Below are 55,169 nucleotides of genomic sequence, written 5' to 3' on the forward strand. Positions count from 1 at the left end.
CCGCGTCAGCTACGACGACGCCACCTGACCTGATCCGGCCGGCTGGCGCCCGCCTGGCCCCGAGCTTGCTCTGATCAACTCGGTTTTCAGGAAGTCGGCCCGTCAACCGGCGCCGGATACCGCGACTTCCGGAAAGCCGAGTCGATCACGCCCGCCGGCTGCCCCGGCTGCCAGCTCCGTGGAGACGACTCAGCCCGCCGGCCAACAGCGGCCGACGGGCTGGCGGTGTTCGTTGTCGGTCAGCGACCGGCGGGCTTGAGGCCGAGGGGCTTGCCGAGCAGCGACTCGCGGCGCACGGCGAGCCGGTCGGCGATCGCGCCGAGTGCCTGCGCGGCCGGGGACTCCGGCTCGGCCAGCACGACCGGGTTGCCGGCGTCGCCGGCCTCGCGGACCCGGGTGTCCAGGGGAATCTGACCGAGCAGCGGCACCTGTGCGCCGATGGTCCGGCTCAGCGACTCGGACACCGCCGCACCACCACCGGCACCGAAGACCTCCATCCGGGAACCGTCCGGCAGCTCCAGCCAGGACATGTTCTCGATGACGCCGACCACCCGCTGGTGGGTCTGCAGGGCGATCGCCCCGGCCCGTTCCGCCACCTCGGCGGCGGCGGTCTGCGGGGTGGTGACGATCAGGATCTCCGAATTGGGCAGCAGCTGGGCCAACGAGATGGCCACGTCACCGGTGCCCGGCGGCAGGTCGAGCAGGAGCACGTCCAGGTCGCCCCAGTAGACGTCGGCCAGGAACTGCTGCAGCGCCCGGTGCAGCATCGGGCCGCGCCACACGACGGCGGCGTTGCCGGACGTGAACATGCCGATGGAGATGACCTTCACGCCGTGCGACTGCGGCGGCATGATCATGTCTTCGACCCGGGTGGGTCGGCCGTCCGCACCGAGCATCCGGGGCACCGAGTGGCCGTAGATGTCCGCGTCGACCACCCCGACCGAGAGCCCCCGGGCGGCGAGCGCCGCCGCCAGGTTGACAGTCACGCTGGACTTGCCGACGCCACCCTTGCCGCTGGCCACCGCGTACACGCGGGTGCGCGAGCCGGGCTGGGCGAACGGGATGACCGGCTCCTCGGTGGCGCCGCCGCCGCGCAGCTGCGACTGCAACGACTGCCGCTGCTCCGGGGTCATCACACCGAAGTCGATCTCCACACCGGTGACGCCGGGCACCGCGGCGACGGCGGCGGTGATGTCGGTCCGCAGCTTGTCCTTCAGCGGGCAGCCGGCGACGGTGAGCAGCAGTTCGACGCGTACGACACCGCTGGCACCGATCGTGGCGGAGCGGACCATGCCCAGCTCGGTGATGGGCCGGCGGATCTCCGGGTCGTTGACGGTGGCCAGGGCGGCCTGGATCGCGTCCTCGACGGTGCTCACGGGTGCTGACATGCCCGCAATGCTACGTCGCGGGGCATCCGTTGCCGCCGCTGCCCGGGGCGGTGTGAGCCAATCGATGACCCGCCGGTCAGCCCTCCGACCGGCGTGGGGCGGTGCCGTCCGGCCGGGCGTCCCGGGTGAGGTCGCCGTCCAGGTCGTCGCGGGGTTCGTCCAGGCCGACACCGTCGCTCGGGCGGGGGCCACGCCGCTCCTGCCGGTTGTCCTTCTCCTGCTGGCGGCGTTCCAGTCGCTGCCGACGTTGGCCCATCTCGTCCAGCTCCTCGGCCAGCCGGGCCAGCTCGGAGCGGAGGAAGTCGCGGGTGGCGACCTCACCCAGGGCGATCCGCAGGGCCGCGATCTCCCGGGCCAGGTACTCGGTGTCCGCCTTCTGCGCGGTGGCCCGCCGCCGGTCCTCCTCCAGGGCCACCCGGTCCCGGTCGGCCTGCCGGTTCTGGGCCAGCAGGATCAGCGGAGCCGCGTAGCTGGCCTGCAACGACAGCACCAGGGTCAGGAAGGTGAAGGTGTACGGGTCGAAGCGCAGGTTCGCCGGGGCCAACGTGTTCCAGACGAACCAGATCGTGATCACCACGGTCATCACGACGATGAAGTTCGCCGTGCCCATGCCCCGGGCGATGCCCTCGGACCACCGGCCGAACGCCTCCGCGTCGAACCGGGGCAGCTTGACACCCCGGGGCTCGCGTGGCTGGTCGAGACGCTCCGTCCGCCGCTGGTCAGCCATCAGTGCCGTCCAGCGCGGTGTCGGTGCCGCCCGAGGCGGTCAGCGCGTCACGGTCCCGCCAGTCGCGGGGTAGCGAGTGGTCCAGCACGTCGTCCACCGTCACGGCGCCGACCAGCCGGTTGTTGCGGTCGATCACCGGCATGGCGACCAGGTCGTAGGTGGCCATCCGACGGGTGATCTCCGGCAGCGGGGTGGTGGGACGGAGCGGGTCGATGTCGTTGACCACCACCTTGCCCAGCAGATCGGCCGGCGGTTCGCGCAGCAGCGCCTGGAAGTGCACCATGCCCAGGTAGCGGCCGGTCGGGGTGTTCTGCGGCGCCCGGGTCACGAAGACCTGCGCGGCGACGGCGGGGGAGAGCTGGGGCTCCCGGATCCGGGCCAGCGCCTCGGCGACGGTGGCGTCCGGCGGCAGGATGACCGGCTCCGAGGTCATCACACTGCCCGCCGTGCCAGGGGTGTACTTCAGCAGCTGACGCACGGGGTCGGCCTCGTCCGGCTCCATCAGGTCCAAGAGCACGTCCTGCTCGGGTGGGGGCAGTTCGTTGAGCAGGTCTGCGGCGTCGTCCGGGTCCATCTCCTCCAGGACGTCGGCGGCCCGCTCCCGGTCGAGGGCGGCGAGGATCTCCACCTGGTCGTGCTCGGGCAGTTCGCTGAGCACGTCGGCCAGTCGCTCGTCGTTCAACGCGGCCGCGACCTCGTTGCGCCGCGCGTCGGGCAGGTCCTGCAACGCGTTGGCCAGGTCGGCGGGGCGCATGTCCTCCAGTACGGCGAGCAGGTTCGCCGTACCCCGGTTGTCGGCGATGCCGCTGAGCCCGCGCACCCGGTCCCACTCGACCTGGTGCAGGTGGCCGCGGCGGCTGAGCCGACCGGTCTGCTCGCGGACGGCGACGCGGGTCAGTGACCACTCGCCACCTCTGGTGCACTCCATGGCGACGTCCACGACTGCGCCCGGCTGGCCGCCCGGGTCCAGTTGCACCCGCCGGTCGAGCAGTTCCTGGAGCACCAGCAGCTCGTTCGGTCGCTTCTCGAAGCGGCGCAGGTTGAGGGTGCCGGAGCCGAGCACGACGGCGTCCGCGTCGATGGAGGTGATCCGGTTGATGGACAGGAAGATCCGACGACGCATCGGCATCTCGGCGACCAGCCCCACCACCTCCGGTGGACGCTTGGTCGCCCGGAGCCGTGCCACGGCGTCACGGACCCGGCCCACCTGGTCACCGTTCGGGTCGAAGACGGCGACTCCGGCGAGACGGGCGATGTAGACCCGGGTCGGCGTGCTCACGCGCACCAGCCTAAGCGCCTACTGTTTATCAACATGTCGACCTTGGCCTACGAGATCGTGGACGTCTTCACCGATCGCCCCTTCGCCGGCAACCCGCTGGCGGTGGTGTTCGGCGCGGAGGCGCTGGCCACCGAGCAGATGCAGGCGCTCGCGCTGGAGTTCAACCTTTCCGAGACGGTGTTCGTGCTGCCACCGACCCAGGTCGGCGTCACCTACCGCGCCAGGATCTTCACCCCGGTGGAGGAGCTGCCGTTCGCCGGGCACCCCAGCGTCGGCGCGGCGGTCACCGCGTGCCGGCGGGGGATGTTCGGTGTGGGGCAGGTCACCCAGGAGTGCGGGGCCGGTGTGCTGCCGATCGAGGTGACCGCGTCCGGGGCGACGTTGACCGGTGGCACCCCGACCCTCGGGCCGGAGCTGGATCCGGAGCCGTTGCTGGAGATCGCCGGGCTGGCCGCCGAGGACCACATCGGGCCCGCCCCCCGGGTGGCCGGCTGCGGGCTGGAGTTTCCGTACCTGCCGGTGCGGCCGGAGTCGGTGGCCCGCGCCCGGGTGAACCCGGCGGCGGCGGAGCGGTACGGGGTGTCGCACGTCAGCGTCTTCTCCTGGGACGCGGCAGCGCAAACCGCGCACGCCCGGGTCTTCGTGCCGGGGATGGGCGTTCCGGAGGACCCGGCGACCGGTTCGGCGGCGCTCGGCCTGGGTGTCTGGCTGGTGGCGAGTGGTCTGCTGCCCGGCGAGGGGCGGTCGGAGTACGCGGTCCGTCAGGGCGTGGAGATGAACCGCCCGTCCGCGTTGGCCTGCACGGTCACCGCGGCGGACGGCGCGGCGGTCGGTGCGACGGTCACCGGTCAGGTGATGCCGGTGGCCCGCGGCGAGATCGCCGTGCCGCCGTTCGTGGGCTGAGCGCGGGCGCCGATGCGGGAGGATGCGGGTGTGACGGACAAGGACGCCCCCGGGGGCACCCCACTGGTCGACGAGGCGATGAAGAAGGCCGCCGTGGCCTGGGTCAGCGTTGCCGGTGGGCCGGCGCTCGCGCTCTGGTGCGCCCCGCTGGAGGGCGCGCTCCTGGTTGTCAGCGGGCCGGGTGAGCAGGCCGCGCTGGGTCTGGCCGACGCGACCGAGGCCCAGGTCACCCTGCGCGGCGACCACGGCGGTCGGATCGTCACCTGGCCGGCCCGGGTGAGCCGGTTGCAGCCGGGCACCGAGGCGTGGGACACCACCGCCCCGCTGGTGGCGGCGAAGCGCCTCAACGCGCCCGGACCGACCGCCGACCTGGTGGCCCGCTGGGCCGCCGACGGTTGCGCGGTGAACCGCCTCGTCCCGGCCGGTACGCCGCTGGCCGGCGCGGAGTTGCCGGCCGACGCGCAGGCCGAGCCGCCCCGGGCGACTCCGGCGGTGCGGGCCACCCGTAAGCCGTTCCGGCTGCACCGGGTCCGCCGCCGCTGATCAACGGATCAGTCCGCCCGACCGCCGACGCCCGCCACCGCCGCGTCGGGGTCGACGAGGGCGAGCACCTCACCCAGGGTTCCGAGGGTCGGGCCGCGCCAGTCCCGGTCGGCGTTGAACACCATGTGGGTGGCCAGATCCGGTGCGGCGAGCCGGACGGCTGTCATCCCGGCCCGCTCGGCGCCGGTCAACTCCTGGCTGCCACCGTCGCCGACGTAGAGACAGTCGCCCGGGGTGAGCCCGAGCCGCTGGCAGGCGGTCAGGTAGAGCGTCGGATCCGGTTTGCACCGCCCGACCTGCACCGAGAAGACCTGTACGTCGAGCAGCGGGGCGACCGCCAACTGGGGCAGGAAGGCCGGCAGTTCGTGCGTACAGTCGCTGATCACGCCGGTGCGCAGGCCGCGTTGGCGCAGGGCCGCCAGCACCGGCACCGCGTCGGCCCGCAGCCAGGTGTCCGCGCGGACCGCCAGGTGCCGGGACGCCACCGCCGCCCGCACCGCCTGGTCACTGGGGTGTACGCCGACCTGGGCGCACACCCAGCGCAGGGTCGCCTCCGCGTTGCCGAACCGGCCACTGGCCCGCTCGTAGTAGGTGCGGTTCAGCACCTCTGACAACGCGTCGGTGGGGCACCCGAGCAGCTCGGCGGTGCCGGCGTGCGCGGCACCGCGTTGCACCGAACGGGTCAGGGTGCCGAAGAAGTCGAACAGCACCGCCTGGTAGCTGGACATGGGGGAACGCCTCCGGGCGGTCGAGGGTCGCCGGCGCGGACCCGCGTGATCGTAACGGAGTGATGACCCTCCGTGGCGACCGTCATACGTGTGAGGATTACGTCCCGTGCCCCCATCTTCACCTCGACCGTCAGTGGATCCGTTGACCACCGGCGCGGTCGGACTGGCAGTGGTCGCCGTGTCGTCGTCAGCGCCGCTGATCGCGTACGCCGCTGCCCCCGCCCTGGCCATCGCGTTCTGGCGCAACCTGCTCGCGGTGGCCGTCCTGAGCCCTGTCGCGCTGGCCGGCGTCGCGCCGAGTTCCGTCGGTTGACGGTGGGCGCGGGCCGACGGGAGGGACTGTTCTGCGTGCTGTCCGGGGTCGCGCTGGCCGGGCACTTCGCGACCTGGGTGCCGAGCGCCCAGCTCACCACGGTCGCCACGTCCACCGCGCTGGTCGCCACCCAGCCGGTCTGGCAGGGGCTGATCGCCCGCGCCCAGGGGCGACCGCTGCCCCGGGTGGTGTGGATCGGCATCGCGGTGGCGGTCGGCGGCGCGGCGATCGCCACCGGTGTGGACGTGGGCGTCTCCGGCCGGGCCGTCCTCGGTGACGTGCTGGCGCTGATCGGCGCCATGTTCGCCGCCGTCTACACCGCCTTCGGCGAACGGGCCCGGGTCAGCATCAGCACCACCACCTACACCACCATCTGCTACGGGATCTGCGCGCTGATCCTGCTGGCCCTGTGCCTGGTCGGCGGCGTGCGGCTGACCGGGTTCGACGGGCGTACCTGGCTGGCCATCCTGGCCCTGGTGGCCGGCGCCCAACTGCTCGGGCACTCGATGTTCAACTACGCCCTGCGGAAGATCCCGGCGACCACGGTCGCCGTGCTGATCCTGCTGGAGGCGCCCGGCGCCGCACTGCTCGGCTGGGCCTGGTTGGGTCAGGTGCCCCGCCCGTACGCGCTGCTCGGGATGGCGTTGCTGCTGGCCGGCGTGGCGGTGGTGGTGCTGGGCGGCGCCCGCGCCGGCCGCCGTGCGGCCGAACCCACAGCCCTGCCCGCCGACCCGACGCCACTGTCCTGACGGGGATTCACAGGTACGCGGCGAAGTGGTCCGCCACCAGGTCGGTCAGTCCTTCGCCGTCCAGGCTGCCGTCGACCCGGATCACGCGGACGTCCAGTCGCTCGGCCTGCACGACCGCGTCCGCCGCCACCAACTCGTCGCGTTCCCACCGGTGACGGTTCGCAAGAACCGGGTCGCTCACCCCGGCTACCGCAGCGCTGGCCCGGGGCAGTCGGGTGATCTGGTGGGCGCGGAACCCGGGGGTCGGCACCAGCACCACCATCTGCCGTACCGACTCCACCAGCGGTGCGACCAGTTCCGCTCGCAGCCCCCAACCCTCGGCCACCACCCGCCGTCCGCAGACCAGTGCGCTGAGGTCGTCGAGCACCCATTCGAAGCGACGGGGGAAGCCGGCCAGTGTCTCGGCCGCCATCCGCGCCGGATCGGTGTGCACCCAGGTGGCGTCCGGGTCGGGGTCAGCCGGCGGGTCACCACGTCGGACGCGGTCGGCCACGCGTCGGTCGTCGTGGCCGCGGGCGTCGTGCCGGTCGTAGAGGTACGCGGTCAGCCCGTGCCGCAGCGCCAGGTTGACGGCGACAGTGGACTTGCCGGCCCACTGTCCGCCACCGATCCACAGGGCCCGTCGCGCGGTGGCTGTCGCATCGAAATCCATGGACTGACCCTGACCGCCGATCGAGCCAAGATCAAGTCTTGTTCTCGCGGGTCGGGGATGATGAAGTGAAGGTGGAAGGCACGTCCCTGCCACCTCGACGCCCCGGGTGGTCGGCGCGGAGTCGCCGAGAGTGGCGAGCAGCCTGCCCAGTTCCCCGTCGACAAGGAACACGACATCAACGCTGGTTCCCTCCGCGGGGGGTCCGCCCGGCGTCTGTCCGGGTGAGGAGGGCGATCCGTTGACGACTGAGGACCGCACCCGGGACGGCTTCGCCGACTTCGTCCGGGCCGAGACCGCCGGGCTGACCCGGCTCGCGTACCTGCTGACCGGTGACCGGCATCATGCCGAGGACCTGGTCCAGGTGGCACTCGCTCGGGTCGCGGTGCGGTGGGAGCGGATCGCTGACCCGCGCGCCTACCTGCGCCGGGTGCTCTGCACGCAGGCGGCCAGCTGGTGGCGCTGGCGGCGGGCCCGCCCACCGGAGCGGCTGGACGGGGCGTTGCCGGAACGCCCCGGGCCGGGTGACGACACCGATCTGCGGCTGGTGCTGTCGGCGGCGCTGGCCCGGCTGACCGCGCGACAGCGCGCGGTCCTCGTGCTGCGCTACTACGAGGACCGCACCGAGACGGAGACGGCGGAACTGCTCGGCTGCCGGGTCGGCACCGTGAAGAGTCAGACCCGCCACGCCCTCGGTCGACTCCGTGTCCTCGCCCCCGAGTTGGCCGAACTTGTCGGCCGTGACCCGCAGGAGGTGGCCCGGTGACCAGTCGGCTCTCCGAAGCGCTGCGTCGCCTCGCGGACGACGTGCCGCCCGCGCGCGTACCGGAGGGGCTCTTCGACGCGGCGCGGACCCGGCACCGTCGTCGCCGGGCCGTCGTCGCCGGCGCGCTCGCCGTCCTGGTCCTGCTCCTGGGCACCGGGTACGCGCTGCACCCGGTCGCCCTGCCGCTGCCCGCGAGCCCTCGGCACGACGCCCCGGGCCTGCCCACCCGACTCGTCGACCCGCCACTGCGGACCGCCTCGGTGCGGGCGTCGGCGCCGGGTGCCGCCGCGATGCTCTTCGGCGGTCCCGCCGTGCGCACCAACTGGCTCGAGACCCGGATGGCCGTGGTGGCCGCCGACGACGACCGCTACCGCGTGCTGGCCGGCGATCCGGTCGTCGCGGGCTTCGAGGCGATGCTCTCCCCGGACGGCCGGTATGTCTGGATGGGCGCGTCGCTGCTCGATCTCACGTCCGGAAGGACCACTACGGATCGCCCGGACGGCTATCCACTCGCCTTCGCGCCCAACGGGAAACGCCTGGTGTACGCCGACGACGACACCACGTTCACGTCCCCGAACACCTACTCCACCCCGTACGTGGGGGTCTACGACCGGGATCGCGGAACCGATGTGCTGCGGGTGCGGGTCGGCACCACCTGGGTTCCGCCGGGGCGTACGGCCGCGCTGTCGCCGGACGGCGGCGACCTCGCCCTTCAGCTCCGCGACGAGGTCTGGCTGGCCCGGGTGGACGACGCGGGCGCGGATCGGGTGGCCGAGCCGTACCGGAAGCTGCCGTTGGCGGGCGGGCGGCTCGCCGGGGCCGGGTCCTGGCTGCCGGACGGCCGTTCGGTTGCTGTCCTCGGCCGGTCCACCTGCACCGACTGCCCGGTTCCGTCCTATCGACGCACCTGGACACTGGTCCCCAGGTCCACAGTCGACGGCAGCCCGCTGCCCGGCGCGGCGTTCCCGCCGCTGCGCTCCCGCTCGTTCGTGCAACTGCTCGGCTGGCGCTCGGCGGACGAGGCTGTCGCGTTGGTCGGCGTACCGGGCCCGGCCGCGGTGGACAGCCCGGAGGAGCACGACGTCGCCTGGGGCCCCTATCACGAGGTCGGCACGGAGGCGGTGGAACTCGTGGTGCTACGTCGGGGGGCGACCGCGCCGGAGGTGCTCTTCCGGACGCCGGAGGGCATCACCGACCTGTCGGTCGCCGCCGACCTCGCGATCGACGGGGCGGTACGCGAATCCGGCCGCCCCCACTACGGGCCACCGCCGTTCTGGGCGCTCGCTGTGGGGTTCATCCTGGCGGTCCTGGTCGCGCTGCCCGTGCTGTCGTGGCTGCGACGCCGGCGCGCTCGACGGTCAGACCGAATCCTCCGCGGCGGCTAGACCTCGTGCACCTCGATGACCCGGGTCGTCGGGGCGGCGTCGCCGAGGGCGGCACGCAGGGCCGCCCGGTCCGGGTCGGCGAGGAACGACTCGTAGCCGGCCCGTCCGGCGAACCGGATCACGTGCACCTCGGTCTGCCCGTCGGTGCCGTGCAGTCGCTGTTCCAGCCGGCCGCCGTGCCGTTCAAGCAGGGCCAGCACGGCGTCCTCGTAGCGCTGGCCGGCGGCCTCCGCCCCGACGGCGAACTCGACGATAGCGACGAGTGTCAGCTCATCGGCCCGGTCAGTCATCGAGACCGACCGCCTTGGCGCTCGCCGCCCACAGCCGGGCGGCAAGCTGCGGATCGGCCGCCTTCCGCAGGGGCCGACGCGGGCGTCGGTCGACGTAGTAACCCCCGTTGATCAGCCGGGAGCGGTCCTGGTTGGCCAGCCACACCAGGGTCTCGGCACCCTTCTCCGGGCTGCGGAACGGCATGAAACGCATGCCGAACGCAACGATCCTGCTGTCGTTGGCGAACCGGGTGCGGACCACCCCGGGGTGGAAGCAGTACGCGGAGATGTCCGGCCAGCGCCGGGCCGCCTCGGCGGTGAACAGGATGTTCGCCTGCTTGCTGGTGCCGTACGCGCCCATCGGCCGGTAGTCACGCAGCGGCCTGTTCAGGTCGTCCGGGTCCAGCGCGCCGAAGCGGTGCGCGCCGGAGGCGGTCACCACCACCCGGCCCACCCGGTCGGCGAGCAGACTGGTCAGCAGGAACGGGGCCAGGTGGTTGGCCTGGATCGACATCTCGAAGCCGTCGACGGTGCTCAGTGGTTGCAGCGCGATCGCGCCGGCGTTGTTGGCGAGCACGTCGATCCGGTCGTACGCGGCCCGGAGTTGGGCGGCCAGTCGGCGTACGTCGTCGAGGACCGCGAAGTCGGCCCGGAACAGCTCCGGCCGCTCACCGGAGGTTTCCCGGACCCGTTCGGCTGCGGCCTGCAGCCGGGCCGGGTCCCGCCCGACCAGCACCACCTGGTCGCCACGGCAGGCGAGGTGCACGGCGGCGGCCAACCCGATGCCGGAGCTGGCCCCGGTCACCACCACCAGTCGACGCCCAGTGAGATCTTCCACAGGTCCATTCACCCCGGTCATGGCGCGAGGTTACCGTGGCGTCACAACGACCTTTGGGATCGTTAAGGTTTCGGATCTGTCGTCAGGTGGCGTCGGCGTGCCCGCCGGACGCTGGAAGGAGCGCATCCATGGCCGCAGTCGGTCGCCCCCGCAGGTCCTGCCTCGCCGTACCGGGTTCCAGCGTGAAGATGCTCGGCAAGGCCCAGGGGCTCCCGGCCGACCAGGTCTTCCTCGACCTGGAGGACGCCGTCGCCCCGCTGGCCAAGCCGGACGCGCGCAAGAACATCGTGGCCGCCCTCAACGAGGGTGACTGGGCCGGAAAGACGCGAGTGGTCCGGGTCAACGACCTGACCACCCCGTGGACCTACCGGGACGTCATCGAGGTCGTCGAGGGTGCCGGCGCCAACCTGGACTGCATCATGCTGCCGAAGGTGCAGACCGCCGAGCAGGTGCACTGGCTGGACCTGCTGCTCACCCAGATCGAGAAGACCCTCGGCCTGGAGGTCGGCCGGATCGGCATCGAGGCGCAGATCGAGAACGCGGCCGGCCTGGTCAACGTGGACGCCATCGCGGGCGCCTCGCCCCGGGTGGAGACCATCATCTTCGGCCCGGCCGACTTCATGGCGTCGATCAACATGAAGTCGCTGGTGGTCGGTGCGCTGATCCCGGACTACCCGGGCGACCCGTACCACTACATCCTGATGCGGATCCTGATGGCCGCCCGGATGCACGACAAGCAGGCCATCGACGGCCCGTTCCTGCAGATCCGCGACGTGGACGGGTTCCGTGAGGTGGCCAAGCGTTCGGCCGCGCTGGGCTTCGACGGCAAGTGGGTGCTGCACCCCGGTCAGATCGACGCCGCCAACGAGGTCTACCAGCCGGCGCAGGCCGACTACGACCACGCCGAGCTGATCCTCGACGCGTACGAGCACTACACCTCGGAGGCCGGCGGCAAGCTCGGCGCGGTGATGCTCGGCGACGAGATGATCGACGAGGCGTCCCGCAAGATGGCGCTGGTGGTCGCTTCCAAGGGCCGGGCCGCCGGGATGAGCCGTACCTCGTCGTTCACCCCGCCGGAGCAGTGACGGGCCGGGCCGGGACGGCGGCCGACGGCTTGTCGACCCGGCTCGACAATCGGCGGTACGCCGTCCCGCCCGCCGGTCAGTAGCTGCCGCTGTCGTTGCTCGTCGCGATCGCGTAGATGATCGCAGCGGCGTAGATGGCGAGCACCAGCACCAGGAACCCGGTGAGGATCCAGCCGATGATGATGGCGGCCTTCGCCATCCCCGCGCCGCCCTCGCCGCTGATGCGGATCTGCTTCTGCGCGACGTGCCCGAGGATCGCGCCGATCGGCGCGGTGATGCAGGACGTGAAACCGATCATGGCCAGCACGAACGCGGCGATGGCCAGTCCGTTGGTCTTCGGCGGCTGCGGGTAGCCGTAGCCGGGGTACTGCTGCGGGTAGCCGGCCGGGGCGTACCCGGGCGGGGCGTACTCGGCCATCGGCTGGGTGGCTGGCGCCTGCGCGCCGGCGTACGGGTCGACCGGGGCGTACGGGTTCACCGGGGCGTACGGGTTGGTCGGGGCGTACGGGTCGACCGGGCCCGGCTGTGGGGGCACCGGCTGGCCGGCCACCAGGGTCGGGTCGGGTGTGGGGCTCGTTGGCGGGGCCGACCAGGTGGGATCGCTCCAGTTGCCGGGCGGCGGGGGATTTGTCATGCGAACTCTCCGTCAGGTCGGGGTGCGGAGACAGGGTAGCCACAGCCACCCAAACCCGATGCCCCTGCTTCCGGGTGCCGCGTTGCCCGGGCCGGTCGTAACGGGCAGGATCCCTGGCATGGCATTCGACGCTCGCGCCGCGGACCGCTCCGGCAGCCGACCCCGACGGGACGTCAGCCGCCCGGGTGCGGCCCGGCGCGCCCGGACGGCCGCCCCGGCCGGCAGCTCCGGCAGCGACGAGCCGGTCGCGCTCGCCGAACCGGTGACCATGCGTCTCGACGGGCGGGTCGCCCTGGTCACCGGGGCGGGCAGCCCGGACGGCATCGGTTACGCGACCGCCCGGCGACTCGCCGACCTCGGTGCCCGGGTGGCCATCGTCTCGACCACCCGACGCATCCACGAGCGGGCGACCGAGCTGGGGGTGACCGGTTTCGTCGCGGACCTGACCGACGAGTCCGAGGTCGGCGCACTGGCCGACGCGGTCGCCGAGCAGTTGGGCGACGTCGAGGTGCTGGTCAACAACGCCGGCCTGGCCAGCCGGGCCAGCCAGGGCGTGCTGCGACCGGTGGCCCAGCTGAGCTACGACGAGTGGCGTGGCGAGATCGACCGTAACCTCTCCACCGCGTTCCTGTGCAGCAGGGCGTTCATCGGGGGGATGGCCGAGCGGGGCTGGGGTCGGATCGTCAACCTGGCGGCCACTGCCGGCCCGGTCAACGCCCTGCCCACCGAGGCCGCGTACGCCGCAGCGAAGGCCGGGGTGGTCGGGCTGACCCGGGCCCTGGCCATGGAGATGATCGCCGACGGCGTGACGGTGAACGCGGTGGCGCCCGGCACCATCTACACAGCGGCGTCCACCATGGCCGAGATCAAGCAGGGTCTGGGCACGCCGGTGGGGCGACCGGGCACGCCGGACGAGGTCGCCGCGGCGATCAGCTTCCTCTGCTCGCCGGCTGCCTCGTACATCACCGGGCAGATGCTGGTGGTGGACGGCGGCAACAGCGTCCGCGAGGCCCGTTTCCGCTGACCGGAACGCTCCGCGCCGGTGCGCCGGTCAGTAGCCGCCGCTGTCACCGTTGTTGGCGAAGGCCACCAGCGCCAGCCAGCCACAGCAGGCCAGCACGGTGAGCCCGGTGAAGACGTAGCCCAGGATCAGCCCCCAGGTGGCGAGCTGGTCGCCGTCCTCGCCGCTGGTGCGGATCTGCCGTTTGGCCACGTGGCCGAGGACGGCGCCGGCCGGCGGGAACACGAAGGCGAACACCAGCGACAGGATCGCCAGCACGTTGGTGCGCTGCCCCGGCCCGGACGGCGGTGGGCCGTACTGACCGTAGGGGCCCTGCGGGGGGTACGGCGGCTGTTGGCTCCAGTGCGCCGACTGCTGCGGCCGCTGGTCACCGTACGACGGCTGGTCGCCGGGTGGCCCGTACGGTGAGCGTTCCGCCGGTAGCTCGTACGCCGGCTGGTCCGGCTGCGGCGCGTACGGCTGTTGGCCGGCCGGCGGTGGCGCGTACGGCGACTGGTCAGCCGGTGGTTCGTAGGGCGACGGCGGCGGCTCGTCGCCGGGTGGTCCCGACGGCGGCGGGTGGCTCACAGCTGTCCTCCTCCTGCCGGTGCCGGAAAAGTCCCTCTTGCCGGACGCTACCCGCAGCGGTGAACCTTTTCACAGCGGTTGTGTGGACTGGTCACCTTGGCCTCGCCGACCCGAGAGACCGATACTGACCCAGCGTTCAGTTACCCACGAGTAGTGCGCGGATCCCCGGAGGCTGTGATGGCTCGACTCGCCCAGACACCCGGCCTGACCGATGTGCAACAGTCGATCCTGGAGACCGTTCGGGACTTCGCCGACAAGGAGATCATCCCGCACGCGCAGCGGCTGGAGCACGCCGACGAGTACCCCACCGAGATTCTCGACGGCATGCGCGAGATGGGGCTCTTCGGCCTCACCATCGACGAGGAGTACGGCGGGCTCGGCGAATCGCTGCTCACCTACGCGCTGGTGGTGGAGCAGCTGTCCCGAGGCTGGATGTCGATCTCCGGCATCGTCAACACCCACTTCATCGTGGCGTACCTGGTCTCCCAGCACGGTTCCGCCGAGCAGAAGGCCCGCCTCCTGCCGAAGATGGCCACCGGCGAGGTGCGCGGCGCGTTCTCCATGTCCGAGCCCGAGACCGGCTCCGACGTCTCGGCGATCAAGTCCCGGGCCGTCCGTGACGGCGACAGCTACGTACTCAACGGGCAGAAGATGTGGCTCACCAACGGGGCGTACTCCTCGGTGGTGGCCACCCTGGTCAAGACCGACACCGGCGCGGAGTCCGTCTACGGCAACATGAGCACCTTCCTGCTGGAGAAGGAGCCGGGCTTCGGCGAGACCGCTCCCGGCCTGACCATCCCCGGCAAGATCGAGAAGATGGGTTACAAGGGCGTCGAGACCACCGAGATGGTGCTCGACGGGGTGACGGTGCCCGACTCCGCGATCCTCGGCGGCGCTGACCAGGTGGGCCGTGGCTTCTACCAGATGATGGACGGCATCGAGGTGGGCCGGGTCAACGTGGCCGCCCGCGCCTGCGGCATCTCCATCCGCGCCTTCGAGCTTGCCGTGCAGTACGCCCAGCAGCGCAAGACCTTCGGCCAGCCGCTCGCCAGGCACCAGGCGATCGCGTTCAAGCTCGCCGAGATGGGCACGAAGATCGAGGCCGCGCACGCTCTCATGGTCAACGCCGCCCGGCTCAAGGACGCCGGCCAGCGCAACGACGTCGAGGCCGGGATGGCCAAGCTGCTCGCCTCCGAATACTGCGCCGAGGTCGTCCAGGAGGCGTTCCGCATCCACGGCGGCTACGGCTACTCCAAGGAGTACGAGATCGAGCGGCTGATGCGGGAGGCCCCGTTCCTGCTCATCGGCGAGGGCACCTCGGAGATCCAGAAGACCATCATCAGCCGAGGCCTCCTCAAGGAGTACAAGCTCTAACCCACCCCCCAACCCCGCCCCCGCCAGGCCCCGCTTCCTGCCGCGTCGATCATGGACTTGTGGTGGGGGATTTAGACGACAAATCTTGCCAAGTTCGGCACCACAACTCCATGATCGACGGGCGGGGGCTCGCGGGATGGGGTGGGGTGGGTCAGGTCAGGCGGGTTAGCGCGTTCACGGCGCGTTCCACGGCCAGGCAGCGGTCTTCCACGTAGTCCATGCCGGCCTCTTCGGCGATCCGCCGCGCCTCGGCCGAGACGATGCCCAGTTGGAGCCAGACCGCGGGAGCGCCGATCGTCGCCGCGTCGCGGACGACCTGCACGGCGTCGGCCGCCGGCCGGAACACGTTCACCAGGTCGACCGGGTGCGGGATGTCCGCGAGAGTCTTGTACGCCCGCTCCCCGAAGAGTTCATCGACCGACGGGTTGACCGGGATGATCCGCCAGCCGTGTCGCTGCATCTGCAATGGCACGCCATGCGCGGCCTTGTTGGGGTCGCGGGACGCGCCCACGACGGCGATCACGGCGGAGTCGGCGAGGATCTGCTGAGCGGTACGCACCCGCCGACTGTAGCTCCGATTACAGCAGTGTCAGCTGCTCGGCTGCCGACGGTGGCGGCGGCCCGGGCAGGGTGCGGTTGTCGCCCCGCTCCCCGCGGTGCAGCCCGTGCCGGCGGGAGGCGATCCGCACCCGCGCGGTCAACTCCCGCTGGTACGCCTGCGGGGCGTACGCACCGGCCCGGTAGAGCTCGCGGTAACGGGGCACGAGGTGCGGGTGCTCGCGGGCGAGCCAGTGCGCGTACCACTCCCGGGCGCCGGGACGCAGGTGCAGGGGCAGGGCGGTCACGCTGGTCGCACCGGCGGCGGCGATCGCCGACACGGTGGCCTCGATCGACTCGTCGCTGTCGCTGAGGCCGGGCAGGATCGGGGCCATCAGCACGCCGACGGAGAAACCCGCGTCGGTGAGCGCCCGGACGGCGTCCAACCGGCGGCGGGGGTGCGGTGTGCCCGGCTCGACGGTGCGCCAGAGGTGCTCGTCGACGAACCCCACCGAGAACGAGATGCCCACCGTTGTCACCTCGGCGGCCTGACGCAGCAGCGGCAGGTCGCGCAGGATCAGCGTGCCCTTGGTGAGGATCGAGAACGGGTTGGCGAAGTCCCGCAGGGCGGCGATGATCTGCGGCATCAGCCGGTAGCGGCCTTCGGCGCGCTGGTAACAGTCCACGTTGGTGCCCATCGCCACGTGCGCGCCCCGCCATTTCGGCGCGGCCAGCTCCCGCCGGACCAGCTCGCCGGCGTTGACCTTGACGATCACCTTCCGGTCGAAGTCCGCACCAGCGTCGAGATCGAGGTAAGTATGAGTATTTCTCGCGAAACAGTTGTGGCTGACCACCCCGTTGGCGATGAAGTCCCCGGTGCCAGTGGTGATGTCCCAGAGTGGCAGTTCGAGCCCGAGTGCCTCAATGCCGACAACCTTGAGCGCGCCCTGATGCTTCAGCGCGCCACCCTCGATTGACCGCTTCCGACTGATGGCTGGGTCGGTCAGGTGGAAGAACCGGAGCCGGGCGGCGAGGCCGCCGGTCAGCCTGATCGCCCGCACGCGGTTGGGTCGGCCGTGATCCTCTTGCACGCAGGCGAAACCGAAGTGGCCAAGTGCTGCCGTCGTCTGGTCGAGGATGGCGTCGTCGCTGTTGCTAATGCGCAGTACGCCTCTGCTGCAACTGCCCTCCGCGTCAAAGATCCCGGCCAGGAAGCCAAGCCGCCAGTCGTCGCTGGGCTCGACCGGCCAGCGGATAAGCCCACTGATCGTCTCGATGTCCCGCTGCTTCGAGGTGCGGATGGCGGTCATCGCACGTCGCGTGGTGCTGACCTGCGCGAAGGTGAAACGCTGCGTTGTGATCCCTTCGAGGGCGAGGTACCGCTCACTGCGGCTCAATGCCTCGTCATCGGCCAACGCCAGCCGGAACCGGTGCACCGTCCCATAGGAGTACGAGAACGTGCCCAGGTGCGCGTCTCCGCGGATCATTCCGCAGAGGTAGCCCCGGCGGTAGTCGAGTGACTCCTTGGGCCCGTTGGCGAACCGACCGGTGCCGATCAGGCGGTTGTTGGTGGTCAGATGAGGGCGCCGGGCGTTGCCGTGCATGGACCCGGTGACGTACTTCCAGCCACGTTCAGAGAGGAATCGGTGGTCCCCGCTGGCGATAAGGGTCGTGCCGTCTTCCAGGCTGACCCGGTAGGCCGGCTTCACCGTGGACCACTTGTCGAGGACTGTGGTGATCACGTATCGGCGGTAGCTGCCCCGTCGCTCGGTCCCGTAGATGCGGTCGCCCGGCTCCAGTTCGCTGATCGGTTTCGTGCGACCGTCGGCCATCAGGATCGGGGTATCCGCGCCCAGGCAGTAGACACAGGCATGAGAACAGCCCCGGTATGGGTTGATCGTCCACTCGAACGGGACGCGGGACTGCCCGGGCACCCGGTTGAGGATGGACTTGGCCTGCACCTCGTAGAAGGTCATCCCGGCGAACTCGGGGGTGTCGAAGGTGCGGGCGACGGCGCCGGGCAGCGCCAGCGGCAGGGGTGGCGTCGCTGGCGCTGCCCGCTCGGGGTCTCCCTCGACCGGGGGAGCGGTGAGGTTGTCCCAGCGCATGGGCATTATTCGAACACGTGTACGAGGCGAGCGCAAGTGACCCGCCGTACACCGGTGGGCGTCCGGGCGGTCGGAGAGGGGAGGATGGACGCCATGGAGACGTCGACCTTCGTCTACGACGGGGACTGCGCGTTCTGCACGAGCTGCGCGCAGTTCATCGAGCGCCGCATCCCCACCACCGCCCGGGTGGTGCCGTGGCAGTTCGCCGACCTGGACGCGCTCGGCCTCACCGTGGCCGAGTGCGAGGAGGCCGTGCAGTGGGTCGGCGCGGACGGCGCGCGTGCCGCCGGCCCGGACGCCATCGCGAAGCTCCTCGCCGCGAGTGGTCCGCTCTGGCGGGGCGCCGGTGCCGGCCTGCGGATCCCTCCGGTACGGGCCGCGGCCTGGCCGGTGTACCGCTGGGTGGCGCGTAACCGGCACCGCCTGCCGGGAGGCACCGCGGCCTGTTCCCTGCCGCAGGAGGCGCGGGAGCGGCTCTACGGCCCGGCGGGTCGCCCGAGCACCGGAGCCTGATCGTCGAACGCCTGTTCCGCCCCGGCTCCCACCGGACCCCGGTCGGGCGGCACCGGCCCGGTGTCGGTGTCCGCCGGGCTCGCCTCCGAGGCGTCCGTCGGCGCCGAACCGGACGTGCCGCGGCCGACGAGCCGACGGGCCCAGACCAGCGGGCGTACCCGTTCCAGCGGTAGGAAGCTGGTCATCGCGGCCAGGTGCGGTGCGAACGAGATCGTGATGGTCGCGATGGTGACCGCGTGGAACGAGTAGAAGAAGCCGACCATGGCGAGTCGCCAACGGGGTGGCAGCAGGAAGACCACCGGGCTCAGCAGCTCGAACGCCACGATGCCGAACTGGGCGACGATGAGCAGGTACGGCACCTGGGCGATCAGGTCCGCCAGGTCGGTGCCGCGCCGGATGATCGCGCGGGCCAGGACCGAGCCGGTCAGCCAGTCCAGACCGCCGAAGCGCAGCTTGGCGAAGGCGGCCAGGAAGTACGTGCAGATCACCGCGATCTGGGTGACGCGCAGGGCCCAGCCGCCGGCCTCGGTGCGGGTGGTGTCGCCGTGGCGGGCGCGACCGGCGGTGGGCAGCACGGCCAGCGCGACGAGCAGCCCGAACCGGTCGTGGTCGACCTTCCCGTAGCTCATCGCGATGATCATCCACTCCAGGTACAGCGCGCACACCGCCCAGCCGAGCAGTCGGGGCGCCCGTCCGGTGGCGGCGAGGAGGGCGAGCAGCAGCAACGCCCAGAAGATCACCGTCACCAGCGTCTCGGTCGGCGTCGGCAGTGGGAGCAGGCGGCCGATCAGGAGCGGTTGGTACAGGTCACCGGGCACGCTGACCCGGGTGCGTACCCAGGGGGTGAAGATCACCAGGTCGGCGGCGACGAACAGGTAGATCAGGGTGCGGAACGCGGCCACCCGGCCCCGGGGCACCGCCTCGGTCAACCAGCGGCTCATCGGGCGGCCTGCCAGCGGACGACCGTCTCATCGGTGTGCTCACCGGTCGGTCGGCCGGCACGAATGCCGTGCCAGCGGATGACGATGCGGACCTCGACCAGCGCGGGGGCGTCCGGGTGGCGTTCGGCGTACGCGTCTGCGACCTCGGTGAGCAGCGTCGGGTCGGCGGCGTATCGGGCCTGCTGACCCTCGATCTCGGCGCGGCGGATGCCGGTCGCGTTCTGGTCGAGGTCGATCACCGTCCCGGAGGCGTTCACCCCCTCGACGCGGGTGTCGGGCGCGGGTGCGTTCGGCGGGTTCGAGGTGGAGTACATCCGGAACGGGCCGAACGGGAAGTCGTCGTCGCTGCCCCAGAACGTGCCGACGACGAGCAGGACGAGACCCAGTGCGGTCACGCCCAGCCGGGTCACGCGCCCGCGGGTGGTCAGGTTCTCCATCGGGTCGTGACGATACGGGATGTACCGACTGCTTCGGGTCCCTCCGACGGCCAGTTCGGCCTGACCAGGCAGGTGATCATGCGCGGGCGGTGGGGGTACGACGAAGGCCGGGCCCGTGTCGGGCCCGGCCTCGCGTGTCGTCAGTGGGACGACTCAGTGGTTGTGCTCGGCCAGCTGCTTGCGGACGTCGTCCATGTCCAGCGCCTCGACCTGCTCGATCAGGTTCTCCAGTGCGGACTCGGGCAGGGCGCCCGGCTGGGCGAAGACGATGACGCCGTCCCGGATCGCCATGATCGTCGGGATCGAGCGGATGTCGAACTTGGCGCCCAGCTCCTGCTGAGCCTCGGTGTCGACCTTCCCGAAGACGATGTTCTGGTGCTTCTCCGAGGAGCGCTCGTAGACCGGGGCGAACCGCTTGCACGGACCACACCAGTCGGCCCAGAAGTCGACCAGGACGATGCCGTCGTTGCCGGTCACCTCGTCGAAGTTCGCCGAGGTCAGCTCAACGGTTGCCATTGCACTCTCCGATCACCGCGGTTTATCTACGTCCCGTAGAACCAGGGCTGACCGTATCGAATTCCCGGGCGGTGGGGCACGAAACGTGCTCAGGGCTGCCGGGGGGCGCTGCGGGTCATCGACGTACGTCTGTTCACACCCGAGCTGCGGAACGCAAGTGCACGACGCACTTGCGTGACCTGCGGTGATGGGAGCGTTTCCAAGGAGATCCACCCGATTGAGCACTACGAATCGGTAACTTGGGCATTGACAAGGAGGTATCCGGCCTGCGGAGATCGCTGATCAACCTCCGATTGGTGACGGAGAGTAATGTTACAAAAAGATAAATGTGACCGCGATCTCTGTTGAACCTACGCAGGCGTAGGGCAGAATTCCTCACATCAGAGCGTGGGCGGCGGGTGCCGGGGAGGGCCCCGCCGCTCATTGCGTCTCCCCCCGGGCGTGTGGCAGGTGTGACATTTCCGCCGCCGCCGCGCCCCGCCGGTCGCCTTAACCATCGGTAAGGCATGCTGTGCCGAACTCCATCGCCGCCCGTCGAAGGGACCAGCATGCAGTTCGGTCGCTACTACGAGGAGTTCGAGGTCGGCGCGGTCTACCGGCACTGGCCGGGCAAGACCGTGACCGAGTACGACGACCACCTCTTCTGCCTGCTCACCATGAACCACCACCCGCTGCACATGGACGCGCACTACGCCGCGACGGCCAGCCAGTTCAAGCGCAACGTCGTGGTCGGCAACTACATCTACTCGCTGCTGCTCGGCATGTCGGTGCCGGACGTGAGTGGCAAGGCGATCGCCAACCTGGAGGTCGAGTCGCTACGGCATGTCGCGCCGACCTTCCACGGCGACACCATCTACGGCGAGACCACGGTGCTGGACAAGCGGGAGTCCGGCTCGAAACCCGACCGGGGCGTGGTGTCCGTGGAGACGCGCGGCTACAACCAGGACGGCACGATGGTCTGCGTCTTCCGGCGCAAGGTCATGGTCCCCAAGCGGGAGTACGCGGAAGCTGCGGTGCCCGACGGCGTGGACCCCGAGCGGCCCAGCTTCCCCGAGCCGCGCTGACCGTCGCGGCGGGCTCGACCGTCGCCGGACACCGGGCTCCTTCCCTGACCGCGGGTCTGCTGGGGAAGGGGCCCGGCGCCCGTCTCGGGGCTTATGCTGACGCCGGAGGTTCCGATGAGCCACTCCGTAGCGGGAGAGCCGTCCTCTGCCGGCCGCCGAGTCACGCCCTTGACCACCGCTGTCTACTCCGCCGCCGAGTGGGATCTGCTCACCAGCCTGCCCGGCCGGGTTCTCGTGGCCGCCGCGGCGCCCGGTCCCGGCCGGATCGAGCGTGGGGTCACGGCGGGCCTGGCCGGCCTGGACGCCGTGGCCGCCGGCCGGGCCTCCGACAGTGACCTGGTCCGCGCGGTGGTCGCCGCGATCTACGCCCGCCACGACGGCGCCCCGCAACCCGCCGAGCGGCTGACCGATCTGGTGGACCTGCTGGCCGCCTGTCGGGCGGCGAGCCGGGTCCTCCGCCGGGGGGCCGACCCGGCCGACTCGGCCGCGTACCGCCAGTGGGTGCAGTCGGTCGCGGCCCGGGTCTGTCGCGCGGTGCCCGGCGCCGGCGGGCGTCGGGTGGACCCACCGGCCAGCCCGGCGGACCGGCGCTTCCTGGACCGGCTCGGTGCCGCCCTCGACCTGGGCTGACCGGCAGGTCGTCGCGGCCGGCGCCGACGCGGTCCGTACCCTCTGATGACCGTGACCGACGACCAGCTTGAGGTGGGCGTGGGCCCCTGGCCGGGGGACCCACCGGACGACCCCCGTTACGACCCGCAGCTACTGGCTGAGGGGGATCGGCGCAATGTCGTCGACCGCTACCGCTACTGGCGGCACGAGGCGATCGTCGCCGACCTGGACCGGCACCGGCACGGCTTCCACGTCGCGATCGAGAACTGGCAGCACGACTTCAACATCGGCACTGTGGTGCGCAACGCCAACGCGTTCAACGCGGCCGAGGTGCACATCGTGGGACGACGACGGTGGAACCGGCGCGGCGCGATGGTGACCGATCGGTACCAGCACGTACGGCACCACGAGACGATCGAGGAGTTCGTCGCCTGGGCGGCCGGGCGGCAGCTGCCGGTGTTCGGCATCGACAACCTGCCCGGGTCGCGTCCGCTGGAGACCGGCACCCTGCCACGGGACTGCGTGCTGCTGTTCGGTCAGGAGGGGCCCGGCCTCTCCGCGCCGGCCCGCGCCGCGTGCGACCAGCTCTACTCCATCGCCCAGTACGGCTCGACGAGGTCGATCAACGCCGGCGTGGCCAGCGGAATCGCGATGCACGCCTGGATCCGCGCGCACGCCGGCACGCCGCCGGACTGACCCACGTACGGTGCCGAATCGGACGTTCGGGCTTGACGTGCCGCCGGTCCGGGGAGACGGTGGGGATGTGAGTGTCGCGGTGAGTTGTCCGAGATGCGGGGGCCCGGTACGGGCGCCGGATCTGATGAACACCGACTCAAGGTGTGTGCACTGCGGCCCGGTGCCGCCGCTGCACGTGCCCGAGCACATCGGAGCGGAGATCGTGGCGAGCGTGGTGGAACGGATCGCCGCGACCGCCGAACCGCCGGTGACGCCGTTGTGGTGCCCGTGGCCGCTGCCGCCCGGTTGGACACTCACCGGAGTGGCGTACGCCGGGGACGACCGGACGGGAGTGCGGGCGACAGCGTTGGCCTGCGCGGGCCCGGCGCCACTCGGCGGTGGTCCGGCCGATCTGGTCTTCGTGGCCGAGGAACCCGGTGTGGGCCTGGGCACCCGACTCGCCGGTCTGACCGGCCCGGATCCGGGACCGGAGTTGGTCGACGCGCTGACCGACCCCGGGTCGGGCCATCCTGACCACGTCGGACAGGCGAAGATCAAGGTCGGCGGGCACCCCACTCCACTGTGGTTGGTGAATTCGCCAACGGATCGAAGCGCGTACGCCGGCGAGGCTCGGGGAATGTGGCTACATGCGATAGCCTGGCCGGCGAGTGCGGGTCACCTGCTCGCGGAAGATGTCGTGCTACACGACCTGACCGAGTGGACTCCGCCCGAGCTCGTGTACGGCGCACCGTCCCCGTATCTACCCGGGAGAGCTTGACAACTCTCCCGGATTGACGGAGAACGGACGCAGATATTCACTGTACGACACCACACTGATACTCTGGGTGCCGCTGCGGTAATGGGACCCGGCGCCGCGCGAGAGGATGGCCCGCCATGGTCAAGAAGGTCCTCACCTGGGCCGGAATCGCATTCTTGATCTTCTTCGTCGCCTATCGGCCAAACTCTGCGGCGGACGTGTTCAAGTCGCTCGGCGGCGGGATCATGGATATCGCCCAGGGCTTTGGCGACTTCTTCACCAGCCTCGTCGCCTAGCCGCCGATGGGCAGCCCCTCCGGTCCACCCTTCGACCCGGACGACCCCGACCGGGAGCGCCGCGAGCGCGACACCGAGCCGATCCCGCGGGTCGGGCCAGATGACGGCCCGGATTACGGGGCCGGTCCCGGCCTGTCCGACGGTCCGTCCCTTTCGGACGACGTCGGCTACGGCGACGGGCCCGGCTATGCCGGTCAGGGTCGTTCCGGTCGGGGATGGATCCGGGATCCGGAGGCCGGTTACCAGCCGCCGCAGATCTCCGAGGACGAGCTGGCCGGGTTGCGCGCCGACGCGACCGGCTCGACCCCCCGGCGGGTGCTGCCACTGGAAGACGAGCCCAGCTCGTTGGTGGCGCGCTACCTCTTCCCCACCGAGCGCTACCGCGGCGAGTGGAAGCGGCACTGGATCCACCTCACCAACCCGCTGTTGATCGGCATCGCGGCGACCTTCGTGCTCGGCTACCTCTCCGGCTTCCTCGCCGGCCAGGACGTCGGCGCGCTGACCACCATCGCCGTGCTGCTCTGGTTCGCGGTGATGGGGTGGGTGGCGTGGAAGGTCGCGGACTGGTGGTATGACCGTTTCATCCTGACCAACAAGCGGGTCATGGTGGTCAACGGCATCGTCACCCGCAAGGTGGCGATGATGCCGCTGGTCCGGGTCACCGACATGAAGTACGAGCAGACCCCGACCGGCCGGGCGCTCAACTACGGCACCTTCGTGCTGGAGTCCGCCGGTCAGGAGCAGGCGCTCCGCGAGATCAAGAACCTACCCAACCCGAACGAGCTCTACCTGCGCGTCGTCGAGGAGATGTACGAGCCGCAGGCGGTCGAGGCGCGGCTCGGCAAGGAAGCCGACGAGGCCAAGGCCGACGACGGCGCGTGAAGGTTTTTGACCGAACATCGGAGCAAGTGCGCACCTTTCGTCATGGACCGAAGCGCCTCTGACGTGGCACTCTGCCAGGACAGCAGGGGTGCGGAGGTGAGCGGTGGCGAGCAAGGACTCGTTGGAGGAGCAGTTCCGCGAGTTCGTCGCGGCCCGCTCCGCCGCGCTCCTACGCACCGCCTACCTGCTCACCGGGGACTGGGCCACCGCCGAAGACCTGCTCCAGACGGCGCTGACCAAGACCTACCTGGCGTGGAAGCGGCTCGGCGGGATCGAGGCCGTCGAGCCGTACGCCCGACGTGTGATGGTCAACACCTCGACCAGTTGGTGGCGGCGGCGCTGGCACGGCGAACGCCCGACCGAGGTGCTACCCGAGCGCGCCGGTGTCGACGAGATCGAGCAGCAACTTGACCGTGACCTGCTCTGGCGGCACCTCCGGCAGCTACCCAACCGGCAGCGGGCAGTGCTGGTGCTGCGCTACTACGAGGACATGACCGAGGCGCAGACCGCCGCGCTGCTCGACATCTCACCGGGCACGGTGAAGAGCCAGACGTCCCGGGCGCTGGCCACGCTGCGGCGACGGCTCGGCGCGGACGCACCAGAACTCGCTGCCGCCGGCTTCGCCGGCCGGTCTGCTGCCGCCGGCCCATCTCCTGCTGCCGGGAGCCGATCGGGCGCGACGCGTGCCGCCGGCCGGACGACGGGCCCGGACGCCCGGACCGGGCAGCCCTCGGCCACCGATGCCACCGCCGCACCCAGGCCGGGGCGGTCGACCGGCCGGCCCGCGCCCCGCCCGGCCGCTCCGCGCCCCGCCGCGCCCCGTGCGATCACCCCGCAGGTCGTGCTGCCCACCGCCCCGGCGGCCGTGCCCGTCGGCACGGGCTCCGGGGAGCAGCAGTGATTGAACTCCCCGGCCGGCCCGACAACCTGACGGACGTCCCGCCGCGTTCATACCAGGTGCGGCCTGACGAGCTGGAAGGTGCGGTGCGGGAGACCCTCTCGCACCAGGTCGCGCGTACCCGCCCACTGAGCGTCGATCCGGCGGGCCAGGCCATCCGCCGCGCGAACCGGATCCGGCGTCGACGCGCCGCAGCCGGCGTCGCCCTCGCCGCTGTCACCACGGTGCTGCTCAGCGCCGGCATCGCCCAGCTCGGTGCCGAGACCAGCCGGGACGGGGCCCCCATCGTGGTGATCGGTGACCCGGGCCCGACCAACCGACCGCTCCCGAAGGACAGCATTCCCGGCTCCGTCCCCTCGCCCGAGACGTCGGCCGCTCCGCCCGCCGGCGAGACGCTGGTCAGCGCCGCTGGGCGGCGACTCGTACTGCCCGACGTCGGGCCGGCCGAACGCGCCCAGCCGCTGCCCAGCGGCAAGGGTTGGCTGGTGGTCGGCACGCCGACCACCGCGGGGCGCTCCCTGTGGGTGGTGCAGGACGACGGCCTGGTGCAGGTGCTGCTGGCCGGAGCGGGCGGGATCGTGCTGGCCCCGGACAGCCTCCAGGTCGCCTGGCGCGACGGCGGCGACCTGCTGGTGGCGGGCGTGGTCGGCACCCAACTCATCGGGGCGGTGCGCACCCCGGTGCCGGCGGGGGCGGAGCCCGTCCGATTCGTCGCCGACAGCGTGCTGGTCCGCCTCGACCCGACCGGCGCCGGTCACACCCTCTGGCGGCCCGGTGCGGGGCCGCTGCCCGACTCCCTCGACCGCAAGAGCCTCAACGTCTACGGGCAGCTGCCCGACGGGCAGCTCGTCGGCCAGGTCGCCACCACCGATGCCAGCCGGACCTGCCTCGCCCTGCTCGCCCCGACACGGCGCCTGGAGCAGGTACGCACCGGTTGCGGTCCCGACCTGAGTCAGGACGGCGTCGGCGGGGTCTCGCCGGACGGGCGGTGGCTGCTGGTGAACGGCCGGGTCGGCGGGACCGACCGGTCCCTGCTGGTCGACCTGCAACGGCTCGGGTCGGCGGCGACCGCAGTGGCGGCCGGGCCGCCGATGACCGGGGTGGTCATCTGGGTCGACGGAACCAACGCCTCCTACCTCGACGGCACCGGTCAGCTGGTCCAGCTCGACGTCGGCCAGGTGCGGGCGGGAAAGCCCGCCGGCCCCGCCGCGGTGCCCGGCGTGTCAACCGGTGACCAGCCGATCCTGGTGAAGGGCTTCTGACCCCGGGCGACCCATGTGAGCCGGGCTCGCTGTTTCCTCGGTAGCGTCGAGCGGTGACCTCGCGTACCGGCTCCGCCCTCCGGATCGACCTGCACGCCCACTCGACGGCCAGCGACGGCACGCTGACCCCGGCCGAGCTGGTCGGCGCGGCCTTCGACGCCGGGCTGGACGTGCTGGCGATCACCGACCACGACACCACCGCCGGCTGGGCGCCGGCCGTGGACGCACTGCCGCCGGGGCTGCGTCTGGTCCGCGGCGCCGAGTTGTCGTGCCGCTGGTCCGGCGCGCAGCCGGCGGTGCCGCTGCACCTGCTCGCGTACCTGTTCGATCCGGAGCATCCGGAGCTGGTGGCCGAGCTGGCCCGCGTCCGGGCCGCCCGGGAAGAGCGCGGCGAACGGATGGTCGCCCTGTTGCGGGCCGACGGCATCGACGTGAGCTGGCCGGACATCCTGGCTGGCGCGGGTGGCGGCACGGTGGGGCGTCCGCACCTCGCGCAGGCGCTCATCCGCGCCGGCCTGGTCGACAGCGTCCGGGAGGCGTTCGGCCCGAACTGGCTGGGCGAGCGGTACCGGCTGCCCAAGGAGGACATCGACGTGTTCCGGGCCGTCCGACTGGTCCGGGCGGCCGGAGGGGTGCCGGTCTTCGCCCACCCGCGCGCCACCCGACGTGGCCGGGTGGTGCCCGACGAGCTGATCGCCGAACTGGCTGCCGCCGGGCTCGCCGGGCTCGAGGCCGACCACGAGGACCACAGCCCGGCCGAGCGGGAACACGTGCGGGCGCTCGCCGCCGAGTTGGGGCTGTTCGTCACCGGTTCCTCGGATTTTCACGGCACCCACAAGACCGTTCAGCTCGGCGCGTTCAGCACCGGCGTCGAGGCGTACGAGCGGATCGTCGCCGACGGGGTGACCGAGGTCGCTTCGGGCTGATCCGGGTATTTCGCCCATCGCGGCGCGGCTAGTTTGATCACGTGGATCTGAAGCTGTTCGGCGAGGTTTTCGTGACCCTGCTGGTGATCACCGACCCGCCGGGCATGATGCCGATCTTCCTGGCGTTGACCGGCCCGCTGCCCGCCCGCGACCGCAACCGGGCCGCCTGGCAGGCCGTCGCGTTGGCGCTCGGCGTCATCGTGATCTTCGCGGTGGCGGGGCAGACCCTGCTCGACTACCTGCACGTGGATTTGCCGGCCCTGCAGGCAGCCGGTGGGTTGCTGCTGGTGCTCGTCGCCCTGGAACTGCTGACCGGCAAGGCCGACGACCCCAGTCAGCAGGTCACCTCCAACATCGCGCTGGTGCCACTGGGCACGCCGCTGCTGGCCGGCCCGGGCGCCATCGTGGCCACCATGCTCTTCGTCCAACAGGCCGACGGGGTGGGGGAGTTCAGCGCCATCGCCGTCGCGATCCTCGCCGTGATGGTCGCCGTCTGGATCGTCCTGCGCTTCTCCGGTGGCATCGTGAAGATCCTCCGGCCGGGCGGGATCGAGGTGCTGACCCGGATCGCCGGCCTGCTGCTGGCCGCGATCGCCGTGCAGCTCATCGCCGACGCGGTGGCCGCATTCGTGACGCAGTACGTGAACATGACCTGACGGCACGCGCGCGATGTCGGGGGCGGATGGCAGGATCGCAGGCGTGCGACGATCCTCATCAGCAGGGCGGCCGGCGGCCGGCGGCCGGGCCCCTCGGCAGCGGGCCGGCGACGCCGAGCAGCTCGGCTTCGAGGGCATGCCGGAGCGGCTGTTCGTCTGCACCCCGAGCAAACTCGGCGCGTACGCGGACTGCCCGCGTCGCTACCGCTACTCCTACGTCGACCGGCCCGCCCCACCCAAGGGCCCGCCGTGGGCGCACAACTCGCTGGGCGCCAGCGTGCACACCGCCCTGAAGAACTGGTACGCGCTGCCCGCCGACCGGCGGCGCCCCGAGGCGTTGGCCACGCTGCTCAAGGGCACCTGGGTCCGCGAGGGCTACCGCGACGACGAGCAGGAGCGGGCCGCCTACCGGCGGGCGTTGGGGTGGCTCGAGGCGTACGTCGAAACGCTGGAACCGGATTCCGACCCGCTCGGTGTGGAACGGGTGGTCGCGGTCAAGACCGCCGTGTTGGCGTTCAACGGCCGCGCCGACCGGATCGACTCGCGGCCCGGGCCGGAAGGGCCGGAGCTGGTCATCGTCGACTACAAGACCGGTCGCAGCGGGCTGGACGCGGACGACGCCCGGGGCTCGCAGGCGCTGGCGCTCTACGCGTACGCCGCCGAGCGGGTGTTCCGCCGACCGTGCCGCCGGGTGGAGTTACACCACCTACCGACCGGAACGGTCGCCGGCCACGACCACACCGTCGAATCGCTGGCCCGACAGCTGACCCGTGCGGAAGAGACAGCCCGCGACATCATGGCCGCCGAACGGGCGGTCGCCGACGGCGCCGACGCGGACGAGGCGTTCCCGGTGGCGCCCAGCCCACGCTGTGGCTGGTGCGACTTCCGGCGGCACTGCCCGGCGGGCGCGCAGGTCCCGGGCAAGGAGCCGTGGGCGGCCATGGACCGGCCCGCCGACGGTTGATCTCCGCCGGTCCGGTCAGCCGGCCAGCGAGGCGGCGGCGTGCCGCGCGGCCCGCTCCTTGGCCGCCTGTATCAACGGCCCCTCCAGGTAGCGGCGGGGGACGGCGGCGAACGCCAGCCGCAGCGCGCGCACCGTCAGGTCCGCCGACATTGCTGTAGTCGGTAGGCCGAGACCCCCGTACATCCGGCGCGCCCACGTCGGCAGCAGCGCGAACGCCGTGCCGGCGATCCCCAGGTACGCCCAGCGCGGCGGGCCCAGCGTGAGCCCCAACCGGACCGGCAGGCTGAGCTTCCACGGCAGCGGCGGGGCGGTGAGGAACACCGCCGTCTCGGCGGCCTCCCGGGTCATCCGCAACTGTGGCCGTACCGCCGCGTAGTAGTCAGCGACCTCGGCGGCGGTGCCCGGGACGGTGGCCGGGTCCAGACCGACCAGGGCGGCGGCGCGCCGCTGCTCGGTGTAGTAGCCGTCCACCTCGTCGTCGCTCAGCGGCAGCCCGGCCCGGCGGGCCGTGCTCAGGAACGACTCGACCTCCGTCACGTGCACCCAGCGCAGCAGGTCCGGGTCGTCGATCCGGAACTCCTCACCGGTACGCGGGTCGGTGGCCCGCAGCCGGTCGTGCACGCGGCGCAGCCGGGCCCCGGCGGCCTGCGCCTCGGCGGTGGTGCCGTAGACGGTGGTCGCCACGTAGGTGGCGGTGCGGATCAGTCGCCCCCACGCGTCGGTGCGGTAGTTGCTGTTCTGTGCGACCCCGGCCATGGCCAGTGGGTGCAACGCCTGCAGGTAGAGCGAGCGCAGGCCGGCGACGATCAGGATCGGCTCCTCGTGCACCTTCCACGTGACCGAACCCGGACCGAAGAGGCCGAGGTCATCGCTGTCCACCGCTCAAGACTGCCACGCTCGGATCGACCCCGCCGCGCACGTGCCGTCGGTGCCGCGCCCGGAGCACCGGTCAGACGTCGGCGGAGCGGCGGGCCCGGCAGTCCGGGCAGAGGCCCCAGAAGGTCACTTCAGCCTCGTCCACCTCGAACCCGTGCGCGATGTTCGGCTCCAGGCACGGGGCGCTGCCCACCGCGCAGTCGATGTCGGCGATCTCACCGCAGCCCCGGCAGACCACGTGGTGGTGGTTGTCGCCCACGCGCGCCTCGTAGCGGGCGGGACTGCCGGCCGGCTCGATCCGGCGCGCCAACCCGGCCCGCGACAGCGCGCCCAGCACGTCGTAGACCGCCTGGGTGGAGACCGAGTCGAGCCGTTCACGGACCCGGCGGGTGATCTCGTCGACCTCCAGGTGGCCGCCGCCGGCCAGCACGTCGAGCACCGCGAGGCGTGGCCGCGTCACCCGCAGGCCCCTCGACCGCAGCAGCTCCTCGGTACCGGACATTCGCCAATGACAGCACGCCCGGCCTGCATCGACAACCGTCGCATGCTGCGGGTGGCCACCGACACAGCCAGGCAAGATCGGAAGTACGGCCCGCAGGATGAACCCGATCGACCCGGCGCGCGTGTGTCCGATCGAGAGCCGGGGGACGATCGGCGGACCGTAGGCTGACCGCCCCTGACCATGATCCACCTGGAGGGTTCGATGTTCGAGGAGATCCTGGGTCTACCGGTACACGTCCTGGTGGTCCACGCGGTAGTCGTCTTCGTGCCGCTGCTGGCGGTGCTCGCCGTCGCGTACGTGGGGCTGCCGCGGTGGCGCAGCCGGCTGGACTGGGCCCTGGGCCTCCTCGCCGTGGCCGCGCCGGTGACCGCCTACGTCGCGGTCAAGTCGGGTGAGGCGCTCACCGACGCGCTGGTGGCCCGCGGCTTCCAGGGACCGATCCTCGACCAGATCTTCGAGCACTCCCGCTACGGCGACATCCTGTTCCGCATCGTGCTGCCGCTCGGGATCGTGGCCATCCTGCTGCTCGTGGCGACAAGTGAACATCCCCGGGTGCCGCAACTGCCCGCGCTGGTCACCCCGGTACTGGCGGTAGCGGCAGTGGCCCTTGCCATCGCCGCCCTGGTCTACGTCTACCTGACCGGCCACTCCGGCGCTGAGACGGTGTGGGGCACCACCCTCTAAGAGATCTTGGACACTTTCCGTTCGGTGACGGAAACTGTCCAAGATCTCGTGAGGGGATAGGTGCGAGATGGATTCTGGGGTTGGGGGCCGTGGCTGTGCGGCGGTACAACACCAGGACCGGCGACTTCACCGCGGTCCAGCTCGCCGAGGACCTCCAACAGGGCACGAGCTGCTGACCCTCTGGTGTGCGCCCCAGAACTACGGCCGCTGAGTCGCGGCCCCGCTGAGCTGCGTCCCTCTGGCCCGCGGCTCCTGGTCTGCGGCTCCTGGTCTGCGGCTCCTGGTCTGGGGCTGCCGGGCTGCTGTCCGGGGGCGGGCATCAGAAAATCACTCGCGAGCAGAGCAGGCAGAGCAGAACCAGCAGCACCACGCCTGCCGCCGCGCCGAAGCCGTAGGTGACCCGCTGCGAACGCTGCTCGGCCGCGTCCAGGTCGACCATGTCCTGCGGGGGCAGTTGCCGCGGCGGCGCCGGCTGCAGATGTACGGGCGGACGCCAACCCGCCGGCGGCGGCACGCTCTGCGGCGGGCCGGAGTACCCACCGGGAGCGTGCCCGGCCGGTGGTGGTCCGGCATGTCCGGCCGGTGGTGGTCCGGCGTGTCCGGCCGGTGGTGGTCCGGCGTGTCCGGCTGGTGGTGGTCCGGCCTGGCCGACTGGTGGTGGGACGGCGTGTCCGCTGGGAGTGCTGTCCGGCGACGTGGGGCGGGTCTGCCCGGCCTGCGATGCGCCGGCGGCCCCGGCAGGAGTGCGTCCCGTCGGTGATGGGCCGGTAGGCCCGCTCGTAGGTGGGTTGGTGGGCCCGCTCGTAGGTGGGTTGGTGGGCTCGGCCGGCGGTTGGGTCATGGACCCGGTCGGTGGTGTGGCACCGGATGCGGTGGGCGGTTGGTCCGCCAGCGCGTCGTCACCGGCGTCAGGCCGTCGCCAGTAGTCGTCCGGGGTGCTGCCACCGCTGGGGGTCGTCACGCCGTCCGACGCTACCAACGCCACCGGCGGCCCGGTCGTTTCTGGCCGGCGTGCCCACGCTCGGCGGTCTGGTTGTTTCTGGTCGGCAGGGCTCGGCGGCATGGTTGTTTGTGGTCGGCAGGGCTCGGCAGTCTGGTTGTCTGTGGTCGGCGTGGCCTCGGTCCGCGGCCCGGTCCACCGGCGTGAGCTGCGCTAGTCTTGCCGCTCGTGAGCACCGAGGACCCCGGCACGCACGGCGCACGTGGAGACGATGACCGCGCCGTCGACCTGAGCGAAGACTTCGTGGTGCTGCCCGAGCAGACCTCAGACGACACCGACCGTGGTTGGGGCGAGCGGTCGGGCGACAACGACGACTGGCTGCTCGCCGAACGCCCCCCGCACTGGGACTGACCCCGACGGCTCGGCCGGACCCTCATGAGGTCGGTCCGGCCGTTCCGGTGCTGTCGGGAGGGGACGCCCCGCCGGAGGCGGCCGAGCGGCCCTCGTCGACCTGCCGGGGCGGGTCGTCCGCCACGGATGGTGCGTTGGAGGGCAGTTGCCGGGGTGGGTCGTCTGCCACGGATGGCGCGTCGGAGGGCACGACGGTCGGCGGGCATCCGGCCGGGGTCTGTAGGACTGCGGCGGCCAGGCCGAGCAGCGCGGCGACCAGACCGGCTCGGAGCAGGGTGCGCCAGCGGGGCAGGGCGAGCTGGCGCAGCGGGCGCAACGCCCGCGCGGAATTCGGATCGACCATCGCCTCTGCCGCCTCCCGTCCCCGAGCGCCGCAGCGGCACCCATGGACGGCAGGCTAGGCAGTTCCCGTCCCCCGTGGCCGACCCACCGCCGACGCCTGTGGACAACCGCCCGGCCTGTGGAAAACGCCCATCCGCCGGGTCGATTTGCTATGGCACCAGCGTTGATCGACTCGCCTTCAAGAAAATCGGCCTATCGAGGCGACCGGGATGGGCCGACTTCCTGAAAATCGAGTCGATCAAGGCCCGACCCGTGGGCCTGAAGCCCCGACCGGTGGGATTGGGGGCCTGACGCGTGATCGCCAGAGGCCCGACCCGGGTGGGGTCGGGCCTTCGGCGATCAGGATGCGGAGCTTGCCGCCGCCGTCTTGCCGCCGCCCGATCCACCCGAGGACGACCCCGAGGAGGACGACGAGCCCGAGGACGACCCGGACGTCGACGACGAGCCCGAAGACGACGAGGACGACCCGGACGAGGACGAGGAGGACGAGCTGTCACCGGAGGACGACTCGGACTTGGCCGGCTTGCTGGCCGTGCCGCCGGCCGTCGTCTCGGAGCCGGACGCCCGCGAGTCGGTGCGGTAGAAGCCCGAACCCTTGAAGACGATGCCTACCGAGTTGAAGACCTTGCGCAGCCGCCCCTCACACGCCGGGCACTCGGTCAGCGGCTCGTCAGAGAAGGACTGCACCGCCTCGAGCTGGTGACCGCACGTGGTGCAGGCGTACTGGTACGTGGGCACGTTCTCCTCCGGATCTGGGCTCAGCCAGTTGGCACTCGACGTATTCGAGTGCCAATGGTGCGTCATTCGCCCCGGGTTCGTCCAGCGGACGTGTGGGGCGCGACACCGTGCGCCGCACCCGGGCCGCCGTCAAGCGTACGCACCCCGTCGGCGGGGGTGACGACCGCGCGCACCCGACGGTCATGTGGCTCCACCGGCAGCGCCTCGACGAGCTCACCGTCGTGCAGGGGCACCACCGTCAGGGCTGCCTCGGGCACCCGGGCGAGTGCCCGGTCGTACGAGCCGCCGCCGCGCCCGAGCCGCCGACCGTGGTGGTCGACAGCGAGAGCCGGTACGACCACCAGCTCCGCCTCCGCCACGGCGGCCACCCCGAGACGGGCGCCTGTCGGTTCACGGATACCCCGACCCGCCGCGATCAAGGCAGCCGGCCCGGTATAGGCCGCCCAGTCCAGATCCAGGTCGGCGAGGAGCACCGGCAGCAGCAACTCCGCGTCCGCCGGCAGGGCCTCCCGGAGCACCTCGGGCAGGTCGGGGCCGCCCGGTTCGGAGCCGACCGGCACGTACGCCGTCATCCGGTGTGGGCGCAGCCGGCGTACCAGAGCGACCAGCTCGGCCTGCACGCGCCCGGCGGCGGCTGCCCTCGTCGCGGCGGGCAGCGACCGGCGGCGGGCGAGCAGCTCGACGCGGCTGTTCCGCTTCGCCACCCGGGTCACTTCCGCTTCATCAGAAAATTCCGGCACGCAACACTCCTGACGCAACGCCTCTCCCACGGTTGCACTGTGTCAGCATCGCAAGCAACGGAGGCGGAACTTCCGGGGGGACCGAGTGACGCTACGCGGGCGGTTGACGGCAGCCTTCCTCGTGGTGGTGCTCGGGCCGGTCCTGCTCGGCGCGCTCTTCGTCGCCTCCACCGTCGCGGCGGTCGACCGCAGCCGCTCCACCGAGCGCCTGGCGGTGGCGGCGTCCACGGTGCGTACCTCGGTCGACGCGCTCTGCCAGCAGCTCCGGGCCACCGCCGACGCGGTGGCGCTCACCGCCGAGCCGGCTGTCGCGGCCGCGCAACTGGTCGGCCGGGGCCTGGCCGCCGCAGTGTTGATCACCGACGTGGCCGGCCGGGTCACCTACGTCTCGCCCGGTGCGCCGACGACCCCGTGGCGGGACTGCGCCGGCTCGACCGAGAACCCGAACGGAGGCGCGACCGAGAACCCGAACGGAGGCGCGACCGAGAACCCGAACGGGGGCGCGAACGGGGGCTCCGGCACGGTTTCGACCGACGGTTCGACCGGCCCGGTCCGGGCGCTGGCCGCCCAGGTCGACCTGCACGATCGCGCCGGCGCCCGGCTGGGCACGGTGACCGCCGCGCAACGTGTCGACCCGGCCTTCGTGGCGCGACTGGCCGCGGTGACCGGGGTGGCGGTCACCCTGCTCGACAGTGGGGCGCGCGCCGCTCGGGTCACCCACACGACCGAATCCGGCGACGTACGCGACGCGGTGCTGGCCGCCGCCGTCACCGTCCGGGGCGAGCAGGTCACCGAGACCAACGACGGCCGCTACGTGCGCCGGCTCGGGCCCTCCGACGCGCAGCCGCTGCCACTGGTGCTCTCCGTGCCCGGTGAACGGCCGCCGGGGCTGAACGCCACGCTGGTCGGGGTGGTCGTGCTGGCCGGGCTGCTCGCCGTGCTGACCGCCTGGCGACTGGCCCGGGTGACCACCCGGCCGCTCGCCGAGTTGGCCGGCGCGGTCGACCGGGTGGCCCAGGGCGACCTGACCGCCCGGGTGCCGGTCCGCAGCCGCGACGAGCTGGGACGGTTGGCCGCCGCGTTCAACCGGATGACCCGGGAGACCGGCTCCTACGTCGCGGCGCTGACCAGCAACCGGGATCAGCTGCGCGGGCACCTCGCGGTGCTCGGCGACACCCTGGCCAGCACGCACGACCTGCAACGCATCCTGCGGGTGATCCTGCGGAGCGCCATCGGGGCCACCGGCGCGCGGGCCGGTGCCGTGCTGCTGGTGGAGACCGGCGGGGTGCTCGTCGCGCAGTGCACCGAGGGGTTGGACGGGCGCTGGCCGGCCGAGGAGACCGACGGGCCGCAGACGCTGCGGGTGCCGGTCGGCGTCGGCATCGTCGGTGCGGTCGCCGCCACCGGTGAACCGCAGCGGGGGAGGGCGGAGACGACCGAGGCGCCGACGGGTGAGCCGCGCTGCCGCACGTACGTCGCGGTTCCGTTCGCTGCCCCGGGCGGCGGTGCCCCGGCCACCCCCGGCGGACCCTCGGCGTCGGCAGACGAGGCTGGCGCGGCGGCCGCGCTCGGGGTGCTGGCCCTCTACGACCGGCTGGGCGCCGACGAGTTCGACGACGACGACCTGGCCACCCTGCGCACCTTCGCCGGTCACGCGGCCGTGGCGGTGGACAACGTCCGGGTGCACGAGGAGGCGCAGCGGCTCTCCCTCACCGACCCGCTCACCGGGCTGTGGAACTACCGCTACCTGCGCGAGTCGATCCGGCGGGAGGTGGAACGGGCCAGCCGCTTCGGGCGGATGCTCAGCGTCCTCGCGTTGGACCTGGACCGGTTCAAGGACGTCAACGACACGTACGGGCACGCCGCGGGGGACACCGTGCTGGCCGAGTTCGCCCGGCGGGTGCGCGGCGAGATCCGCGAGGTCGACCTGGCCTTCCGCCAGGGTGGCGAGGAGTTCGTGCTGCTGCTGCCGGAGACCGACGCGCGGGGCGCGGCGATAGTGGCCGAACGGCTCGGCGCGGCGGTGCGGGACACGCCCATCGCCGTCGAGGCGGACGCCGGGCCGGTCCTGGTGACCGTGTCGGTGGGCATCGCCGTCTTTCCGGACAACGGCAGCACCGGGCGGGAGGTGCTGGAGGCCGCCGACGACGCGCTGTACGCGGCCAAGGCGGCGGGCCGTGACACGTACCGGGTCGCCGAGGTGCGCTCGGATCTGCCGACCCGGGAGATCCCGGTTCTCGCGGGTGCGGTGAGCCCACCCGACGGACTGCCGCGCGCCGGCCAGCCGGTGCAGGCCCCCCGGGAGCCGGGCGGGTCCGCCCGGTCCGACCCGGCGGTGGGCGTACCGGAATCGGTGGTGGGCCCGGCGCACGCCCGACCTGATGCGGCCGACGACACGCCGGACAACGTCCCGGGTGGGGCGCGGGCCGGCCCGGACGCGGCGCGGCCGGGGTCGGGTGGCGGCGCGTCTTCTGGGCCACACCCGCCGCGGCAGAGCCGTGGCCGATAGTCTCGCGGCATGTCGGAGCACTCAGCGAATCCCTCGTCGACGGTCGCCGCAACCTTCCGTCCCCTGGCGGTCAAGGCCGTCATCCCGGCCGCCGGACTGGCCACCCGGTTCCTGCCGGCCACCAAGGCGGTCCCCAAGGAACTGCTGCCGGTGGTGGACCGGCCGGTGTTGCAGTACATCGTCGAGGAGGCCACGCAGGCCGGCATCAACGACGTGTTGCTGATCACCGGCCGGGGTAAGACGTCGATGGTGGACCACTTCGACCGTCGCCCGGACCTGGAGGCCAGGCTGGAGGAGAAGGGCGACGCGGAGCGGCTGGCCGCCGTGCGTGGGCCCAGCGAACTGGCCGAGATCTACACGGTGCGCCAGCCCGAGCAGCTCGGGCTCGGCCACGCCGTCGGGTACGCCGAGTCGCACGTCGGCGACCAGCCCTTCGCGGTGCTGCTCGGCGACGAGTTCGTCAAGCCGTCGGAGCCGCTGTTGCCGGCGATGATCGAGTTGCAGGCCCGCACCGGCGGTGTGGTGCTCGCCTTCTTCGAGGTCGACCCGGCCGAGACCAAGCGGTACGGGATCGCCTCCGTCGAGCCGGCGGAGTCGGAGCTGACCGACATCGGTGAGGTCGTCAAGGTGACCGGGATGGTGGAGAAGCCGCAGCCGGAGGACGCCCCGAGCAACCTCGCGGTGCTCGGCCGCTACGTGTTGCCGGGCAGGATCTTCGACGCGATCCGGCGGACCAAGCCGGGCAGCGGCGGCGAGATCCAGCTGACCGACGCGATGGAGCTGCTGCGCACCGAGGGCACCCCGGTGCACGCGATCGTCTACCGGGGCACCCGCTACGACACCGGCATGCCGCTTGGGTACCTCCAGACGGTGGTGCAGATCGCCGCCGAGCGCGACGACCTGGGCACCGAGTTCCGGTCCTGGCTGGCCGACTTCGTCAAGGCCGACGCGGCAGGCGGATCTGGTACATGACCGCGACGGCCGACGCCGAGGCGGCCGCGAACGAGTTGACGCCGCTCGCCGACTACCTGGGCAGCGTGCTGCGCAGGTTGCGCGCGCTGCCACCACTCGACCTCGACCTCACCCAGGCGCACGGCAACGTCCTCGCCGAGGACGTCGTCGCGCCGCACGCCTTCCCGGCCTTCGACCAGGCGGCCGTGGACGGCTACGCCGCGCGCTGGGAGGACATTTCCGGAGGGGGCCGGGGGCCGAGCTACGTCCCGGCCCCCTCCGGCACCCGCGGAGGGCGCACCATCCGGCTCAACGTGGTCGGTGACCTCGGCGCGGCGAGCTGGCGGCCGGTCCGACTCACCCCCGGCTCGTGCTTCTCGGTGGCCGCCGGGGCGCCACTGCCGGTCGCCGCGGACGTCGTGGTCCCGGTGGAGTGGACCGACCAGGGCATGGCCGCGGTGGAGATCTTCCGCACCCCCAAACGGGGGTACGGGGTACGCCGCGCCGGTGAGGAGCTGCCCGCCGGCACCCTGCTCGCCCGGGCCGGCACCTACGTGTCCCCGGCCCTGGTCGCGGTCTTCGCGGCGACCGGCATCGGGCACGTGGTGGTCCGGCCCAGCCCACGGGTGGTCATCGTGGCCACCGGGGACGAACTCGTCGACGTGGGCCGGGGCAGTCAGCCCGGTCAGGTGGTGGACGCCAACTCGCACGCGTTGACCGCCGCGGCGGCCGAGGTGGGCGCCCTGGCGTACCGGGTGGGGATCTGCGACGACGACCCGGAGGGGCTGCGCGGGCTGCTGGAGGACCAGACCCTGCGCGCCGACCTGATCATCACCACCGGGGGCACCGGCACCGGCCCCGGGGACATGGTGCGCCGGATCCTGTCCCGCCGCGAGGGCGGCCGGGCCGGGCCGGTCACCTTCACCGACGTGGCGCTCTACCCCGGCACCGCGCTCGGGTTCGGCACTGTCGGCGCGGAGGAGGTGCCGGTGGTCTGCCTGCCCGGCGACCCCGGCGCCGCGCTGATCGGCTTCGAGGTGCTGGCGCGCCCCGCCATCCAGCTGCTCGCCGGCGCCGAGCCGGTGTTCCGGCCCAGCGTGCGGGCGCACCTGCTGGAGACCGTGTCGTCCCCGGCGGGGCTGCGCGAGTTCCGGCCGGCGCACGTCGCCGAGCGCCGGGGCGGCGGGTACACGGTCCAGCCGCTCAGCGGTGGGCCGTTCACCCTCTCCGGGTTGGCCGAGGCGAACGGGCTGCTGGTGCTCGGTGAGCGGGTCACCACGGCCGCGGCCGGTTCCACGGTGGACGTCCTGCTGCTGGACCGCCGCCGGTGAGGTCTCCCGGCCGGTCCGTCGACCCGGTGGTCACCGGGCGCGCGACCGTCGGTTCGTAGCGGTGGGTGTGCGCGGCCCGGTGGGGCCACTTGCGCGGGACACGGTCCCGCGCGGGAGACTGTGCGGGTGAGCCTCTTCGGACCCGCGCGGTCGCCGGGCTGGCCGGTGGAGTTGGCCGACGGCCCGGTGCTGCTGCGGCCCTACCGGCGCTCCGACGCGGCGGCGTGGTCGGAGGTGCGGCGCGCCAACCGGGCCTGGTTGGCGCCCTGGGAGTCCTCGCTGCCCGGCAGTTGGGACGAGATGAACTCGCCGTCCGCGTTCCGTTGGGTGCACCGTGACCAGCGGCGATCGGCCCGCGAGGGTGAGGGCATGCCGTTCGCGGTCTGCCTGCGCGAGGGCGATCGGGACCGGCTGGTCGGGCACATCAACGTGGGCAGCATCGTGCGGCGGGCCCTCTGCTCCGGCTACGTCGGCTACTGGGTGGACGCGCGGGTGGCCGGACGGGGGGTGATCCCGACGGCGCTCGCGCTCGCCGTGGACCACGCGTTCGGCCCGGGTGGGCTGCACCGGGTGGAGGTCAACATCCGTCCGGAGAACAAACCGTCCCGGCGGGTGGTGGAGAAGTTGGGTTTCCGCGAGGAGTCGTACCACGTGCGCTACATGCACATCGACGGCGCGTGGCGGGACCACATCGGGTACGCGATGACGAGTGAGGAGATCGCCGCCGAAGGTGGCCTGCTGGCCCGCTGGCACCGGGTACGCGCCAACGCGCGGTAGGAGGATTTCGCCACATCCTGCCACTCGTCCCACGGACGGGATCGGCGCGGCGCGGTGGCATCCCGGTCGGCGCGCCGTAACCTCAAGTAACTGCAAGCTGCGGCAAGCGCTCCCCGGCCGGACGATCCACGCGCCCACGCGTGATCGGTGGAAGATCCTGCGGTCGGATGGCGGTTGCTTCGAATTCGGTGACGGGAGGGGTGAGGGTGCCGACCTCGGTGCTCCTCGCCGTCCTCGCCGCCGCCGGTCTGCTCGCCCTGGCCCCGGCGCTGGTTCGCCGGTACGACGCCACCGAGCGGCTGGTGGCGGAGCGGGCGCAGTCGACGGCGCGGGTGCTCCAGCGCCGCCGACGGCGCCGCACTGTGCCGGGACGGCGACCCGTCCACCCGCCGCGCTCACTGGTCGTCACCCTCAGCGAGGATGCGACTACCGGCACGTTGGGTGCGCCGGTCTCCGCGCCGCCGGCTGCCCGTCGCTCCGGGCGGCTGCGCGCCGTACCGCCCGCTCCGAAGCGGTCCCGACGCCGGCCACCGCCGCGCCGACAGCACACCCCCGCCGTGTACCGGCGTCGCCGGGTGCTCGCCGCCCTGCTGCTCCTCAACGTCGTCGAGCTGATCGGCGTGCTGTTCGTCAGCCCCGGCTTCTGGGTCGGCTTCGGAGTCACCTTCCTGCTCCTGGCCCTGTACGTCGTCCACCTGCGGGGTCAGGCCCTCGCCGGGCGACGCCGCCGCCGGGCCCGCGCCCGGGAGGCCGCGTGGCTGGCCGCCCGGCAGGCCGAGGTGCGCCGGGAGCAGGCCCGCCGGGCAGCGGCCCGCCGGGAGGCGCAACGCCGCCTGGCCGCCCAACGCGAGGGCGTACGCCGAGCCGCCATGGGCCTGGACCGACAGGGCGACCTGCCGGCGGCGGTCAACGGCGGGTCGGTCTCGTACCGGCGGTCGGGCGGTCTCCGCGGCCGCCCCTACGAGGCGGGCCGAGGCGCCTGACCCCCGGCCCCTCCCGGGCCCGGTCGGTCTCCGGCCTGGGCTGGTCTCCGGCCTGGGCTGGTCTCCGGCCTGGGCTGGTCTCCGGCCTGGGCTGGTCTCCGGCCTGGGCTGGTCTCCGGCCTGGGCTGGTCTCCGGCCTGGGCTGGTCTCCGGCCTGGGCCGGCCCCCAGTCTGTGCCGGTCCCCGGCCCCTGCCTGCCCGGTGCCGGCTGGCTTGATCGACTCGGGTTCTTGAAAGTCGGGGTGTCGTGGCGTCCGGGATGCCCCGGTTTTCAGAAAGTCGAGTCGATCTTCGGGTCTGGGGGAGCGCCACGCAGGGGGCGGATTCGCGGTGAGGGCCGGCAACCTGTTAGCCTTGCTGCCGGCCCGCCCGGTGTAAGCCGGGTGGGACCGAAGCCGGTTCGCCGGTGGGGGGCTGTGGCGCAGACTGGTAGCGCACCTCGTTCGCATCGAGGGGGTCAGGGGTTCAAATCCCCTCAGCTCCACCCCAGGTCAAAGGCCGTTTCCGCGAGTCGGAGACGGCCTTTTCCGATCTCGTACAGCAATGAAGTACAACAGTTGCTGACCGGGGCTCGATGGAGCTGATCGCGAGTTAATCCGGCAGTGGCGTTGGGTGCATCGTGAGATAGATCAGCCCTTGCTCCTCGTGAACCGTGCAACCCAGTTCGTAGGGCTCGACAGCGGCTATGCGGAAGACGAGGGTGACTCGGTCCTGCACGAATCTCTGTATCTCGGTGGGCTCGCCGAAGACGGCGGTGATCTCTCGCTGGTCCAGCCCTGCCCGTAAAGGCAGCCGAAGCGCGTCGATCATGCTCTGGAGCGTCGCCTCCGGCAGGGCGACGAGGTCCATCGCTACCGAACGCGTTACCTCGGGAGTTGACTCAAGACGAAGCCACTCCGTGAAGCCCGACGCCTCCCCGACCCAGCAACGCTCCATGTACTCCCAGCCCTGAAGCTGCTCAAGGTGCTCCGCCCTGATGAAGTCGGTGAGGCGAAGCCGGCCAAAAGCGTCATGCGAGATCCCCAACGGCTTCACGGCCTTTTCCGATCCTCCGGGTAGCGGGGCGATGCCGTCACGGGCGCATCGACACGTCGCGCGGCCACCCGCCGAGATGCGCGAACTGGCGAAGGTAGCGCTCGCATCTCTCGGCGAACTCCCCGGGTTCGGGTGGCAGTCGAGTCACGGTGACCACCTGACGCGGGTCGGGGTGGCTCGGCCGCAGCAGCCGGATCTGGTCGTCGGTGAACTGTCCGCCGGTGAGGTCGGCGACGGCAAGGGCCATGGCCAGCGCCACGACGACACTCACACACGTGCGGTACGGGCTGAAGACGGCCTCCGGACCACTGTCGGTCTCCGGTTCGTGGTCGATCACCAGGAGCCAGACACTGTCCTCGAAGCCCGCGACATCGACCTCAAGGTGGATCGAGCCGGGCATGCCGTCGGGCGTGCGATCGATGCGGTCGCCGATGGTGGTGTCCCGCAGTTCCGCCGCGTCGAGGCGGCGTCCGGAATCGACGCGGCGTCCCTGTTCGTAGCGTCGGTCGGTGACGACGATCAGCTCGGGCGTCGTGGTCATGCCGAGCAGTTCGGCCAGGGTGGCTCGCGCCGCGGTCACCAACTCGGCGAGCGAGATGGGCCGGGCCACTGTTGCCTCGAGGTCGACTGACACACGCGCCTCCAGTCTGGTCGGCTAGTTCGGTGGCCGGCCCCGGGGAGTGCCGGGCCCCGGGGAGTGCCGGGCCTAGGAGAAGCGTTCGGTCGTCACGGGTATCAGACCGTGCTGCCGCAGCACGTCCGTCAGCGCGGACAGTGTCGAGCCGAGCGCCGCCGTGGCATCGGTCGCCAGCAGCGCGGTCACGTCGAGGCCCCAGGCGAGGGTGTGGCCGACGCGGCGCAGGTCCCAGCTGAACTGGTCGCCGTGCCCATCGAGACGACCACTCGCAACGGACGCGCTCGTGCCGGACGCGCTCGTGCCGGACGCGCTCGCGGCGGACGCGCTCGTGCCGACGGTCGGTGTCCGCCAGGCCGTGCGGAGGGCGGCCACCTGCTCGGGGCGGAGGTCCTTGGCGAAGAGGACGCGGTACACCCGCCGTTCGTGGAAGCCGGCCGGCGGCTGGGCGGGGCCGAGCCGCAGCGGCGGGGCGCTCGCGATCGGTTGATGGTCGAGAAAGTGCGTACGGAGCAGCGTCTCGTCCGGCAGCTGCCCACCGCCGAGCGCGCGATGGACGGTCTCGGCCTGCCGGCGGGAGGTGGGGATCACCCGGGCCAGCATCTCGGGGTTCGTGCGGATGTCGCGGCTCAGCGACGCGGAACTCCACCAGCCTGCCTGTGGGGTCCAACCCGCGCTGTCCAGCCCCGTCGTGACGAAGTCGCGGTCCCGGGTGAACTCCTCGACGAGGAGGCCCTCCACAGTGGTGTCCGAGTCGTTGACGCCAACCAGGTAGTAGTCGAGCTGCGGCCGTGCGCCGGTCACCTCGACGGTCGCCGACGCGGGGCCGGCGGGTAACGAGTCGATGGTCATCAGGGCAACCGTAGCGAAAAACACGGCCCGGCAACGGTTAGCATCCGGGCCTCTAGGTGAGGAGCCCAGATGACGTCGGTGGCGCAGACCCGGTTCGGCATTGTCGGCAGTGGTTGGCGAGGTGAGTTCTTCCTTCGCCTGGCCAGGCTGCTTCCCGAGCGGTTCTGGGTGACCGGGGTGGTGACGCGTACCGAGTCGCGGGGAGCTGCCGTGACCGCCGACTGGGGTGTGCGGACCTTCCGGACGAGCGCCGAGTTGCTCGCCCACGAGCGGCCGGACTTCGTCATCGTGTCGGTGCCGTGGTCCGTGACACCGGAAGCGACCCGGGAGTTGGTCGCGGCCGGCGTACCGGTGCTCGCCGAGACGCCGCCCGCCGCCGACCTGGCGGGTCTGCGCTCGCTCTGGGCCGACGTCGGGGGCAGCGGTCTGGTGCAGGTCGCCGAACAGTACCTGCTGATGCCCGGGCACGCGGCCCGGCTGGCGGTGGTCCGCGCCGGGGTGCTCGGCGAGCCGACCTCGGTCCAGATCTCGTCGACCCACCTGTACCACGCGGTGTCGCTGATCCGTGGGCTGCTCGGCGTCGGTCACGAGACCGCCGAGGTCAACGCGCGCGCCTTCGTCGCGCCACTGGCCAACCCGCTCTCGCCGACCGGCTGGAGCGGTGACGACACGCCGCAGCAGCTCTCCACCACACTCGCGACGATCGACTTCGGCGGACGGATGGGGTTGTACGACTTCACCGACAACCAGTGGTGGAGCCCGCTGCGTACCCGCCGGTTGGTGGTGCGCGGCTCGCGCGGTGAGCTGGTGGACGACCGGGTTGTCCGGCTGGTCGACCCGACCACGCCGGTGGAGTCGTCACTGGTGCGACGCCAGACGGGTCTCGACCTCAACCTGGAGGGGCTCGACCTGAAGCACATCAGCTTCGACGGCGAGGTGGTCTACCGCAATCCCTTCGTCGGTAGCGGGATGTCCGACGACGACATCGCGGTGGCCGACATCGTCGCCCGCGCCGGGGCGTGGGCGCGGGAGGAAGGCCCCGCTCCGTACTCCCTCGCCGAAGCGTGCCAGGACCACCTGATCAGCCTCGCCATCGAAGAATCGGTACGCACCGGGCAGCCGGTCGTCACCGACGCCGAGGCGTGGGCGCGGTAACCGAATGTTTGCGGGACAACGGGGGAAGAGACATGGGTTTCGAGGCCTGGATAGGTGAGTTCACCGAGAACGCCGAGCGACGCCGGGACGGGCCAGATCCACGGTGGAGTGCGGGGAGTCCGCTGCCGGCGGCGCTGATCCGGAGCCTGCAGCGATTCCAGGCCGGTGAAGACGGCGACGGCGTGAATCTCATCAGCAAGAGCGAGCGGGCCGGTGACCCGACCTATCTGGCGGCGGTCCGACTGTTCGTCGCCGAGGAGCAGAACCACGCCCGGCTCCTCAAGCACCTGCTGCTCAGCGCGGGCGGCGACGTCATCGACGGTCACTGGACCGACCGGGTGTTCGTGGCGCTCCGGCGTGCCCTGGGGCTGCGACTGGAACTGATGACGCTGATGGTCGCCGAGGTGGTCGCCCTGCGCTACTACCGAGCCGTGCGCGACGGCACCGATGATCCGCTGCTCTCGGACGTGGGTGCCCGCATCCTGATCGACGAGCAGAGGCACGTGCCGTTCCACACCGAGCGGTTGCGCCAGGGATGGGCCGACAGCGCCGGACCGGTACGGGCGGCGGTGGCCGCGGGTTGGTGGGTGTTGCTGTTCGGCGCCGCCGTCGTGGTCGCGTTCGGGCATGGCGCCGCGTTGCGTCTGCTCGGTGTCGGCCGGCTCCGGTTCATCGCCGACACCGCGACGCTGTTCCGGTCGGTCGTGCGGGAGGTGCTCTCCGGTGCGGGCCGGCAGGCTCACCCCGCCAGTTCCACGAGTGCGGCTGCGCGGCAGGCGACGGGGTCGACGGTGCGCGGCTCCCGACAACGGCTCTGGCGGTGGGGAGCGATAGCGCTGGTGATCGTCGGATTGGCGGTGGCGCTCTACCCGGCGGCGCACTTCTGGGGTCCACGGCCCTACCGGCATCCGGACGGGATCTTCGGGGTGACCCGGGGCGACTTCGAGGACGACATCCTGCCGCACTACCAGGTCAGTCTGCCGTGTGACGTTGATGGCCTGCGATACAGCAACGCCGAGGACATGACCGGCCCGATGGGCGAGCTGTACCTGCACTTCACCACGTCTCCGGGGTGCCTGGACCGGATCCTCGACGGCTGGGCGGCCGCACCGGCGCAGCCACCGACGATGGCGCCCACCGATGCGGGGTTCCCGCTTCCCGCCGAAGCGATCCCGGACACCGTCGGCTGGCGCTTCGACGCGCCGTCGTACCAGGTCTACCAGCGCCAGGGGGACGTGGTGACCGGGCACGTGGTGGCGGTGCGCGACGGCAAGCGGCGCAGTGTGTACCTGCTCGGCCGCTACGCCCACTGACGACGCCCGGGGCGGGGCTGCCGGGCTGGAGCGGTAGCCAGCGGGGTCAGCCCCGGCCGAGCACGGCGGCGGTGCGGACCAGCCCGTCGGCGATCACGAAGCGGCCGGTGATCGACGCGGGCGGGTCGGCGACTTCTGCCGCGTGCACCCGGGCCGGTGCGATCCGGGCGGTGAACGTGCCGGCATCCGGATCAAGTTCGACTCGCGCGTCGTGGAAGTCCAGCCAGCCGCGGACGATCGGGTACCACACCTTGTAGATGGTCTCCTTCGCGCTGAACAGCACCACCGGCCAGCAGGTGCCGCCGGGTAGCCGCGCGCAGGCGGCCTCCTCCTCGGGCAGCAGCACGAGTCTGCGTACTCCGGGATTGATCTCGCGGTGCTGCTCGGCGTCCATTCCGACGGACCGGACGTCGGTGGTGTGCGCCGCGGCGGCGGCGCAGTAGCCGGCGGTGTGGGTGATGCTGCCGACCACCCCGGCCGGCCAGACCGGCGCGCGGTCGGCGGCGGCCGGCACCGCGGTCATCGCCAGGCCGAGGTCGCGCAACGCCCGGCGGGCGCACATCCTCCCGGCGGCAAAGTCCCGCCGACGGGTCTGCCCGGCCCGCTCGCCGAGACATGCCAGCTCAGCGGGGAGCAACTCGCCCGTCCAGTCGTCGGGCCCGGCAATGGCAACCGCGACCGTCGATGGCAGCAGGTCACGCATTCCGACTGCCTACTGGTCGGTAGGAATGGCAGATCAGGTCAACCGTCAAATTTCCGACTCCCACGACCGCTGAAAGTACCGCAAAGATGTAACACCGGAGGGACGCGCAGCGCCCTCCCTGATGGCTCCGGGGGGACCACCATCAACGCTGGCCGGCGCGGCCAGCCCCGTGGACATCTGGAAGGACGTGCGATGACCGATGGTGCGGAACGGCCGGGGGTGCCGGCTGACGATCACGCCCCGAAGACCCCCTGCTGGAGCTGCGGCTCCTGCGGTGACGAGTGGCCGTGCGCGACGAAGCGCAGCCGGCTGCTGGCGGAGTACGGCGGTGATCGCGCCATGCTCAGCGTCTATCTGGGGTCCTGCCTCGCCGCCGCCACCGAAGATCTGCGCGCCGCCCCGGTGATGTCGCTCCAGGATCGTTTCATCGGCTGGTTGCCGCGCGGCTCCCGGCGTAGCTGAACCTCTGGTGGCCCCACCGCCGGGCGGGGCCACCAGAGGGGCGTTCAGCGACGTCGAGGCCGCCGGGTCATCGCGAAGCCGAACACGCCAGCCACCGCGGCGAGCGCACCGCCGATGCCGGTCCAGACCCAGCGCGAGCCGAGGTCCGGCAACCAGTCCGTCAGCGGGTCGCCCTCGTCGTCGGCCTCCGCGTCCACCGGGGGTACGGCGGTGAGCACCGTGCCGGCCTTGGTGTTCGGCACCAGCGGGGCGGCCAGTTCACCGTCGTCGGCCGAGGTGCCCCGGTCGGCGATGGCGCCGACCAGCAGGTCGACGTCGATCGGCGCACCCAGATCCGGCTCCGGCAGGTCGATCACGGAGAGCCGGATGACGTACGTGCCGGGCAGTGGGTCGGCCGACCAGGGCTCCGCCCACGGTCGCACCTCGCGCAACGTGCAGCCCAGCACCACCGTCGACGCCTTCGCGTCCACCGTCGGGGTCTGGGCCCCCGCCGTGCACGCCTGGCGGCGGCGGAGCCCGTCGAAGACGTCGACGGTCCAGGTGGAGGCCCCGTCGCGTCCCTTCGGGAAGGTGACGGTGGCGGTGATCTCGTGCACCTGACCGGCCGTCGCCGGGAACGACCAGTAGAGGTGGTCACCGATCGAGGCGTCCACCCGTACCGGCTGTCCTGCGGTGATCGGGGTGGCGGTGAGGAACGACGTGCCGGCACGGTTCACCGGCGTGGCACCCGGGGAGGGGGTGGGTGCGGCGACGGCCGCGGCGGGGAGCAGGGCGGCCCCACCGGCGGCGAGCAGCGCCGCCATCGACCGGAACAGTGCGCTACGCATCAGTTCTCCCTCCAGGTGGCGACCCACCAGCGGGTGAGCAGGCCGGCGAGCAGACCGGTGATCAGCCCGGCGATGGTGAGCAGGGCCAGCAGCACCCAGCCCCGGCCGAGGTCCGGTCCGTCCGGTGTGGGCGCGGCGGCGACCACGTCGATGGTCAGCTCCACCGGCATGCCCGGGGTCGCCGCGGTGCCGGGACGCGGGGCGAACGAGTTGCTCACCACCAGGCAGACGGTGGTGGGTTCGACGACCGGGGCCGAACTCTCCTCGGTGTCCGCGGCATCCTCATCGTCGGCGGTGGCCGACCAGCGCAGCCCGGCGGAGAGCACGTCGGCCCGTCCGCTGCCGGCGTCCGCACCCCGGACGAGTTCCCTGCCGTCGGCCGCGGTGGCCCGCAGCAGCACCCCGTAGTCCCGGTTGACGGCACGGTCCAACGCCATGCTCACCGAAGCCCGCAGCTCCTGGCCGGGGCGGATCGGCACCCGGTAGTAGCGGTGCTCGGAGAACGACTCCCGGTCGGCGTACACGCCGGGTGCGAGCAGTGGCGCCGAGTCGCACGCGTTCGAGCCGCCGACCACCGTCGGGGCCCGGGTGTGCGTGTCGCCGGCCCGCTCCACGAGCTGTTTGATCCGGTCGGTCAGCTCCTCGGCGCTCTGCGCGGCGGTGTAGGTCCCGCCGGTCGCGCTGGCGATGCAGAGCAGCTGCCGGCGGACCTTCTCGTCCGGGGCCAGACCGAGGGTGTCGACGACCAGGCTGGTGCCCTGGGCGGCCAGTTCCCGGGCCACCTCGCACGGGTCCGGCGGCGCGCAGGTGTCCTCGCCGTCGGTGATCAGCACGATCCGCCGGGTGGTGTTCCCGCTGCCCAGGTCCTGTGCGGCGGAGCGCAGCGCCAAGCCGACCGGGGTGAACCCGGTCGGGCGAAGTGTCGCCACCGCCGCCTTGGCGGCGGGCCGGTCCACCGGGCCGACCGGCACGATCTGTTGGGTGTCCTGGCAGCCGACCTTCTTGTCCTTGCCGCGGTAGGTGGCGCCGAGCACCCGGATGCCGAGCTGTGTCTGTTCGGGTAGCGCGTCCACCACCTCGTTGAACGCCTGCTGGGCTACCGCGATCCGGGTGCGTCCGTCGATGTCGGCGGCGCGCATCGACCCGCTGACGTCGAGCACCAGCTCGACCCGGGGCGGCTCGGGCGCCGGCTCCTCGTCGGCCTGCGCCGGGGCGGCCCCGGCCAGTGCGGTGGTCGCCAGCAGTCCGAGAAGGACGGCCGTCGATCGTCTGAAGTTGATCACGGCCCGCAGTGTAGTGAGATCCACTTTGGATGATCATTTGGGTTGCGGGCGGTCCGAACCACGACGCCGTCGGCCTGGCCACCCGTCACCGCGGACCGGCAGTGCCCGCGCTCTGGGTCCACGCCGGGTCACCCTCGGTCAACTGTTCAAGGAAAGGTGTCGGTCCGGCCACCATCCGTCGGAAATCTGACCCAAGTCGACCCGTTGTGCCGGTGGTGCCCGGTGGTTAAGCTCTTCTTGCGCGCCCCAATCGCCCGCTTCCCCCGTGGCAGGCGATCGGGGCGCGCGTCTTTGTCAGAAGGGCCCGCACGCTTCGGCGTGCGGGCCCTTCTTCCGTCGCGCTGAGCGGCGCGCCGCCTGTCGATGCCTATATCCACCGACCGTCGAGCCACATCCGGGACAACCAGTCCGAGTACGGGATCACCCGGCCGACAAAGATCGGATAGAAGTACGCGAAGCAGACTCCGACCAGCAACACGTACGCCCCCGCTGCGATGCTGCCCACCAACCGGCGTTCGTAACTCGGGTCACCGGGCACCAGCGGCGCCACCGCACCCACATCGCCCCCGGCGGGCGCGATCAGCGCGCCCAGCACGTACACCACCGCCAGCACCAGGAACGGCACCACCGGCGCGGCGTAGAACGAGAACATCGTCCGGCCGTCGAGGGCGAACCAGAACCACGGCAGCAGCCCGGCGGCCACGGTCAGCAGGATCGCGCCGGCCCGCCAGTCCCGACGGGCCACACCCAGCCAGACCAGCGCCACCAGGGCGGGCAGGAACGACCACCAGAGCAGCGGGGTGCCGAGCAGCAGAATCTCCGAGGCGCAGGTCGGCGCCCCGCAGACACCGTTGTTGGCGTAGTGGAACGCCACCGGCCGGCCCAGCAGCAACCACTGCCACGGCCACGACTGGTACTTGTGCGCGTCGTCGAGCTGGGCATGGAAGCCGTACGCCGCGCGGTGGTACTCGTACAGGTTGATCAGCGGGCCGATCACCGGGCGGTCGCTGAGCGGGGCGCTCGGGTAGGCCGACGCGAGCCGGTAGTAACCGTCGTCGGTGAGCAGCCAGCCCGACCAGGTGGCCAGGTAGGTGCCGACCATGACCACGCCGGCGAGCACCAGCCAGGGCAGCTCGTCGACGAGTGCGTCCCGCCAGGGCCGGCGGACCCCCGCCGAGCGGCGGACGCCGACCTCCCAGAGGAGCACCAGCAGCGCGAAGGCCGGCACGAAGTACAGAGCGCTCCACTTCACCGCACACGCGCAACCGATCAGCACCCCGGCGGCCAGCCGCCACCACGGCCAGGTGCGCCAACCGGTCGGCGGCCGGCCGGCGCGGCCCGGCTGACTCGGATCGAGCCCGTCGTCCAGGGCCCGTGCCCAGCGTCGACGGCGGGCGTCACGGTCGAGCACCAGTGCGCCGAACGCGGCCAGCACGAAGAAGAGCAGGAAGATGTCGAGCAGGGCCGCACGGGACAGCACCAGGTGGAAGCCGTCCAGCGCGAGCAGCAGACCGGCCGCGCAGCCGAGCACCGTCGAGCGGAACATCCGCCGACCGATGCGAACCAGCAACAGCACCGACAGCGTGCCGATCACCGCGGCCGAGAAGCGCCAGCCGAACTCCGGCGCGGTGGTCATCAGGTGCCCGGGGACGGAGACCTTGGAATCGGCGTCTTGGTAGCCGAAGGCCCACTCGCCGAGCCCGATCAACCACTTGCCCAGCGGCGGGTGCACCACGTACGACGGGACGTTGTCCTTGTAGTTCCACTCCACGCCACGGGAGATCAGCCCGTAGGCGTCCTTGGCGTAGTACGTCTCGTCGAAGATCTTGCCCTTGGGGCTGGACAGCCCGACGAAGCGCAAGATCGCCGCGATGGCCACCACCACTGCCGTGGCCAGCCAGGAGAACCGGTCCGCCTGGGTGTCGACGGTGGCGAACCGTCGCCGGACCGCGGCGACCACCCCGCCGCCCTCGGCGCCCGGTGCCGTCGGCTCCTGGGTGGCACCGGACTCGCCCGACACCTCGATCATCTTGTCCGGGTCCGCGCTCGGGCTCTGCGCTGTCGACGCACTCGTCACCCGGCGATCGTAGGCTGCCAAGGTGTCCGGTGGCGTCCGTCGTCCCTGATACCGGTATTCCCAGCAATGAAGGAGACGAATCCGTGGGTGAAATGTCCGAAGTTGGGCGCCTGGTTCTGCTCGGTGCTCCGCTCGGCAACCCCGCCGACGCCTCGGCCCGACTCCGGGAGGTGCTGATCAGTGCCGACGTGGTCGCCGCCGAGGACACCCGTCGGCTCACCCGGCTGGCCCGCGATCTCGACCTCACCGTCGGTGGTCGAATCGTCTCCTACTTCGAGGGCAACGAGGAGCGGCGTACCCCCGAGCTGGTCGAGGCCATTCTCGGCGGATACGTGGTGGCGCTGGTCACCGACGGCGGGATGCCGAGCGTCTCCGACCCCGGCTACCGGCTGGTCCGCGCCACGCTGGAGGTCGGGGCGCCAGTCACCGTCGCCCCCGGTCCCAGCGCGGTCACCACCGCGCTGGCCGTCTCCGGGCTGCCCTGCGACCGGTTCTGCTTCGAGGGCTTCCTGCCCCGGACCCCCGGCGGGCGTCGATCGCGGCTGCGCGCGCTCGCCGCCGAGGAGCGCACCCTGGTCTTCTTCGAGGCGCCGCACCGCATCGGGGCGACCCTCACCGACCTGGCCGACGCGTTCGGGGCGGACCGGCCCGCCGCGCTCTGCCGCGAACTCACCAAGACCTACGAGGAGGTGCTCCGCCGCCCCCTCGGCGAGCTGGCCCGATGGGCCGCCGAGGGGGACCCGCGCGGAGAGATCACGCTGGTGGTGGCCGGGGCGCCGGTGACCGCCGTCGAACGCCCCGACGACGACACCCTGCGCGCCGCCGTCGCCGAACGGGAGGCCGCCGGCCGGTCCCGCCGGGACGCCATCACCGACGTCGCCACCGAGTACGCGCTGCGCCGCCGGGACGTCTACACGATCGTGCACAGCTGACCGAGGTGACCGGGCTCCCCTGACGGCGGGATCACCAGGCGGCGACCAGGAAGCCGACGGTGATCAGCGTGGGCCCGGCGACGGCGGCGGCCACCGCCCAGCGGCGGTGCCGGCGGCCGGGCAGCCGGGCCGAACCGGTCCACCGGACGATGCCCGCAGTGCAGCCCAGCACCACCAGCAGACCGGGCAGCCACCGCAGGTGCCGGCCCACCCCGACGTCCGCGTACGCGGTGCCGCTGTCCGGGCCGGTCATCCGCGCCGGCAGCCGGGTGCCGGCCGTGCTCCCGTCGGCTGGCACACCGCCGACCCGCACACCATGGGCGATGAACCGCCCGTCGTCGGCTGTGAAGATCCCCCGGCACCGCTGGGTGAGCCCGCCGCCGGAGCAGTCGTCAATCACCACCGTGCCCGACCGGGCGTGCCCGACCGCGAGCCAGAACGGGCCCGCGCTGACCCAGGCGAAGAAGGCCGTGACCAGGCTCAGCACCACCAGCGCGGCGAGCCCGGGCAGCGGATCCGGCGGTGGGGGCGTACGGCTCGGTGCGCGCCGCCGCAGCAGCAGCCGAAGGCCGGGAAACCGCTCCGGTGCCGGGTCCTTGCGGACCGGGGTGCCGTCCCAGTGCACCTGTTCGATCGGCGCCCAGAAGGCCTCACCGTCGTCGTCCAGCGTGTCGTCCGGCCGGCGGGCCCGCTGGCGGCGGCTCTGCTGCCGCACCGGCACCCGACGCGGCACCGCGTCCACCGGCGCCCCGGTGGTCGGCTCCACCTCGACGGACTCCCCGCCGGCCGGGACCGAGGCGGCGAGCGGGCCGGACAGGGCGGGCCGGGCCGGGCCGGGTGCGGGTGCCGCCGGGGTCGGCCGGGCCGGAGTGGGCGACGGGGCCGTCGGCGTGGGGCGGGCCGGGGTGGCGGACCGCCCCGCCGGGCTGGGCCGCTGCCCACCCGGGTCGCCGCCGGGCACCAGCCGGGGCTGGGGCGCGACCCCGGTGACCCGGGGCACGGCCGGCTCGCGCACCGGATCGTCGCCGACCGCCGGTCCGGTGGGACGGTCCTCGTGGTCCCGCGCCGCTCGTCTGCCCGTCACGACGTTCATTGCACACCTCCCCAGGAGGCGAAACGGGCAGCTGAGCCGCGTGTCGACGACAAATCGGACCAACGGGCGAGGTGGTCGGCCCGGTCCGCCGGTCGGGGACCCCCCATTGGTTCGCGGATGCCCCGACCGGGTCACTAGGCTCACTGCTCATGAGTCACGTTCTCGCGGCAGTGGCCTGGCCGTACGCCAACGGCCCCCGCCACATCGGCCACGTCTCCGGTTTCGGCGTTCCCTCCGACGTCTTCGCCCGGTACATGCGGATGGCCGGCCACGACGTGCTCATGGTCTCCGGCACCGACGAGCACGGCACCCCGATCCAGGTGCAGGCCGACGCCGACGGGGTGACCCCGCGCGAGCTGGCCGACCGGTACAACAGGGTGATCGTCGAGGACCTGCACGGCCTCGGCCTCTCCTACGACCTGTTCACCCGCACCACCACCCGCAACCACTACGCGGTGGTGCAGGAGTTGTTCGAGGGGATGTACCGCAACGGCTACATCGTGCCCAAGACCACGATGGGCGCGATCTCCCCGTCCACCGGGCGCACCCTGCCCGACCGGTACATCGAGGGCACCTGCCCGATCTGCGGGTACGACAGCGCCCGCGGTGACCAGTGCGACAACTGCGGCAACCAGCTCGACCCGATCGACCTGATCGACCCGAAGTCGCGGATCAACGGGGAGACCCCGAAGTTCGTCGAGACCGAACACTTCTTCCTGGACCTGCCGGCGCTGGCCGAGGTGCTGCGGCAGTGGCTGGACACCCGCGAGGGGTGGCGGCCCAACGTGCTGCGGTTCTCCCGCAACCTGCTCGACGACCTCCAGCCCCGGGCGATCACCCGGGACCTGGAGTGGGGCGTACCGATCCCGCTGGACGGCTGGCGGGACCGGCCGGACAAGCGGATCTACGTGTGGTTCGACGCGGTGATCGGCTACCTGTCCGCCTCGATCGAGTGGGCCCGCCGCTCCGGCGACCCGGAGGCGTGGCGTCGGTGGTGGTCCGCCGACGGCGAGGGCAAGGACGCGCAGTCCTACTACTTCATGGGCAAGGACAACATCGTCTTCCACTCGGTGATCTGGCCGGCGCTGCTCTCCGGATACTCCGGCGAGGGCTCCCGCGACGGCCAGCCGGGCGAGCTGGGTCGGCTCAACCTGCCCACCGAGGTGGTCTCCAGCGAGTACCTGACCATGGAGGGACGGAAGTTCTCCTCGTCCCGCAAGGTGGTCATCTACGTCCGCGACTTCCTGGAGCGCTACGACGCCGACGCGCTGCGCTACTTCATCGCCGCCGCCGGCCCGGAGAGCAACGACACCGACTTCACCTGGGCCGAGTTCCTCCGCCGCAACAACGACGAGTTGGTCGCCGGCTGGGGCAACCTGGTCAACCGGTGCGTCTCGATGGCCGCCAAGAACTTCGGGGCGATCCCCGCCGTCGACGCGGCCGGGCTCACCGAGGCCGACGAGGCCCTGCTCGCCGTCGCCCGGGCCGGGTTCGGCACGGTCGGCGACCTGATCGGCCGGCACCGGCAGAAGCAGGCCATCGGCGAGGCCATGAAGGTGGTCGCCGAGGCCAACAGGTACCTCTCCGAGCAGGCGCCGTGGAAGCTCAAGGGTGAGGCCGACAAGCCCCGGATGGGCACCATCCTGCACGTCGCCCTGCAGGTGATCAGCGACGCCAACACGCTGCTCACCCCGTTCCTGCCGCACTCCGCGCAGCAGGTGCACGAGCTGCTCGGCGGCACCGGCGTGCACGCGCCGATG

Annotated in this window: 59 protein-coding genes, 1 tRNA gene and 2 pseudogenes (2 of these 62 running past the window's edge); 35 read left to right on the forward strand and 27 right to left on the reverse strand. The window is 72.0% G+C overall.

What is annotated here, in order from left to right; all coding sequences use genetic code 11:
* Positions 1-28 carry the final stretch of a preprotein translocase subunit TatB gene (locus tag QCZ28_RS02650; protein ID WP_279515038.1) on the forward strand. Its footprint begins 395 nt before the window's first position, so 28 of the gene's 423 nt are visible here — the last part of the coding sequence; its start codon lies beyond the left edge, outside the window; its stop codon occupies positions 26-28.
* Positions 29-239: 211 nt separating this feature from the next.
* Here the strand turns inward: QCZ28_RS02650 and QCZ28_RS02655 are convergent, their stop codons facing one another.
* From QCZ28_RS02655 to QCZ28_RS02665, 3 genes are all read right to left on the reverse strand, one after another.
* The gene (locus QCZ28_RS02655) at positions 240-1,388 is read right to left on the reverse strand and encodes an Mrp/NBP35 family ATP-binding protein (RefSeq protein WP_279515039.1); all 1,149 of its coding nucleotides are present in this window, start codon (positions 1,386-1,388) and stop codon (positions 240-242) included.
* A 76-nt stretch (positions 1,389-1,464) separates the two neighbouring features.
* Positions 1,465-2,115: a DUF1003 domain-containing protein gene (locus QCZ28_RS02660; RefSeq protein ID WP_279515040.1), complete on the reverse strand. Its 651-nt coding sequence runs from the start codon at positions 2,113-2,115 to the stop codon at positions 1,465-1,467.
* On the reverse strand, positions 2,108-3,394 hold the full coding sequence (locus tag QCZ28_RS02665) for a CBS domain-containing protein (protein ID WP_279515041.1): 1,287 nt from the start codon (positions 3,392-3,394) through the stop codon (positions 2,108-2,110). Before QCZ28_RS02665 ends, QCZ28_RS02660 begins: the two co-directional genes overlap by 8 nt.
* A 33-nt stretch (positions 3,395-3,427) precedes the next feature.
* On the opposite strand from QCZ28_RS02665, the gene QCZ28_RS02670 reads away from it, so the two are divergent.
* On the forward strand, positions 3,428-4,297 hold the full coding sequence (locus tag QCZ28_RS02670; protein ID WP_279515042.1) for a PhzF family phenazine biosynthesis protein: 870 nt from the start codon (positions 3,428-3,430) through the stop codon (positions 4,295-4,297).
* A gap of 12 nt (positions 4,298-4,309) precedes the next feature.
* A complete protein-coding gene (locus QCZ28_RS02675) occupies positions 4,310-4,840 on the forward strand; it encodes a hypothetical protein (RefSeq protein ID WP_279515043.1) in 531 nt (176 codons plus the stop codon).
* An 8-nt stretch (positions 4,841-4,848) separates the two neighbouring features.
* Here the strand turns inward: QCZ28_RS02675 and QCZ28_RS02680 are convergent, their stop codons facing one another.
* Positions 4,849-5,568 carry an HAD family hydrolase gene (locus QCZ28_RS02680; protein ID WP_279515044.1) on the reverse strand — a complete coding sequence of 240 codons (720 nt, stop codon included), beginning with the start codon at positions 5,566-5,568 and terminating at the stop codon, positions 4,849-4,851.
* 106 nt (positions 5,569-5,674) lie between these two features.
* Here QCZ28_RS02680 and QCZ28_RS02685 point away from each other — a divergent pair.
* Positions 5,675-6,630, forward strand: a pseudogene (locus tag QCZ28_RS02685) (DMT family transporter).
* A gap of 7 nt (positions 6,631-6,637) precedes the next feature.
* On the opposite strand, the gene QCZ28_RS02690 reads toward QCZ28_RS02685, so the two are convergent.
* A complete protein-coding gene (locus QCZ28_RS02690; protein WP_279515045.1) occupies positions 6,638-7,282 on the reverse strand; it encodes a hypothetical protein in 645 nt (214 codons plus the stop codon).
* Between the two features lie 238 nt (positions 7,283-7,520).
* Between QCZ28_RS02690 and QCZ28_RS02695 the strand changes: the two genes are divergently transcribed.
* Together QCZ28_RS02695 and QCZ28_RS02700 are read left to right on the forward strand one after the other, a co-directional pair.
* Positions 7,521-8,045, forward strand: coding sequence for a SigE family RNA polymerase sigma factor (locus QCZ28_RS02695; protein WP_279515046.1), 525 nt, complete (start codon positions 7,521-7,523; stop codon positions 8,043-8,045).
* On the forward strand, positions 8,042-9,430 hold the full coding sequence (locus QCZ28_RS02700; protein WP_279515047.1) for a hypothetical protein: 1,389 nt from the start codon (positions 8,042-8,044) through the stop codon (positions 9,428-9,430). Before QCZ28_RS02695 ends, QCZ28_RS02700 begins: the two co-directional genes overlap by 4 nt.
* Here QCZ28_RS02700 and QCZ28_RS02705 read toward each other — a convergent pair.
* Both QCZ28_RS02705 and QCZ28_RS02710 read right to left on the reverse strand, forming a co-directional pair.
* Positions 9,427-9,720: a hypothetical protein gene (locus QCZ28_RS02705; protein WP_279515048.1), complete on the reverse strand. Its 294-nt coding sequence runs from the start codon at positions 9,718-9,720 to the stop codon at positions 9,427-9,429. The two genes, QCZ28_RS02700 and QCZ28_RS02705, sit on opposite strands and share 4 nt — an antisense overlap.
* Positions 9,713-10,537 carry an SDR family NAD(P)-dependent oxidoreductase gene (locus QCZ28_RS02710; RefSeq protein WP_279515293.1) on the reverse strand — a complete coding sequence of 275 codons (825 nt, stop codon included), beginning with the start codon at positions 10,535-10,537 and terminating at the stop codon, positions 9,713-9,715. Before QCZ28_RS02710 ends, QCZ28_RS02705 begins: the two co-directional genes overlap by 8 nt.
* Positions 10,538-10,665: 128 nt before the next feature.
* On the opposite strand from QCZ28_RS02710, the gene QCZ28_RS02715 reads away from it, so the two are divergent.
* Positions 10,666-11,622, forward strand: coding sequence for a CoA ester lyase (locus QCZ28_RS02715; protein ID WP_279515049.1), 957 nt, complete (start codon positions 10,666-10,668; stop codon positions 11,620-11,622).
* Positions 11,623-11,698: 76 nt separating this feature from the next.
* Here the strand turns inward: QCZ28_RS02715 and QCZ28_RS02720 are convergent, their stop codons facing one another.
* A complete protein-coding gene (locus QCZ28_RS02720) occupies positions 11,699-12,256 on the reverse strand; it encodes a DUF4190 domain-containing protein (RefSeq protein WP_279515050.1) in 558 nt (185 codons plus the stop codon).
* A gap of 118 nt (positions 12,257-12,374) precedes the next feature.
* Between QCZ28_RS02720 and QCZ28_RS02725 the strand changes: the two genes are divergently transcribed.
* Positions 12,375-13,280 (forward strand): SDR family NAD(P)-dependent oxidoreductase, encoded by a 906-nt coding sequence (locus tag QCZ28_RS02725; RefSeq protein ID WP_279515051.1) that lies wholly within the window; start codon positions 12,375-12,377, stop codon positions 13,278-13,280.
* Positions 13,281-13,307: 27 nt separating this feature from the next.
* Here QCZ28_RS02725 and QCZ28_RS02730 read toward each other — a convergent pair whose 3' ends face one another.
* Positions 13,308-13,844, reverse strand: a complete 537-nt coding sequence (locus tag QCZ28_RS02730) for a DUF4190 domain-containing protein (protein WP_030329206.1) — start codon at positions 13,842-13,844, stop codon at positions 13,308-13,310.
* Between the two features lie 177 nt (positions 13,845-14,021).
* On the opposite strand from QCZ28_RS02730, the gene QCZ28_RS02735 reads away from it, so the two are divergent.
* The gene (locus QCZ28_RS02735; RefSeq protein ID WP_279515052.1) at positions 14,022-15,218 is read left to right on the forward strand and encodes an acyl-CoA dehydrogenase family protein; all 1,197 of its coding nucleotides are present in this window, start codon (positions 14,022-14,024) and stop codon (positions 15,216-15,218) included.
* 151 nt (positions 15,219-15,369) lie between these two features.
* On the opposite strand, the gene QCZ28_RS02740 is transcribed toward QCZ28_RS02735, so the two are convergent.
* Positions 15,370-15,777, reverse strand: a complete 408-nt coding sequence (locus QCZ28_RS02740; protein WP_030329201.1) for a CoA-binding protein — start codon at positions 15,775-15,777, stop codon at positions 15,370-15,372.
* Positions 15,778-15,796: 19 nt separating this feature from the next.
* Positions 15,797-17,863, reverse strand: a complete 2,067-nt coding sequence (locus QCZ28_RS02745; RefSeq protein WP_279515053.1) for an intein-containing Rv2578c family radical SAM protein — start codon at positions 17,861-17,863, stop codon at positions 15,797-15,799.
* A gap of 93 nt (positions 17,864-17,956) precedes the next feature.
* Here QCZ28_RS02745 and QCZ28_RS02750 point away from each other — a divergent pair, with 93 nt between their 5' ends.
* Complete coding sequence (locus QCZ28_RS02750; protein ID WP_279515054.1) at positions 17,957-18,376, forward strand: DUF393 domain-containing protein; 420 nt, start codon at positions 17,957-17,959, stop codon at positions 18,374-18,376.
* On the opposite strand, the gene QCZ28_RS02755 is transcribed toward QCZ28_RS02750, so the two are convergent.
* The 3 genes from QCZ28_RS02755 to trxA form a co-directional block, all read right to left on the reverse strand.
* Entirely contained in the window at positions 18,340-19,317 is a 978-nt protein-coding gene (locus QCZ28_RS02755; RefSeq protein WP_279515055.1) for an HTTM domain-containing protein, read from the reverse strand. The genes QCZ28_RS02750 and QCZ28_RS02755 overlap by 37 nt on opposite strands.
* On the reverse strand, positions 19,314-19,754 hold the full coding sequence (locus QCZ28_RS02760) for a hypothetical protein (protein WP_279515056.1): 441 nt from the start codon (positions 19,752-19,754) through the stop codon (positions 19,314-19,316). The genes QCZ28_RS02755 and QCZ28_RS02760 overlap by 4 nt, the downstream gene beginning before the upstream one ends.
* Before the next feature lie 153 nt (positions 19,755-19,907).
* Positions 19,908-20,270, reverse strand: coding sequence for a thioredoxin (gene trxA, locus QCZ28_RS02765; protein WP_030329190.1), 363 nt, complete (start codon positions 20,268-20,270; stop codon positions 19,908-19,910).
* 548 nt (positions 20,271-20,818) lie between these two features.
* Between trxA and QCZ28_RS02770 the strand changes: the two genes are divergently transcribed.
* The 11 genes from QCZ28_RS02770 (at position 20,819) to QCZ28_RS02820 (ending at position 29,259) form a co-directional block, all read left to right on the forward strand.
* A complete protein-coding gene (locus QCZ28_RS02770) occupies positions 20,819-21,334 on the forward strand; it encodes a MaoC family dehydratase (protein WP_030329188.1) in 516 nt (171 codons plus the stop codon).
* 93 nt (positions 21,335-21,427) lie between these two features.
* The gene (locus QCZ28_RS02775) at positions 21,428-21,964 is read left to right on the forward strand and encodes a hypothetical protein (RefSeq protein WP_279515057.1); all 537 of its coding nucleotides are present in this window, start codon (positions 21,428-21,430) and stop codon (positions 21,962-21,964) included.
* 51 nt (positions 21,965-22,015) lie between these two features.
* Complete coding sequence (locus QCZ28_RS02780) at positions 22,016-22,639, forward strand: RNA methyltransferase (protein WP_279515058.1); 624 nt, start codon at positions 22,016-22,018, stop codon at positions 22,637-22,639.
* A gap of 79 nt (positions 22,640-22,718) precedes the next feature.
* Positions 22,719-23,396 (forward strand): DUF6758 family protein, encoded by a 678-nt coding sequence (locus tag QCZ28_RS02785; protein WP_347815075.1) that lies wholly within the window; start codon positions 22,719-22,721, stop codon positions 23,394-23,396.
* Positions 23,397-23,512: 116 nt separating this feature from the next.
* Positions 23,513-23,671: a hypothetical protein gene (locus QCZ28_RS02790; protein ID WP_007455302.1), complete on the forward strand. Its 159-nt coding sequence runs from the start codon at positions 23,513-23,515 to the stop codon at positions 23,669-23,671.
* Positions 23,672-23,677: 6 nt separating this feature from the next.
* Positions 23,678-24,553, forward strand: a complete 876-nt coding sequence (locus QCZ28_RS02795) for a PH domain-containing protein (protein ID WP_279515060.1) — start codon at positions 23,678-23,680, stop codon at positions 24,551-24,553.
* 103 nt (positions 24,554-24,656) lie between these two features.
* On the forward strand, positions 24,657-25,454 hold the full coding sequence (locus QCZ28_RS02800) for a SigE family RNA polymerase sigma factor (RefSeq protein ID WP_279515061.1): 798 nt from the start codon (positions 24,657-24,659) through the stop codon (positions 25,452-25,454).
* Complete coding sequence (locus QCZ28_RS02805) at positions 25,451-26,713, forward strand: hypothetical protein (protein WP_279515062.1); 1,263 nt, start codon at positions 25,451-25,453, stop codon at positions 26,711-26,713. Before QCZ28_RS02800 ends, QCZ28_RS02805 begins: the two co-directional genes overlap by 4 nt.
* Positions 26,714-26,766: 53 nt before the next feature.
* Positions 26,767-27,639, forward strand: coding sequence for a PHP domain-containing protein (locus tag QCZ28_RS02810; protein WP_279515063.1), 873 nt, complete (start codon positions 26,767-26,769; stop codon positions 27,637-27,639).
* A 41-nt stretch (positions 27,640-27,680) separates the two neighbouring features.
* Positions 27,681-28,295, forward strand: a complete 615-nt coding sequence (locus QCZ28_RS02815; protein WP_279515064.1) for a MarC family protein — start codon at positions 27,681-27,683, stop codon at positions 28,293-28,295.
* 43 nt (positions 28,296-28,338) lie between these two features.
* Positions 28,339-29,259: a PD-(D/E)XK nuclease family protein gene (locus QCZ28_RS02820; protein ID WP_279515065.1), complete on the forward strand. Its 921-nt coding sequence runs from the start codon at positions 28,339-28,341 to the stop codon at positions 29,257-29,259.
* A gap of 15 nt (positions 29,260-29,274) precedes the next feature.
* Here the strand turns inward: QCZ28_RS02820 and QCZ28_RS02825 are convergent, their stop codons facing one another.
* Both QCZ28_RS02825 and QCZ28_RS02830 read right to left on the reverse strand, forming a co-directional pair.
* Positions 29,275-30,138 (reverse strand): oxygenase MpaB family protein, encoded by an 864-nt coding sequence (locus QCZ28_RS02825; protein WP_279515066.1) that lies wholly within the window; start codon positions 30,136-30,138, stop codon positions 29,275-29,277.
* 70 nt (positions 30,139-30,208) lie between these two features.
* Positions 30,209-30,637 carry a Fur family transcriptional regulator gene (locus QCZ28_RS02830; protein ID WP_030329167.1) on the reverse strand — a complete coding sequence of 143 codons (429 nt, stop codon included), beginning with the start codon at positions 30,635-30,637 and terminating at the stop codon, positions 30,209-30,211.
* 201 nt (positions 30,638-30,838) lie between these two features.
* Between QCZ28_RS02830 and QCZ28_RS02835 the strand changes: the two genes are divergently transcribed.
* Both QCZ28_RS02835 and QCZ28_RS02840 read left to right on the forward strand, forming a co-directional pair.
* Entirely contained in the window at positions 30,839-31,321 is a 483-nt protein-coding gene (locus QCZ28_RS02835) for a DUF2231 domain-containing protein (RefSeq protein WP_279515294.1), read from the forward strand.
* A 1,168-nt stretch (positions 31,322-32,489) separates the two neighbouring features.
* Complete coding sequence (locus tag QCZ28_RS02840; RefSeq protein ID WP_030329161.1) at positions 32,490-32,672, forward strand: hypothetical protein; 183 nt, start codon at positions 32,490-32,492, stop codon at positions 32,670-32,672.
* Positions 32,673-32,694: 22 nt separating this feature from the next.
* Here the strand turns inward: QCZ28_RS02840 and QCZ28_RS02845 are convergent, their stop codons facing one another.
* The gene (locus QCZ28_RS02845; RefSeq protein WP_279515067.1) at positions 32,695-33,015 is read right to left on the reverse strand and encodes a hypothetical protein; all 321 of its coding nucleotides are present in this window, start codon (positions 33,013-33,015) and stop codon (positions 32,695-32,697) included.
* Positions 33,016-33,381: 366 nt separating this feature from the next.
* Between QCZ28_RS02845 and QCZ28_RS02850 the strand changes: the two genes are divergently transcribed.
* A complete protein-coding gene (locus tag QCZ28_RS02850; RefSeq protein WP_279515310.1) occupies positions 33,382-33,597 on the forward strand; it encodes a hypothetical protein in 216 nt (71 codons plus the stop codon).
* Between the two features lie 14 nt (positions 33,598-33,611).
* Here QCZ28_RS02850 and QCZ28_RS02855 read toward each other — a convergent pair.
* Together QCZ28_RS02855 and QCZ28_RS02860 are read right to left on the reverse strand one after the other, a co-directional pair.
* Positions 33,612-33,818 (reverse strand): annotated as a pseudogene (locus QCZ28_RS02855) (FmdB family zinc ribbon protein); the annotation flags it as partial.
* Positions 33,815-34,492, reverse strand: a complete 678-nt coding sequence (locus QCZ28_RS02860) for a 5-formyltetrahydrofolate cyclo-ligase (RefSeq protein WP_279515068.1) — start codon at positions 34,490-34,492, stop codon at positions 33,815-33,817. The gene QCZ28_RS02860 and the pseudogene QCZ28_RS02855, both read right to left, overlap by 4 nt.
* Positions 34,493-34,577: 85 nt before the next feature.
* Between QCZ28_RS02860 and QCZ28_RS02865 the strand changes: the two genes are divergently transcribed.
* The 6 genes from QCZ28_RS02865 (at position 34,578) to QCZ28_RS02890 (ending at position 41,527) form a co-directional block, all read left to right on the forward strand.
* Positions 34,578-37,001 (forward strand): diguanylate cyclase, encoded by a 2,424-nt coding sequence (locus QCZ28_RS02865; RefSeq protein WP_279515069.1) that lies wholly within the window; start codon positions 34,578-34,580, stop codon positions 36,999-37,001.
* A gap of 9 nt (positions 37,002-37,010) precedes the next feature.
* Positions 37,011-37,973 carry a UTP--glucose-1-phosphate uridylyltransferase gene (locus QCZ28_RS02870; RefSeq protein ID WP_279515070.1) on the forward strand — a complete coding sequence of 321 codons (963 nt, stop codon included), beginning with the start codon at positions 37,011-37,013 and terminating at the stop codon, positions 37,971-37,973.
* Complete coding sequence (gene glp, locus QCZ28_RS02875; protein ID WP_279515071.1) at positions 37,970-39,283, forward strand: gephyrin-like molybdotransferase Glp; 1,314 nt, start codon at positions 37,970-37,972, stop codon at positions 39,281-39,283. The genes QCZ28_RS02870 and glp overlap by 4 nt, the downstream gene beginning before the upstream one ends.
* A 126-nt stretch (positions 39,284-39,409) precedes the next feature.
* Positions 39,410-40,060, forward strand: coding sequence for a GNAT family protein (locus QCZ28_RS02880; RefSeq protein WP_279515072.1), 651 nt, complete (start codon positions 39,410-39,412; stop codon positions 40,058-40,060).
* Positions 40,061-40,266: 206 nt separating this feature from the next.
* Complete coding sequence (locus tag QCZ28_RS02885; RefSeq protein ID WP_279515073.1) at positions 40,267-41,043, forward strand: hypothetical protein; 777 nt, start codon at positions 40,267-40,269, stop codon at positions 41,041-41,043.
* Between the two features lie 410 nt (positions 41,044-41,453).
* Positions 41,454-41,527: transfer RNA gene (locus tag QCZ28_RS02890), tRNA-Ala, on the forward strand.
* Between the two features lie 107 nt (positions 41,528-41,634).
* On the opposite strand, the gene QCZ28_RS02895 is transcribed toward QCZ28_RS02890, so the two are convergent.
* The 3 genes from QCZ28_RS02895 to QCZ28_RS02905 all read right to left on the reverse strand — a co-directional run bounded on the left by QCZ28_RS02895 (position 41,635) and on the right by QCZ28_RS02905 (position 43,564).
* Entirely contained in the window at positions 41,635-42,078 is a 444-nt protein-coding gene (locus QCZ28_RS02895) for a hypothetical protein (RefSeq protein WP_279515074.1), read from the reverse strand.
* A 37-nt stretch (positions 42,079-42,115) separates the two neighbouring features.
* Positions 42,116-42,712 carry a hypothetical protein gene (locus tag QCZ28_RS02900; protein ID WP_279515075.1) on the reverse strand — a complete coding sequence of 199 codons (597 nt, stop codon included), beginning with the start codon at positions 42,710-42,712 and terminating at the stop codon, positions 42,116-42,118.
* A 72-nt stretch (positions 42,713-42,784) separates the two neighbouring features.
* Positions 42,785-43,564, reverse strand: coding sequence for a hypothetical protein (locus QCZ28_RS02905; protein ID WP_279515076.1), 780 nt, complete (start codon positions 43,562-43,564; stop codon positions 42,785-42,787).
* 69 nt (positions 43,565-43,633) lie between these two features.
* Between QCZ28_RS02905 and QCZ28_RS02910 the strand changes: the two genes are divergently transcribed.
* The gene (locus tag QCZ28_RS02910; RefSeq protein WP_279515077.1) at positions 43,634-44,719 is read left to right on the forward strand and encodes a Gfo/Idh/MocA family oxidoreductase; all 1,086 of its coding nucleotides are present in this window, start codon (positions 43,634-43,636) and stop codon (positions 44,717-44,719) included.
* Between the two features lie 32 nt (positions 44,720-44,751).
* Positions 44,752-46,032: a ferritin-like domain-containing protein gene (locus tag QCZ28_RS02915; RefSeq protein WP_279515078.1), complete on the forward strand. Its 1,281-nt coding sequence runs from the start codon at positions 44,752-44,754 to the stop codon at positions 46,030-46,032.
* 46 nt (positions 46,033-46,078) lie between these two features.
* On the opposite strand, the gene QCZ28_RS02920 is transcribed toward QCZ28_RS02915, so the two are convergent.
* Positions 46,079-46,735: a 4'-phosphopantetheinyl transferase superfamily protein gene (locus QCZ28_RS02920; protein ID WP_279515079.1), complete on the reverse strand. Its 657-nt coding sequence runs from the start codon at positions 46,733-46,735 to the stop codon at positions 46,079-46,081.
* 192 nt (positions 46,736-46,927) lie between these two features.
* Between QCZ28_RS02920 and QCZ28_RS02925 the strand changes: the two genes are divergently transcribed.
* On the forward strand, positions 46,928-47,197 hold the full coding sequence (locus QCZ28_RS02925; protein WP_279515080.1) for a hypothetical protein: 270 nt from the start codon (positions 46,928-46,930) through the stop codon (positions 47,195-47,197).
* Between the two features lie 44 nt (positions 47,198-47,241).
* On the opposite strand, the gene QCZ28_RS02930 is transcribed toward QCZ28_RS02925, so the two are convergent.
* The 3 genes from QCZ28_RS02930 to QCZ28_RS02940 all read right to left on the reverse strand — a co-directional run bounded on the left by QCZ28_RS02930 (position 47,242) and on the right by QCZ28_RS02940 (position 51,384).
* Positions 47,242-48,024 (reverse strand): peptidase, encoded by a 783-nt coding sequence (locus QCZ28_RS02930; RefSeq protein ID WP_279515081.1) that lies wholly within the window; start codon positions 48,022-48,024, stop codon positions 47,242-47,244.
* Positions 48,024-49,307, reverse strand: coding sequence for a VWA domain-containing protein (locus tag QCZ28_RS02935; RefSeq protein WP_279515082.1), 1,284 nt, complete (start codon positions 49,305-49,307; stop codon positions 48,024-48,026). Before QCZ28_RS02935 ends, QCZ28_RS02930 begins: the two co-directional genes overlap by 1 nt.
* Positions 49,308-49,674: 367 nt before the next feature.
* Positions 49,675-51,384: a phospholipid carrier-dependent glycosyltransferase gene (locus tag QCZ28_RS02940; protein ID WP_279515083.1), complete on the reverse strand. Its 1,710-nt coding sequence runs from the start codon at positions 51,382-51,384 to the stop codon at positions 49,675-49,677.
* 83 nt (positions 51,385-51,467) lie between these two features.
* Between QCZ28_RS02940 and rsmI the strand changes: the two genes are divergently transcribed.
* Positions 51,468-52,316 carry a 16S rRNA (cytidine(1402)-2'-O)-methyltransferase gene (gene rsmI / locus QCZ28_RS02945; protein ID WP_279515084.1) on the forward strand — a complete coding sequence of 283 codons (849 nt, stop codon included), beginning with the start codon at positions 51,468-51,470 and terminating at the stop codon, positions 52,314-52,316.
* Between the two features lie 31 nt (positions 52,317-52,347).
* Here the strand turns inward: rsmI and QCZ28_RS02950 are convergent, their stop codons facing one another.
* On the reverse strand, positions 52,348-53,409 hold the full coding sequence (locus QCZ28_RS02950; RefSeq protein WP_279515085.1) for a hypothetical protein: 1,062 nt from the start codon (positions 53,407-53,409) through the stop codon (positions 52,348-52,350).
* A 149-nt stretch (positions 53,410-53,558) separates the two neighbouring features.
* Here QCZ28_RS02950 and metG point away from each other — a divergent pair, with 149 nt between their 5' ends.
* Positions 53,559-55,169 carry the 5' portion of a methionine--tRNA ligase gene (gene metG, locus QCZ28_RS02955; protein WP_279515086.1) on the forward strand. Its footprint extends 192 nt past the window's final position, so 1,611 of the gene's 1,803 nt are visible here — the first part of the coding sequence; the start codon lies at positions 53,559-53,561; the stop codon falls past the right edge of the window.

It is taken from the genome of Micromonospora sp. DH14, assembly GCF_029809455.1.
GTDB lineage: Bacteria > Actinomycetota > Actinomycetes > Mycobacteriales > Micromonosporaceae > Micromonospora > Micromonospora parva.

Coding starts and splice junctions, on each gene's coding strand:
- QCZ28_RS02680 (WP_279515044.1), bottom strand. CDS start 5,568: ATGTCCAGCTACCAGGCGGTGCTGTTCGACTTCTTCGGCACCCTGACC.
- QCZ28_RS02760 (WP_279515056.1), bottom strand. CDS start 19,754: ATGGAGAACCTGACCACCCGCGGGCGCGTGACCCGGCTGGGCGTGACC.
- QCZ28_RS02920 (WP_279515079.1), bottom strand. CDS start 46,735: ATGCGTGACCTGCTGCCATCGACGGTCGCGGTTGCCATTGCCGGGCCC.
- QCZ28_RS02705 (WP_279515048.1), bottom strand. CDS start 9,720: ATGACTGACCGGGCCGATGAGCTGACACTCGTCGCTATCGTCGAGTTC.
- trxA (WP_030329190.1), bottom strand. CDS start 20,270: ATGGCAACCGTTGAGCTGACCTCGGCGAACTTCGACGAGGTGACCGGC.
- QCZ28_RS02770 (WP_030329188.1), top strand. CDS start 20,819: ATGCAGTTCGGTCGCTACTACGAGGAGTTCGAGGTCGGCGCGGTCTAC.
- QCZ28_RS02775 (WP_279515057.1), top strand. CDS start 21,428: ATGCTGACGCCGGAGGTTCCGATGAGCCACTCCGTAGCGGGAGAGCCG.
- QCZ28_RS02715 (WP_279515049.1), top strand. CDS start 10,666: ATGGCCGCAGTCGGTCGCCCCCGCAGGTCCTGCCTCGCCGTACCGGGT.
- QCZ28_RS02845 (WP_279515067.1), bottom strand. CDS start 33,015: ATGGTCGATCCGAATTCCGCGCGGGCGTTGCGCCCGCTGCGCCAGCTC.
- QCZ28_RS02870 (WP_279515070.1), top strand. CDS start 37,011: ATGTCGGAGCACTCAGCGAATCCCTCGTCGACGGTCGCCGCAACCTTC.
- QCZ28_RS02750 (WP_279515054.1), top strand. CDS start 17,957: ATGGAGACGTCGACCTTCGTCTACGACGGGGACTGCGCGTTCTGCACG.
- glp (WP_279515071.1), top strand. CDS start 37,970: ATGACCGCGACGGCCGACGCCGAGGCGGCCGCGAACGAGTTGACGCCG.
- QCZ28_RS02835 (WP_279515294.1), top strand. CDS start 30,839: ATGTTCGAGGAGATCCTGGGTCTACCGGTACACGTCCTGGTGGTCCAC.
- QCZ28_RS02910 (WP_279515077.1), top strand. CDS start 43,634: ATGACGTCGGTGGCGCAGACCCGGTTCGGCATTGTCGGCAGTGGTTGG.
- QCZ28_RS02735 (WP_279515052.1), top strand. CDS start 14,022: ATGGCTCGACTCGCCCAGACACCCGGCCTGACCGATGTGCAACAGTCG.
- QCZ28_RS02745 (WP_279515053.1), bottom strand. CDS start 17,863: ATGCGCTGGGACAACCTCACCGCTCCCCCGGTCGAGGGAGACCCCGAG.
- QCZ28_RS02660 (WP_279515040.1), bottom strand. CDS start 2,115: ATGGCTGACCAGCGGCGGACGGAGCGTCTCGACCAGCCACGCGAGCCC.
- QCZ28_RS02690 (WP_279515045.1), bottom strand. CDS start 7,282: ATGGATTTCGATGCGACAGCCACCGCGCGACGGGCCCTGTGGATCGGT.
- QCZ28_RS02950 (WP_279515085.1), bottom strand. CDS start 53,409: ATGAACGTCGTGACGGGCAGACGAGCGGCGCGGGACCACGAGGACCGT.
- QCZ28_RS02925 (WP_279515080.1), top strand. CDS start 46,928: ATGACCGATGGTGCGGAACGGCCGGGGGTGCCGGCTGACGATCACGCC.
- QCZ28_RS02670 (WP_279515042.1), top strand. CDS start 3,428: ATGTCGACCTTGGCCTACGAGATCGTGGACGTCTTCACCGATCGCCCC.
- QCZ28_RS02655 (WP_279515039.1), bottom strand. CDS start 1,388: ATGTCAGCACCCGTGAGCACCGTCGAGGACGCGATCCAGGCCGCCCTG.
- QCZ28_RS02755 (WP_279515055.1), bottom strand. CDS start 19,317: ATGAGCCGCTGGTTGACCGAGGCGGTGCCCCGGGGCCGGGTGGCCGCG.
- QCZ28_RS02725 (WP_279515051.1), top strand. CDS start 12,375: ATGGCATTCGACGCTCGCGCCGCGGACCGCTCCGGCAGCCGACCCCGA.
- QCZ28_RS02790 (WP_007455302.1), top strand. CDS start 23,513: ATGGTCAAGAAGGTCCTCACCTGGGCCGGAATCGCATTCTTGATCTTC.
- QCZ28_RS02720 (WP_279515050.1), bottom strand. CDS start 12,256: ATGACAAATCCCCCGCCGCCCGGCAACTGGAGCGATCCCACCTGGTCG.
- QCZ28_RS02905 (WP_279515076.1), bottom strand. CDS start 43,564: ATGACCATCGACTCGTTACCCGCCGGCCCCGCGTCGGCGACCGTCGAG.
- QCZ28_RS02675 (WP_279515043.1), top strand. CDS start 4,310: ATGCGGGAGGATGCGGGTGTGACGGACAAGGACGCCCCCGGGGGCACC.
- QCZ28_RS02930 (WP_279515081.1), bottom strand. CDS start 48,024: ATGCGTAGCGCACTGTTCCGGTCGATGGCGGCGCTGCTCGCCGCCGGT.
- QCZ28_RS02795 (WP_279515060.1), top strand. CDS start 23,678: ATGGGCAGCCCCTCCGGTCCACCCTTCGACCCGGACGACCCCGACCGG.
- QCZ28_RS02830 (WP_030329167.1), bottom strand. CDS start 30,637: ATGTCCGGTACCGAGGAGCTGCTGCGGTCGAGGGGCCTGCGGGTGACG.
- QCZ28_RS02915 (WP_279515078.1), top strand. CDS start 44,752: ATGGGTTTCGAGGCCTGGATAGGTGAGTTCACCGAGAACGCCGAGCGA.